General features: G+C 68.3%; 47 protein-coding genes and 1 other RNA gene (1 of these 48 only partly in view). 22 read left to right on the forward strand and 26 right to left on the reverse strand.

Annotated elements, in window-relative coordinates:
• Positions 1–162: 162 nt before the first annotated feature.
• Positions 163–1092 (forward strand): DMT family transporter, encoded by a 930-nt coding sequence (locus AB0B90_RS14915; protein ID WP_350949554.1) that lies wholly within the window; start codon positions 163–165, stop codon positions 1090–1092.
• Here the strand turns inward: AB0B90_RS14915 and AB0B90_RS14920 are convergent.
• The 3 genes from AB0B90_RS14920 to AB0B90_RS14930 all read right to left on the reverse strand — a co-directional run bounded on the left by AB0B90_RS14920 (position 1037) and on the right by AB0B90_RS14930 (position 4513).
• Positions 1037–1639 (reverse strand): TetR/AcrR family transcriptional regulator, encoded by a 603-nt coding sequence (locus AB0B90_RS14920; protein ID WP_350949553.1) that lies wholly within the window; start codon positions 1637–1639, stop codon positions 1037–1039. The genes AB0B90_RS14915 and AB0B90_RS14920 overlap by 56 nt on opposite strands.
• Before the next feature lie 193 nt (positions 1640–1832).
• Positions 1833–2864: a dipeptidase gene (locus AB0B90_RS14925; RefSeq protein WP_362922898.1), complete on the reverse strand. Its 1032-nt coding sequence runs from the start codon at positions 2862–2864 to the stop codon at positions 1833–1835.
• Between the two features lie 209 nt (positions 2865–3073).
• Positions 3074–4513 (reverse strand): NAD(P)/FAD-dependent oxidoreductase, encoded by a 1440-nt coding sequence (locus AB0B90_RS14930; RefSeq protein WP_350949551.1) that lies wholly within the window; start codon positions 4511–4513, stop codon positions 3074–3076.
• 170 nt (positions 4514–4683) lie between these two features.
• On the opposite strand from AB0B90_RS14930, the gene AB0B90_RS14935 reads away from it, so the two are divergent.
• The 4 genes from AB0B90_RS14935 (at position 4684) to rnpB (ending at position 8364) form a co-directional block, all read left to right on the forward strand.
• Complete coding sequence (locus AB0B90_RS14935; protein ID WP_362922900.1) at positions 4684–5520, forward strand: Nif3-like dinuclear metal center hexameric protein; 837 nt, start codon at positions 4684–4686, stop codon at positions 5518–5520.
• Entirely contained in the window at positions 5517–6257 is a 741-nt protein-coding gene (locus AB0B90_RS14940; RefSeq protein WP_350949549.1) for a C4-type zinc ribbon domain-containing protein, read from the forward strand. Before AB0B90_RS14935 ends, AB0B90_RS14940 begins: the two co-directional genes overlap by 4 nt.
• Positions 6258–6262: 5 nt before the next feature.
• Positions 6263–7600 (forward strand): bifunctional RNase H/acid phosphatase, encoded by a 1338-nt coding sequence (locus AB0B90_RS14945; RefSeq protein WP_362923152.1) that lies wholly within the window; start codon positions 6263–6265, stop codon positions 7598–7600.
• Between the two features lie 369 nt (positions 7601–7969).
• An RNA gene (gene rnpB / locus AB0B90_RS14950) (RNase P RNA component class A) lies at positions 7970–8364 on the forward strand.
• A gap of 114 nt (positions 8365–8478) precedes the next feature.
• On the opposite strand, the gene AB0B90_RS14955 is transcribed toward rnpB, so the two are convergent.
• From AB0B90_RS14955 to AB0B90_RS14980, 6 genes are all read right to left on the reverse strand, one after another.
• Positions 8479–9087, reverse strand: coding sequence for a hypothetical protein (locus tag AB0B90_RS14955; RefSeq protein WP_350949540.1), 609 nt, complete (start codon positions 9085–9087; stop codon positions 8479–8481).
• On the reverse strand, positions 9084–10124 hold the full coding sequence (locus AB0B90_RS14960; RefSeq protein ID WP_362922903.1) for a PASTA domain-containing protein: 1041 nt from the start codon (positions 10122–10124) through the stop codon (positions 9084–9086). Before AB0B90_RS14960 ends, AB0B90_RS14955 begins: the two co-directional genes overlap by 4 nt.
• Before the next feature lie 207 nt (positions 10125–10331).
• Entirely contained in the window at positions 10332–11435 is a 1104-nt protein-coding gene (locus AB0B90_RS14965) for a hypothetical protein (RefSeq protein ID WP_350949538.1), read from the reverse strand.
• A complete protein-coding gene (locus AB0B90_RS14970; protein WP_350949537.1) occupies positions 11432–13306 on the reverse strand; it encodes a protein phosphatase 2C domain-containing protein in 1875 nt (624 codons plus the stop codon). The genes AB0B90_RS14965 and AB0B90_RS14970 overlap by 4 nt, the downstream gene beginning before the upstream one ends.
• Entirely contained in the window at positions 13306–13971 is a 666-nt protein-coding gene (locus AB0B90_RS14975; protein ID WP_350949536.1) for a vWA domain-containing protein, read from the reverse strand. Before AB0B90_RS14975 ends, AB0B90_RS14970 begins: the two co-directional genes overlap by 1 nt.
• A 965-nt stretch (positions 13972–14936) precedes the next feature.
• Positions 14937–15305 carry a VOC family protein gene (locus tag AB0B90_RS14980; protein WP_350949535.1) on the reverse strand — a complete coding sequence of 123 codons (369 nt, stop codon included), beginning with the start codon at positions 15303–15305 and terminating at the stop codon, positions 14937–14939.
• Positions 15306–15368: 63 nt separating this feature from the next.
• Here AB0B90_RS14980 and AB0B90_RS14985 point away from each other — a divergent pair, with 63 nt between their 5' ends.
• On the forward strand, positions 15369–15827 hold the full coding sequence (locus AB0B90_RS14985) for a MarR family transcriptional regulator (protein WP_362922906.1): 459 nt from the start codon (positions 15369–15371) through the stop codon (positions 15825–15827).
• A 101-nt stretch (positions 15828–15928) separates the two neighbouring features.
• Here the strand turns inward: AB0B90_RS14985 and AB0B90_RS14990 are convergent, their stop codons facing one another.
• The gene (locus AB0B90_RS14990; RefSeq protein ID WP_350949533.1) at positions 15929–17305 is read right to left on the reverse strand and encodes a hypothetical protein; all 1377 of its coding nucleotides are present in this window, start codon (positions 17303–17305) and stop codon (positions 15929–15931) included.
• 497 nt (positions 17306–17802) lie between these two features.
• On the opposite strand from AB0B90_RS14990, the gene AB0B90_RS14995 reads away from it, so the two are divergent.
• From AB0B90_RS14995 to AB0B90_RS15020, 6 genes are all read left to right on the forward strand, one after another.
• Complete coding sequence (locus AB0B90_RS14995; protein ID WP_350949532.1) at positions 17803–18357, forward strand: hypothetical protein; 555 nt, start codon at positions 17803–17805, stop codon at positions 18355–18357.
• 240 nt (positions 18358–18597) lie between these two features.
• Complete coding sequence (locus AB0B90_RS15000; RefSeq protein WP_350949531.1) at positions 18598–19365, forward strand: DeoR/GlpR family DNA-binding transcription regulator; 768 nt, start codon at positions 18598–18600, stop codon at positions 19363–19365.
• Positions 19366–19547: 182 nt separating this feature from the next.
• A complete protein-coding gene (locus AB0B90_RS15005; protein WP_350949530.1) occupies positions 19548–21017 on the forward strand; it encodes an amino acid permease in 1470 nt (489 codons plus the stop codon).
• Positions 21014–22447 (forward strand): FGGY family carbohydrate kinase, encoded by a 1434-nt coding sequence (locus AB0B90_RS15010; RefSeq protein ID WP_362922910.1) that lies wholly within the window; start codon positions 21014–21016, stop codon positions 22445–22447. The genes AB0B90_RS15005 and AB0B90_RS15010 overlap by 4 nt, the downstream gene beginning before the upstream one ends.
• Positions 22444–23814: an NAD(P)/FAD-dependent oxidoreductase gene (locus AB0B90_RS15015; protein ID WP_362922912.1), complete on the forward strand. Its 1371-nt coding sequence runs from the start codon at positions 22444–22446 to the stop codon at positions 23812–23814. The genes AB0B90_RS15010 and AB0B90_RS15015 overlap by 4 nt, the downstream gene beginning before the upstream one ends.
• Positions 23814–25109, forward strand: a complete 1296-nt coding sequence (locus AB0B90_RS15020) for an NAD(P)/FAD-dependent oxidoreductase (RefSeq protein ID WP_362922914.1) — start codon at positions 23814–23816, stop codon at positions 25107–25109. Before AB0B90_RS15015 ends, AB0B90_RS15020 begins: the two co-directional genes overlap by 1 nt.
• A gap of 71 nt (positions 25110–25180) precedes the next feature.
• Here the strand turns inward: AB0B90_RS15020 and AB0B90_RS15025 are convergent, their stop codons facing one another.
• From AB0B90_RS15025 to AB0B90_RS15035, 3 genes are all read right to left on the reverse strand, one after another.
• Positions 25181–25852 (reverse strand): class I SAM-dependent methyltransferase, encoded by a 672-nt coding sequence (locus tag AB0B90_RS15025; protein WP_362922916.1) that lies wholly within the window; start codon positions 25850–25852, stop codon positions 25181–25183.
• A gap of 128 nt (positions 25853–25980) precedes the next feature.
• The gene (locus AB0B90_RS15030) at positions 25981–26571 is read right to left on the reverse strand and encodes a hypothetical protein (RefSeq protein ID WP_362922919.1); all 591 of its coding nucleotides are present in this window, start codon (positions 26569–26571) and stop codon (positions 25981–25983) included.
• 755 nt (positions 26572–27326) lie between these two features.
• Entirely contained in the window at positions 27327–28448 is a 1122-nt protein-coding gene (locus tag AB0B90_RS15035; protein ID WP_362922921.1) for a NucA/NucB deoxyribonuclease domain-containing protein, read from the reverse strand.
• Positions 28449–28838: 390 nt separating this feature from the next.
• Between AB0B90_RS15035 and AB0B90_RS15040 the strand changes: the two genes are divergently transcribed.
• The 6 genes from AB0B90_RS15040 to AB0B90_RS15065 all read left to right on the forward strand — a co-directional run bounded on the left by AB0B90_RS15040 (position 28839) and on the right by AB0B90_RS15065 (position 31957).
• Positions 28839–29219: a DUF5753 domain-containing protein gene (locus AB0B90_RS15040; RefSeq protein WP_362923154.1), complete on the forward strand. Its 381-nt coding sequence runs from the start codon at positions 28839–28841 to the stop codon at positions 29217–29219.
• Positions 29216–29416, forward strand: coding sequence for a DUF397 domain-containing protein (locus AB0B90_RS15045; RefSeq protein ID WP_350950369.1), 201 nt, complete (start codon positions 29216–29218; stop codon positions 29414–29416). The genes AB0B90_RS15040 and AB0B90_RS15045 overlap by 4 nt, the downstream gene beginning before the upstream one ends.
• A gap of 184 nt (positions 29417–29600) precedes the next feature.
• Complete coding sequence (locus AB0B90_RS15050; RefSeq protein ID WP_350950368.1) at positions 29601–29918, forward strand: type II toxin-antitoxin system RelE/ParE family toxin; 318 nt, start codon at positions 29601–29603, stop codon at positions 29916–29918.
• A complete protein-coding gene (locus AB0B90_RS15055) occupies positions 29915–30250 on the forward strand; it encodes a helix-turn-helix transcriptional regulator (RefSeq protein WP_350950367.1) in 336 nt (111 codons plus the stop codon). The genes AB0B90_RS15050 and AB0B90_RS15055 overlap by 4 nt, the downstream gene beginning before the upstream one ends.
• A gap of 249 nt (positions 30251–30499) precedes the next feature.
• The gene (locus tag AB0B90_RS15060) at positions 30500–31285 is read left to right on the forward strand and encodes a sulfite exporter TauE/SafE family protein (RefSeq protein ID WP_350950366.1); all 786 of its coding nucleotides are present in this window, start codon (positions 30500–30502) and stop codon (positions 31283–31285) included.
• Between the two features lie 213 nt (positions 31286–31498).
• A complete protein-coding gene (locus AB0B90_RS15065; RefSeq protein WP_350950365.1) occupies positions 31499–31957 on the forward strand; it encodes a hypothetical protein in 459 nt (152 codons plus the stop codon).
• Between the two features lie 126 nt (positions 31958–32083).
• Here AB0B90_RS15065 and AB0B90_RS15070 read toward each other — a convergent pair whose 3' ends face one another.
• A complete protein-coding gene (locus tag AB0B90_RS15070) occupies positions 32084–32962 on the reverse strand; it encodes a hypothetical protein (protein WP_362922925.1) in 879 nt (292 codons plus the stop codon).
• Between the two features lie 168 nt (positions 32963–33130).
• Between AB0B90_RS15070 and AB0B90_RS15075 the strand changes: the two genes are divergently transcribed.
• Positions 33131–34042, forward strand: coding sequence for an aminoglycoside phosphotransferase family protein (locus tag AB0B90_RS15075; protein WP_362922927.1), 912 nt, complete (start codon positions 33131–33133; stop codon positions 34040–34042).
• A gap of 122 nt (positions 34043–34164) precedes the next feature.
• Here the strand turns inward: AB0B90_RS15075 and AB0B90_RS15080 are convergent, their stop codons facing one another.
• The 5 genes from AB0B90_RS15080 to AB0B90_RS15100 form a co-directional block, all read right to left on the reverse strand.
• A complete protein-coding gene (locus AB0B90_RS15080) occupies positions 34165–35832 on the reverse strand; it encodes a lectin (RefSeq protein WP_362922929.1) in 1668 nt (555 codons plus the stop codon).
• A gap of 91 nt (positions 35833–35923) precedes the next feature.
• Complete coding sequence (locus AB0B90_RS15085) at positions 35924–37759, reverse strand: family 43 glycosylhydrolase (protein ID WP_350950360.1); 1836 nt, start codon at positions 37757–37759, stop codon at positions 35924–35926.
• Between the two features lie 221 nt (positions 37760–37980).
• A complete protein-coding gene (locus AB0B90_RS15090) occupies positions 37981–39432 on the reverse strand; it encodes a non-reducing end alpha-L-arabinofuranosidase family hydrolase (protein ID WP_362922932.1) in 1452 nt (483 codons plus the stop codon).
• 101 nt (positions 39433–39533) lie between these two features.
• Positions 39534–41630: a family 43 glycosylhydrolase gene (locus AB0B90_RS15095; RefSeq protein WP_362922934.1), complete on the reverse strand. Its 2097-nt coding sequence runs from the start codon at positions 41628–41630 to the stop codon at positions 39534–39536.
• Between the two features lie 450 nt (positions 41631–42080).
• Positions 42081–43493: an endo-1,4-beta-xylanase gene (locus tag AB0B90_RS15100; RefSeq protein ID WP_350950378.1), complete on the reverse strand. Its 1413-nt coding sequence runs from the start codon at positions 43491–43493 to the stop codon at positions 42081–42083.
• A 1577-nt stretch (positions 43494–45070) separates the two neighbouring features.
• On the opposite strand from AB0B90_RS15100, the gene AB0B90_RS15105 reads away from it, so the two are divergent.
• Both AB0B90_RS15105 and AB0B90_RS15110 read left to right on the forward strand, forming a co-directional pair.
• Entirely contained in the window at positions 45071–47056 is a 1986-nt protein-coding gene (locus AB0B90_RS15105; protein WP_350950379.1) for a glycosyl hydrolase family 28-related protein, read from the forward strand.
• Between the two features lie 390 nt (positions 47057–47446).
• A complete protein-coding gene (locus AB0B90_RS15110) occupies positions 47447–48049 on the forward strand; it encodes a hypothetical protein (RefSeq protein WP_350950380.1) in 603 nt (200 codons plus the stop codon).
• A 144-nt stretch (positions 48050–48193) separates the two neighbouring features.
• On the opposite strand, the gene AB0B90_RS15115 is transcribed toward AB0B90_RS15110, so the two are convergent.
• From AB0B90_RS15115 to fxlM, 3 genes are all read right to left on the reverse strand, one after another.
• Positions 48194–48952: an ABC transporter permease gene (locus AB0B90_RS15115; protein ID WP_350950381.1), complete on the reverse strand. Its 759-nt coding sequence runs from the start codon at positions 48950–48952 to the stop codon at positions 48194–48196.
• 164 nt (positions 48953–49116) lie between these two features.
• Entirely contained in the window at positions 49117–50109 is a 993-nt protein-coding gene (locus AB0B90_RS15120; protein WP_362923156.1) for an ATP-binding cassette domain-containing protein, read from the reverse strand.
• Between the two features lie 414 nt (positions 50110–50523).
• Positions 50524–51696 (reverse strand): methyltransferase, FxLD system, encoded by a 1173-nt coding sequence (gene fxlM / locus AB0B90_RS15125; RefSeq protein ID WP_362922937.1) that lies wholly within the window; start codon positions 51694–51696, stop codon positions 50524–50526.
• A gap of 211 nt (positions 51697–51907) precedes the next feature.
• On the opposite strand from fxlM, the gene AB0B90_RS15130 reads away from it, so the two are divergent.
• Positions 51908–52363 carry a hypothetical protein gene (locus AB0B90_RS15130; RefSeq protein WP_350946623.1) on the forward strand — a complete coding sequence of 152 codons (456 nt, stop codon included), beginning with the start codon at positions 51908–51910 and terminating at the stop codon, positions 52361–52363.
• A 154-nt stretch (positions 52364–52517) separates the two neighbouring features.
• Here AB0B90_RS15130 and AB0B90_RS15135 read toward each other — a convergent pair whose 3' ends face one another.
• The 4 genes from AB0B90_RS15135 to AB0B90_RS15150 form a co-directional block, all read right to left on the reverse strand.
• The gene (locus AB0B90_RS15135) at positions 52518–52964 is read right to left on the reverse strand and encodes a VOC family protein (RefSeq protein ID WP_350946624.1); all 447 of its coding nucleotides are present in this window, start codon (positions 52962–52964) and stop codon (positions 52518–52520) included.
• Positions 52955–53947 carry an NAD-dependent epimerase/dehydratase family protein gene (locus AB0B90_RS15140; RefSeq protein ID WP_362900334.1) on the reverse strand — a complete coding sequence of 331 codons (993 nt, stop codon included), beginning with the start codon at positions 53945–53947 and terminating at the stop codon, positions 52955–52957. The genes AB0B90_RS15135 and AB0B90_RS15140 overlap by 10 nt, the downstream gene beginning before the upstream one ends.
• 67 nt (positions 53948–54014) lie before the next feature.
• Positions 54015–56264 (reverse strand): bifunctional SulP family inorganic anion transporter/carbonic anhydrase, encoded by a 2250-nt coding sequence (locus tag AB0B90_RS15145; protein ID WP_362922939.1) that lies wholly within the window; start codon positions 56262–56264, stop codon positions 54015–54017.
• 72 nt (positions 56265–56336) lie between these two features.
• Positions 56337–57671, reverse strand: the 3' portion of a protein-coding gene (locus tag AB0B90_RS15150) for a hypothetical protein (protein WP_362922941.1). 291 nt of this gene lie beyond the right edge of the window; the window shows 1335 of its 1626 coding nt (coding positions 292–1626); the start codon falls outside the window, past its right edge; it ends in the stop codon at positions 56337–56339.

Here is a 57671-nt window from a genome sequence, read left to right on the forward strand (position 1 = left end):
AGCGCTGTGCCCCGTCGGCTCCCGTCGGCCCCGGCGGAAAGACAAGTGAAGGTATGAGGCCCCTCGTGCCGGTGTTGCGTCTTTCACTCAGCGTTGTATCCGTGTCACCCCCGACCCTTTCGGTGACCATTTGGTCGCCGAGGGTGATGCGACCCTTCGGGTATGGCAGTGGTAACCCCCCGGCCCGTTCTGGGAATCGTGCTTCTGATCTTCGTCAGCGCCGCATGGGGGTCGGCTTTCCCGCTGATGAAGGATCTCATCGTCCGCGTGCCGGTGGCGGACCTTCTCGCCGAGCGGTACGGCATCGCCACCCTCGTGCTGCTCGCGCTGCGCCCGAGAAGCCTTCGAGGGCTCTCGAAGAACACCTGGCTCACCGGCATCCTGCTCGGCCTGCTGTTCGGCGTGGCCCAGACGGCCCAGGCGGTCTCACTGCACGATCTGCCCTCGTCGGTCTCGGGGTTCACGGTCGGCTCGTACGTGGTGATCACCCCTGTTCTCGGACTGTTCCTGCTCGGAGCCAGGACGTCGGCCCGCGTCTGGGCCTCGGTGGCCCTGGCCACGGCCGCGATGACCGCGTTCGCCCTGATGAGGGAGGCGGAGGGGGACATCGCCCTGCCCGCGCTGGTCGCCACTCTGTTGGCGGCGGTCCTGTACGCGGTCCATACGCTGCTGCTCGGCAACTCCGCCGAGGCGCGGCAGAACGCCTACGCGGTCACGGTGATCCAGCTCGGCACCATCGCCGCCATGACGGGCGCCCTCGCCACGCCGGACGGTCTCACCCTGCCCTCGACGCCGGGCGACTGGGTGATCCTCGGCCACCTGTCGATCGTGGCCTGCGCCCTGGGTTTCCTGGCCCGCTCCTGGGGCCAGGTCCACGTCTCGCCGGTGTCCGCCGCGGTGATCCTGTCGACCCAGCCGCTCTGGGTGACCGCCCTCGCCGTGGCACTGCACGGGGAACCGCTCACCGTGGGCGTCTACCTCGGCGGCGGGCTGATCGCCCTCGCCATGCTCCTGGTCGTGTCGCCCAGGGGACTGTTCAACTCAGCTCGGCGGGGGAGAGGCCCAGTTCCGCCGCCGTGGCCGTCCGGATGAACTCGGTCATCCGCGCCCGTGAGAGCACCCGCCGGTGCACCGTCACCTGCGTGGAAAGACCGTCGATGAGAGACATGACCCGCCAGGTCGTGCCCTCGGGGTCCGCACAGGTGAAGACCTCCGCCGCGACGCCGTCGTCGATGATCGCGCGGAGCGCCTCCTTCCAGCGCATGTCGATCCTGCGGGACGTCTCCTCAAGCTCGGTGTTGCGTATCGACTCGGCCCAGGCGTCGATCCACAGGGCCCACGACTTGGACTTCCCGCTGGGCGGATAGAACCTGAGCAGAGCCCGCAGCCGGTCGAGGGGAGAGCCGCCGGACTCCTCCACCTTGGTGAGCGCGTCCAGGTCGAGCTGGGCGGCGTAGGAGAAGGCCTGGGCGAAGAGCTTCTCCTTGGTCTCGAAATGGTAGAAGAGCAGCGCCTGGCTGACGCCGGCCGCCTGGGCGATGTCGGCGGTGCGCGTGTGACCGAAGCCCCGGGCCGCGATCACATCGCAGGCGGTCCGGAGCAGATCTTCGCGACGTAATCGCCCAAATCCCCTTGCCACAAGGGAACACTAGCGCGTCAGGGAGCGCCGTCCGGGCCGGGGTGCGGCCGGGGTACAGAGGTATGCACAGGACGAATCGGGCACCCCACGCGCTGTCACCTACCCGTGGGTAGGAACGCCACGGACGGTGAGGAGCCGCGACTCTGAGGGGGACCCCGCCGCGCCACGTCGTCCGGGCACCGGCCGGGCTCGATCAGGCGGGCCTGCCCAGTTCGGCGCGGAACAGGCGGTGTACGTTGCCGCCGATGATCTTCGTGATCTCCTCGTCGGCGAAGCCGTGCTTGAGCAGGGCGTCGGTGACCAGGGGCAGCCCGCTCGGCCCCGACAGCCCCGGCAGGGCCGCGAAGGGATCGACGTCGTAGTCCGTCTCACAGCACGGGGGAGTCACATCCTGCAGCACCTCACGCACGAAATCAGGGCCCAGGCCGACGTGGTCGATACCGCCGACACCCGCGACGTGCGCGAGGTGGTCCACCAGCCGATCCACGGTGTACTCGGCCGGATCCTCGGACAAGAAGGCGGCCACGAAGTTCACGCACACCACCCCGCCGGTCGCGGCGACGGCCCGGATCTGCTCGTCGGTGAGATTACGGTGATGCTCGCGCAGCGCGCGGGCCGAGGAATGGGTGGCCATCACCGGCCTGCTCGCCAGCTCCAGCACATGCTCCACCCCCGAGGCACTCAGGTGGGAGATGTCGAAGATCACCCCGAGGCGTTCCATCTCCCGCAGCGCCTGGATCCCGGCGCCGGTGAGCCTGCCGCCGGTGGCGTCCTCGCCGCTGCCGTCGGCCAGCGCGGTGCGGCCCCAGTGCGCGATCGAGGCGATCCGCACACCCAGCCGGTGCACGGTGGGCAGCAGCTCGACCGAGGCGTCCAGGCCAGGCATGCTCTCCATCGCCAGGACCAGAGCGATCCTGCCCTCGGCGAGGGCCTGGTCGATCTGCGCACCGTCCAGGCACAGCCGGACGGACTCGGCGTTGCCCTCGGCCAGCACGTGCGCACACTCGATCATGCGCAACGTCTGGCGCAACGCACCCTCGGGACGGTACTGCTCGTCGACGAACACCGGCAGCACCTGGAGGTTCACCCCTCCCTCACGCAACTGCGGCAGCCAACGCTCCCGGAAGAACGACGCCCAGCGATGCGGCGGACGAGCGACGACCGCCATCAGCAGATCGTTGTGGGTATCGGCGACCACGGAGTCGCGGTGGAGGTCGGCGGACACGGGCGGGCCCTTCTGCGCGGACGGCTCTGGTTCGCCACGACGCTATCGGCCCGCCGGGCCTTCGCGTACTCGCCTGCGCGGAGTGGGTGTCCCGGTGGACGAGGAGGGCGCCCGCGAACTCTTCGCGTACTCGCGTGCGTGGAATGGGCGTTGACCGGGAGAGCGACGACGATCTGGGTGACTTCGCGCACCCGCGTGCGCGGAGTGGGTCAGCGCGCGAACTGGAAGGCCTCGGGGCGCGGGGTCCTGGTGAGACGGCGGTAGGCGGTCGCGCTGCCCGGCCAGTTGCCGGTGACCCTGCCCGAGGCGTTCTTGTACCAGCTCGTGCAGCCCGCCTGCCAGACCATGCCCTCCATGTCCCGGTCGAGGTTCTGCCGCCAGGTGTCCATCGCCTCCGGCCTCACCTCCATCGGCCCGCGCGAGGCCAGCTGCGGCAGGCAGCCCATGATGTACCGGACCTGGCATTCGAGCATGAAGACGATCGAGGTGTGACCGAGGTTGGTGTTGGGGCCGTACAGCAGGAACAGGTTGGGGAAGTGCGGCACGGCGATGCCCAGGTACGCCTCGGCGCCGTCCTTCCACTCCTCGGCCAGTCGCCGCCCGCCGCGTCCGGTGACCTCGATCGTGCTCAGAAACTCCGAGGTCTCGAAGCCGGTCGCGTAGACGATCGCGTCGGCCTCGCGGACTCCGGCGACGGTCTCCACGCCGCCGGGGACGATCCGGGTGATCCGGTCGGTGACGACGTCCACGTCGGGGCGGGTCAGCGCGGGATAGAAGTCGCTGTCGATGACGACCCGCTTGCAGCCGAGCGGGTAGGAGGGGGTCAGCTTGGCCCGTAGCACCGGGTCGGAGACCTGCTCGTGCAGGTGCCCGAGGGCGTACTTGCGCACCAGGTCCGTGCTCCAGCCCCCGGCCAGGGCGGGGTAGAGGATGTGCTCCGCGTACCGGTAGACCCACTCGCGGTAGGCGCGCTGCAGGAACGGCACGAGGCGGAACGCCGTCCGCACGCGCGGGCTGAAGTCGGTGCCCTGCTTGGGAAGCACCCAGTTGGGGGTTCGCTGGAAGAGGTCCAGGTGCCCGGCCACCTCGGCCACCTTCGGGACGAGTTGCGCCGCCGACGACCCGTTCCCGATCACGGCGACTCGTTTGCCCGCCAGGTCGACGGAGTGGTCCCAGCGCGCGGAGTGGAAGGCCGCCCCACTGAATGTCGATATTCCCGGAATGTCGGGCAACTGGGGCCGGTTCAGCTGACCTATCGCCGACACCACCACGTCGAACAACTCTTCTCCGGCCGACGTACGGACCCGCCATTTGCCCAGCGACTCGTCGAAGGCGGCGGAGACGACCGCGGTGTTCAGCCGGATACGGGAACGCAGGCCGTACTTGTCGGCACACCCCCGCAGGTAACCCAGGATCTCCGGCTGCCCGGCATAGCGACGCGTCCGGCTGGAGTATCTCTCGAAGGAGAAGGAGTACAGATGCGAGTGGGTGTCGCAGCCCGCCCCCGGATAGGTGTTGTCGCGCCAGGTCCCCCCGACGTCGGACCCCTTCTCGAAGATCGTGTACGAACGGATGCCGGCCTTCTCCAACTGGATGGCCATGCACAGGCCGCCGAATCCGGCACCGATGATCGCGACATTAGGCCCCATGCGCACGCCCTCCGGGTGTCAGTGTTCACCGACGCTAGGCGATGCCCCCACGCCGTGGAAGCCGCCGGGGCAATCACTGGGGAAATCCCGAGCAGGCCGTTGGCAGACCACCGGGCGCCTGGCGCTCCAGGAGGAGGCCTGACCGTGGAAAGGGCCGATATTCTGCGCACGTGCCTACGCTTGCCGACATCGTGACAGAGCTGGAGTCCCGCTACGACCCGAGATGGGCCGAGTCGTGGGACGCGGTCGGGCTCGTCTGCGGGGATCCCGCCGCCGAGGTGCGCAAGATCCTGTTCGCGGTCGACCCGGTCGCCGTCGTCGCCGAGGAGGCCCTCGACTGGGGCGCCGACCTCGTCGTCACCCACCATCCGCTCTACCTGCGCGGTACCACGAGTGTCGCGGCGACCACCTCCAAGGGCCGCCTGATCCACACTCTGATCAAGAACGACATCGGGCTCTTCACCGCCCACACCAACGCCGACGTCGCCGACCCCGGAGTCTCCGACGCGCTCGCCCGCGCCGTCGGCCTGACCGGCCCGCTCGTCCCCCTCAGCCCCGCCGCCGACGACCCGAGGCGCGGACTGGGCCGCGTCGGCTCGCTGCCCGAGCCCGTCTCCCTCGCCGAGTTCACCAGGCAGGCCGCCCGCGGGCTCCCCGCCACGGCGGGCGGCCTGCGGATCGCCGGAGATCCTGACCGCGCCGTCCAGCGGATCGCGGTCAGCGGTGGATCCGGAGACTCCCTGCTCGGGACGGCCCGCGCCGCCGGGGTGGACGTCTTCCTCACCGCCGACCTGCGCCACCACCCGGCCAGCGAGTTCATGGAGAACTCCGGCGGCCCCGCGCTGATCGACGCGGCCCACTGGGCCACCGAATGGCCCTGGCTCGCCGACGCGGCGCACCATCTCGCGTCCGCGTCGGCCGCCAGGGGGATTACTGTTGAGACGCGCGTATCCGAGACGGTCACGGACGCCTGGAACACAACAGTAAAGTGCGAGGATTCTACGTGAAAGCAGCTCCTGCGGCCCAGAAGCGTCTGCTTGACCTGGCCGAACTCGACTCCGCCCTCGACCGGCTGGCCCATCGCCGCCGCACCCTTCCCGAGCTGGCCCAGATCGACGAGCTCTCCGGGCGCATCGCCCGCATCGCGACCCAGGTGATCGCCGCCGAGACCGAGTCCGGCGACCTCGCCCGCGAGCAGAGCAAGGCCGAGGCCGACGTCGACTCGGTCCGCACCCGCGCCGAGCGCGACCAGAAGCGCCTCGACTCCGGCCAGGTCACCTCGCCCAAGGACCTGTCCAGCCTCCAGTCCGAGATCGTCTCCCTGAAGCGCAGGCAGGACGATCTGGAGGAGGTCGTGCTGGAGATCATGGAGCGCCGCGAGGCGGCCGACGAGCGGGTCACCAAGCTCGTGGCCGAGCGCGACGAACTCGCCGGCACCCGCGGCTCCGCCGAGGACCGCAGAGACGCCGCCTTCGCCGAGATCGACAAGGAGAAGGACGAGGTCCAGGGCAAGCGCACCGAGGTCGCCGGCGACATCCCGGCCGACCTGCTCGCCCTCTACGAGAAGCTCAGGGAGCAGTTCGGGGTGGGCGCCGCGATGCTCCAGGGAGCCCGCTGCCTCGGCTGCCGTACGAGCCTGTCCATCGCCGAGATCAACCGCATCAAGGCCGCCTCCCACGAAGAGGTCATCCGCTGCGAGGAGTGCCGCCGGATCCTCGTCCGTACCGCCGAGTCCGGTCTGTGAGCCCTGTGACCTCGTACGTCATCGAGGCGGACGGCGGCTCGCGGGGCAACCCCGGCCCGGCCGGTTACGGTGCCGTCGTCAAGGACGCCGCCGACGGCCAGGTGCTGGTCGAGACCGCCGAGTCGATCGGCACCCAGACCAACAACGTCGCCGAGTACCGCGGGCTCATCGCGGGCCTGACCTCGCTCCTCGCCCTCGCCGGCGACGGCGCGCAGGTCGAGGTCCGGATGGACTCCAAGCTGGTCATCGAGCAGATGGCCGGCCGGTGGAAGATCAAGAACGAGGGCCTGCGTCCTCTCGCCCTGGAGGCCGCGGCCCTCGCCAGACGTCTCAGGGTGACCTGGCGCTGGATCCCCCGCGAGAAGAACAAGGACGCCGACCGCCTCGCCAACGAGGCGATGGACGCCGCGGCCAAGGGCCGCCCCTGGCGCCTCTCTGACTCCTCGGCCTCGTCCGGCTCTTCCGGCGCGGGAGCGCCCGGAGGCCGGTCCGCTGTCGGTGAAGCGCCCGGCGGGAGGGGAGTCTCCGGCGCGGGGGGTCCCGGAGGCCGGGCCTCCGCCCCGGAGGCATCCGGTGGCAGAATCTCCGGCACGCGGGACCGGCCGGCGCAGGCACCGGAGACATCGGCACGGGCAGGCCGGACGGGAGAGCCTGCAGAGGGTACGGCCCAGGCGACTCCGACGATCGCTCCCCCCGGTTCGAGCACCGGCTGGCGTCCACCCACCTCCACCGCGACCTCGCTGTACCTTCTCCGGCACGGTGAGACGCCGCTCTCCATCGAACGGAGGTTCTCCGGGCTCGGAGACCCCGAACTCACGCCCAACGGCGTCGCCCAGGCCGAGGCCGCCGCGGTCAAGCTGGCCGGGAAGCCGTACGACATCCAGGTGATCGTCAGTTCGCCGCTCAAGCGCGCCCGCGCCACCGCGGAGATCGTCGCGGCGAGGACGGGACTTGAGGTCGTCGTCGAGGAGGGGCTGCGGGAGGCCGACTTCGGAGCCTGGGAAGGCTACACGTTCACCGAGATCCAGCGCCGCTGGCCCGACGAACTCGCCGCGTGGCTGGCGGACCCGTCCGCCGCGCCGCCGGGTGGGGAGAGTTTCGGGGTGGCGGCGCGGCGGGTCCAGGCGATCGGGGACCTGCTGATAGAGCGCTACGAGGGAAGGACGGTCCTCGCCGTCTCCCACGTCACGCCGATCAAGATGCTGCTGCAGTCCGCGCTGCTCGCTCCCCTCGGCGCGCTGTACCGCATGCATCTCGACCTGTCAGCTCTGTCCCTGATCGAGTATTACGCCGACGGCCCGGCGGTGGTGAAGACGTTCAACGACACCTCGCACCTCCACTGAACCGTCGATCTCACCTCGACAGACCGTGAAGGCGATGAGCCCCCCCGCTTCGGGGGTCTCGCGTCCACGAAAGGCCGCAGGGGTGGTGAGGCCCTGCGCCAGAAAGGCCGCGGGGATGCTGAGATCCCCGCGCGGGCGGTCTCTCACGTCCATGACAGACCCCGGCCGCGGAGACGGTGAAACACCCGCCCTCCGCGGCGGCCGAAATCCTCATGGCGTGCGAAACCGGCCGCCTCGCCGGTCGTCGGTGCTCTCATCGGTTCCCCCGCTGCTCGTCCGTCCCGTCTCGCTTGATCCGTATTCCAGCGCACGCGACTTGCCGCTCGGTTGGAGTCCACTTGGGAGCCGTTAGGCTTGGATCACGGCGGACGAGCCGGCCGGGCGGCCGCGTCGGGTCTCTTGCGAGACCCGCCGAGGAAGGTCCGGGCTCCACAGAGCAGGGTGGTCGGTAACGCCGACCCGGGGTGACCCGCGGGAAAGTGCCACAGAGAACAGACCGCCTCGTCGCAGGACGGGGTAAGGGTGAAACGGTGGTGTAAGAGACCACCAGCGCCCACGGTGACGTGGGCGGCTCGGTAAACCCCACCTGGAGCAAGGTCAAGAAGGGGCGCTCTCCGGAGCGTCCCGCGCGCGACGCCTGAGGGCTGCTCGCCCGAGTCGCGCGGGTAGACCGCTTGAGGCCGACGGCAACGTCGGTCCTAGATGGATGGTCGCCCCTTCACACACGTGAAGGACAAAACCCGGCCTACAGGCCGACTCGTCCGCCCTCTCCCCTTCCGACCTGCGGTGAAGCCTCGCTTGCACGGTTGCCCAGGTTGAGCATCAGGTTCCGGGCCTGCTGGACCACCCGAACGGCGGTCGGATCGGCGGTGACGCGGTCATGGTTGCGATGCGTCCGTGCCGACGAGGCGGATCCCGTCACCGAGCCTGAGCTGGAGTGGCATGGTGAGTCTCGCCGTGTTCTGGGCCACCGGAAAGCCCTCCACGCTCCACGTTATGCTCGCCGTGCAGTCGCCCGCGCGCAGGCTCATCAGGCGACCGTTGCGAATGCTCGCCTGGAGCAGGCCGACGCCGAACTCCAGGTCGATGCCGAAGCCGATGCGGGCCACGTACTGACCCTCGATGTACACGTCGACGTAGGGGGCGTGCTTTGACGTGATCGTGTGTCCGTCCAGGCGCACTATTTCGGTGCTTCCGGGTTGTTCGACGCTCCTGCGTGCGGCGAGCCCCAGCTCCCGGTACTGCAGCCAGCCGCCGAGCAGGACCGTGCCCAGCTCGATGCCGCGCAGCAGTTCGCCGCCCGCGTCGGCGACCCTGCCGTTGAGCGCGCCGCGGAAGGCCGACCCCGCTCGCTGGGGGCCGTCCTCGACCCGCTCAAGCGTGCGGTGCGTGTCGAGGGCCCGCGACAGCTCCGCCGTCGCGTTCCTCGGGTCCGGGAAGAGCAGGAGATCGGCAGTGCCCGGCTCGGTTTCGATGTGGACTGTCACGATACGACCTCTCTCAGTTCCTGGCGGCCGGGGTCCGCGAACAGTTCCACCCGAATGTCCGGCACCGGGGCGGACGGGGCCGCGCCAGGCGGCGGAGAGCCGGTCAGGTGGATCTCCAGGCGCGGGGTGGGATCGGGGTGCGGATCGCAGTGGATCGACGGCACCCGCTGGGGCTGGGTTTGGGGCGGGACCTGGGGATACGGCTTGGTCTGGGACGGTGGCCGGGACTGGGCCTGGTGCGGATCGCTTGTTCGCGCGGTAGGGCGGGCCCGCAGGGTCCGGGCGACGAGGACGAGGACGAGGGCGATTGCCAGTCCTGGGAGCACGATCCCTACCAGCGCTACGGGGATCAGCGGTGAAGAGGAGCCATCGTCGGTCCCAGGGGGCTCTCCAGGGACCGTCTCGCCCGGGTTCGGCGGCTCCGTCACCGCCTTCTGCAGCGACACCGTCACGGTCGCGCCCTCGGAGACCTGGCTGCCGGCCACGGGATCCTGGCTGCGGATCGTTCCCGTCTCGGGCGAATCGGGATCCACGCGGAGAACCAGGCCGACCTCCGAGAGCTGCAGCCTGGCCGCTGCCGGGCCGAGTCCGATCAGCGACGGCACGGTCACCCGGGACCCCGGCTTCACCGGCGGTGGTGCGGGAGTGGTGACCTCGGGCGGGGGCGGATTCGGGGAGACCAGGTCTATTCGCACGGTCGTGCCGAAGCTCACCAGTTGGTCCGCGGGCGGATCCTGGCCGGCGACCTTCCAGTCGGCGCTCGCGCTCGCCGGCCGCGGGTCCTTGCCCAGGCCGGCGGCGTCGAGGACGGTTTCGGCGTCGGCGCGGGAAAGATTTCGCACATCTGGGACCTTCGGGCCGACCTCGAGGATGACCGTGTAGACGACGTTGTCCCGGGCGGCGATGCCACGGTCCGCCGAGCAGTTTTCCACCACGTAGTCGATGACGTAGGACGTCGAGGTCGGCAGGAGGGTCTGGGGAATCACCTGAATGTCGATGTCCGCGTCCGGCACGTTCAGAAGCGTGTCTCTCGCCACCTGGAGCTCCTGACGCCGTACGTCGGGTGGCTCACAGCCGCCGGGCACGGTCGGTGTGGGGGACGGTAGCACCGGGCTTGTGAACACGGCCAATGACACGGCGAGCATCGAGAGGTGGCGAAGCATCGGTTACTCCGCGGGGGGTGCGGCCATGACGCCCGGAACACGGCTGGTGCTTGACATTCGATTCACTCCCCTTGAACGAGGTCACTTACCCAGAGCGATGACGAGGAAGAAGAGCACGATCAGCACGGCCACCGCCACGACCGCCCACTTCACTTCTCCTCCCGAACCTGCCGAGGTGGCCGGCACCGGAGGCGTGGCAGTGATCGGGGCCGGTGTCACGGCCGACTCGCCCGTCGGCCAGGGCTTCTTGATGAAGCCGTCCACGTTGACGTAGAGCCGCTCCCCGATGACCATCCTCGGCCACACCGCGGCCGCCTCTCGGAGCCGTTCCCGCACACCGGGCGGCGGCAGGGTACGGCTGCACTCGATGAGCGTGTCGGCGAGGGCCGACGGCATGACCCTTCGGAGGACCACCGGATCCGGCTGCCAGGTTTCGACCGTCTCCTGGACGCAGCGCACCACCGCCCAGGCGAACTTGTAGTGGTCCGAGGTCACGTCGAAGGCCACCCCACGCCGCTCCACCGGAAGCTTCCACTGTTCCGGGTCGACGGGAGGCATCGCGCCCTCACCCATGAGCGGCACGCAGGAGTCGCAGTCGAGGAGGTACACCTTGGGGCGCGGATCGATCGTGAAGACGGCGTTGCGCAATTGCAGATCCCCGACCGCGTACCCGTGTTGGTGCAGCCAGGTGACGGTGTCCAGCAGCTCACCGAGTACGGCCAGCTTGTACGGCGGCTCGTAGTAGGCCTTCTTCACCTCGTACCGTTGCGCGATCCGCCTCGCACGGTCCGGGCTCCGGGTGAGCTCGTCGAGGTGGCGCGGGGTCTCGGTCGCCTCACCCGAGCCGGAGGTCCGCTGTTCGAACATCGACCTTTCGGCGAGCCTGATCAGGATGCCCTCGGCCCTGGCGGGCGTGCCGACGACGGCGATCGGCCAGGCGCACCTCTCGTCCAGCACCGTACGCTCCTCGTCCGGGAGCTCCCTGCGCCAGCGGATCATGGAATGCAGCGCGGGGACGCGCACCTCGTCGGCGGTCTCGGACTTGTACCTCTTGAACAGGTAGGTGCGCCGGTCGGGGGCGATGCAGAGCCGCAGTCCGTCCGTCTGCCCTCCGTCGCGGAGCGCCGGCCCCTCCCCGGTGAATGTCAGCTCGCCGACGTGGACGATCATCGGAAGATCCGTCACGGCACGGCCGTATCGTGGCGTCCGGCCCAGATCGCGACCACCGTCCGGTCGTCGTCGAAGGTGGAGAGGCGGAAGTCGACCTCCCGGACGAAGTCGACCAGGCTCGGCGGGGTGCGCCAGGTGTGGGACAGGCGCTGGGCCAGCGGGGTCCGGCCGCCCGCGACGCCCGCGGCGAAGCCGTCGCTGCTGAGCACCAGCAGGTCACCCGCGCGCCACGAGAACATCTGGACCTGGATGTCGGCGAGGTCGCCCGGGATCGCCGCCGTCACGTTGTCGCCTCCTCCCTCGCCCGCCAACGCCTGCCACCGGCCGCCGGTGACGAGGATGGCCGGGGAGTCGCCGACGGCGGCGCACACGGCTTGCCCCTCTCCCTGCGATGGGAGGACGGCCACGGTCAGAGTGGTCCCGGGCCGTGCGGAAGGGGTGCGTTCGGTATTGGTGCCCGGCCGCGGCGAGCCCAGGGACTCGGTGGTCCGCCGGACCGTGTCGGACACGTGGGCGAGCACGGATTTCCAGTCCCAGCTCTGCGGGCGTTCGCCGGACCGCAACGCGGAGTCGATCCCGTCCAGCGCGGCCCTGACGGCGACCGTGGACGCGATCTCCGCGTGTCGCGCGCTGCCCAGGCCGTCGGCCACGACCGCGATGACCCAGCGCTCGTCGCCGCTGAGCCGCACGCCGTACGCGTCCTGCCGGGTCTCGCCGCGGAAGCTGTGCGTGCGGCCCCGTACCGTGGCGGCGCGCACCGTCGTGCCCTTGACCAGGCCTCCGTCGAGTGCAAGCCCGGCATCGGCCGAGGTGGTGCTCCAGGGCAGGTGTACGGCGATCCGCCTGGGCTCGGGACCGACGACCACGCGGGTGTCCTGCGTGACAACGGACTGCGGTGCGTCGGGGGGCGCCACGTGCGGCCGCCTCCCTCCACGCGCGGCGGTCGTCGCGGGACGCCAGCCGAGGAGGTAGAGCGCGGTGAACGTTGCAGCCCCGCCCAGCAACAGGGCCAGGATCGTCTGTGCCAGAGGGAACCCGGACGACGTCGACACGTTGTCGCCCGCCCAGTCCCTCGCCACGTCGGCCGGTTTCTTCCCGTTGTTCCTCACCTCGGTGAGCAGATGGTCGACGACCTGCGGGGTGAGTCCGTCCGTCACCTCCTGGAGCACCCGCTCGGCCTCAGGAGCCCTCTCGGCGACCTGGTCGCCGGCGAACACGCTCAGCGTCCGGGGAGGCAGGATGTTGTCCGGGTCTTCGAGCGGGACGAGGTCCCCCTTCTTCGAGCCGGCCGGGACGATCGCGCCTCCCGTGAAACCGGACTGTGTCAGGGCGGCGGCGTCGAAGTCCGCCTGACCGCTGACGGCGAGTCCCCGGTCGGTCAGTGCCCGGTTGAACACGCTGAACTCCGGCGGGACCAGGACAGTGACGCGGGTCGTATCGTTCTGGTACTTCTGCGCGAATTCGGCAACCGTCCGGACGTCCCGCTGCAGCGAGGGGGACACGGCAAGCACCGCGCGGCTCTGGATCGCCGTCCTGCTCACGAGGGTGTGCCCGGGGAGGGCTGTGCGGAGTCGCCGGTCGTCCGGCGTCGACGGGGCCGGCGACGCGGCCATGAGCACGTCGAGGTCGTAGTCGATGGCGATCCGTGCGTCGCCCGGCTGCTTCGTGTAGTCCGCGATCTCGGCCACCTTCTTGGCGACGCCGTCGACGCCGGCCCGGTCGAGCGCGGCGGCGTAGATCTCGGCGACGAGCTGTTCACGCTCTCCCGCCCGAGCGTTGACGATGATCTGCCGTCCCGAGTCGCCGGAGCCGCTGCAGCCGGCGACGGCGAACCCGATGACGAGGGTGGCGACCGCGCTGGTACGGACCCGGCCCGGTGGGCCCATCAGGAGCCTCCGCACGGGAGCCGGCGCATGCCGGCCGGAATCGGGATCACGAAGTCGGAATTCCTGATCGAGCTGCCGATGCTGTCCTGGACCGCCTGGGCTATCGCCGCTACCACCTTGACCGCCTGGATCGACTCGTCCGCGACGTACGCCAACGGGTTGTTCCGGAAGGATGTCGCCACCTGGCAGAGGGTCTGCTCGGTGACCTGGCCGAAGCCCATCGCCGTGATGTGCGGGCGGTGCGGGAACGCGGGGTCGGTCAGCCTGGCACGGGCGGGCAACCAGACCTCGGCAGGCTGGCGGCCTTTTCCGACGAAGGGCTCGCCGTCGGTGATGAAGAAGACCACCGGGGCCTTGAGCTGGTACTGCCCGGCCAGGCGGGCGCAGTCGGCCTGGATGAGCTGCCGCAGGGTCAGGAACACCTGCTCGTAATTGGTCTGACCACCCTTGGGCAGCGCGGGGATGTTGCTCGCGTCACAGGGCCGGGTGAGCGGGAGCACCACGTCGGCCCTGTCGTGGAAGGCCACGATGGACACGTGCGCGGCCTCGCTCACCCCCGGATCACCGGCCTCGAGCTGAAAGAGCAGCTCCCCGACACAGTTGGAAAGGATGTCGAACGGAGTCTGCCTGCCGTCCTCGCGGGGGGCGTGCATCGAGTGGGACACGTCGCACGTGATGTAGAAGGGAAATGCCCTTGGAAGGGCATAATTGTAGGTGGGCTCCGGAGAATGCGACACGGCGACTACTCTCCTCAAGATCGCTGACGCGGACGGCCCGAGGTGCGCGATACGGGCCCCCTCACTCCATTAGATACGCCGTGAAGGCCTCAGCATTACTCATTTTCGGGAATTAATAGCTGCGGCACGGTGACAGGCTCCGACAACGCCGGTCTGCAGGGTCGAGAGCCGGCGCGGTTCGTCGTTTTTCGTCGATGATCCATTCCAGGTCGAGCGCCGGGCCGGGGCGCACGCCAGGACCGAAACGCAGCAGAAACGCGCAGAACTCCCGAGGCGGAGGCGCATCGATCACTTCTTCAAGCGCTGACCTCGGCTGCCGATGGAGTAATCGTCAAGGAATCGGCGATCTGGGTGAGTTCTTCACCCGGCGCGCGCAAGCCGACCTTTGATCGCATGATATTTCCTCGGTACTCCCACGCCGGGTCCGGAATAGCGATCTGTAACGCGAGGGGATTCGCCGGTTCACTGGCCAGAGCCTTTGAAGGCAGGGATGGCCTTTGCCGTCCGTGCAGAATGTTGCCCCGTGATCCCGGGTTTCGGCGGCGTCGGAAGCAGCGAGCGCGGGCAACTGTTCCTGTCGCGGGTGCGAGGTGGGTGGCGCCTGTCTCCGCTGCCGCAGATGATCCAGGCTGGGCGCCTCCATGCACGACGAAGCGGCGGAACCTTGCTTCCATCACCGCAGATGCCCGCGCGCTGGGGGATACCCTGGCGGCTCTGGTGGCCCCCGCGTCGCGTACCGTCTGGTGGTACTTCCCGGAAGGGCCGACCTCCGAGGTGGAAGGCTTCACCTGCCCTCTCGGTGCGGAGCCTTCCATCCGTAATCTGCTGGGCACCTCACGGATGCTCGAGTCTGTGGGTGCCATCGCGGTCTTCGGGGAGTGGCGTTCGGCCTGTCAGGTGCGGTCGTGGAGAGTGATCTGGTAACCGTCGGGGTCGGCGAAGGTGAATGTCCGGCCGAAGGGGCCGTCGATCGGCGCGGAGACGATGGTGTGCCCGTCGGCGACGAGAGCGTCGTGAATGGCCTGGACGTCTGTGGCGTGGAACCAGATCGCGGCACCGATGCCGGGCTGAGCGACGGATGCGAGATCGGTGCCGGGAACGACGTCGCGGAGTGCGAACGCGATCGGCTTGGTCTCGAAGACGACGGCGTGCGGAGGTCCGGCCTGTGAGCGGACAAGGCCGAGGTACCGCTCGTAGAACGCCTGCGAAGCGTCGAGGTCACGCGCTTGCAGCGAGATGAAGTCGGGGCCGGTGGCGGGCATGGTGATGCTCCTCTTTTTCGTGTCAGCATTCTGACACGGGCCAACCTATGTCAGAATGCTGACATGAGTCAAAACGGTGCCGGCATCGACCTGGACAAATCACTGGGCTACCTGCTGAAAGAGGCGTCGAGCGCCCTGCGCGCAGCCATGGAGGAGGTGCTGCGGCCGCTCGGGATGAGCGTGACGCGCTACTCCTGCCTCGAACTGCTGGCTCAACGACCGGGCTTGTCGAACTCCGAGCTCGCGCGGGGCGCGTTCGTGACACGGCAGTCGATGAACGTGCTGCTCCAGGCCCTGGAACGAGAGGGCTACGTGACCAGGCCCGCGGAGGCGCCTGTCGGGAAGGTTCTTCCCACGCGGCTCACGCCTCGCGGCCGGCGGAGCCTCGAGAAGGCGACCGTAGCGGTCCGGTCCGTCGAGGTCAGAATGCTGGCCGGTATGACCGAGACCGAGCAGTCAGAGGCGTTCCGGATCCTGCAGAGCATGATCCATTCCCTGCGCGATGACAACGACGGCTCATAGCTCCTTCCCCGGCGCACGTCTCATCGCGCGCATGGGGGGTGCGTCCGAGCGTGAAAAACGTGCGGACAGATGAGCGACGCGGTGGCCTGGCGTGAAGGGACTCACGTGGGGAGCAGGGCCAGCAGGTTGGCGGGGAAGTTCGCGAAGTCGTCGGGGCGGATGGCGCGCAGGACGGTCGCGGCGAGCACCGGGTCGTGCTGGATCATGAGGATGGCGGTGTTCGGCTGGCTGAAGAATTGCACGGTCATGGACAGCAGCTCGGTGTCACCCGAGGAGTAGACCTTGGCGGGATAGTACTTTCCGCTTCTCGACTGGTTCAGCGGCGTGTAGTACGCCTCGAACGCCGGCATGGCACCGATGTCGAAGGCGGGTTCCGGCTTGTCCGCGTTGGGATAGATGTTAATGAGTCGAGGGCCCACCATGCGCATCCTGAGGATCTGCTGCAGGCGCACCCATTCGACCACGGGAAGGTAGAACTCGACCTGGTGCCCGATCTCGTGCACCACCGTCGAGAGCTCGTCCATCACCGAAAGACGCACCTTGTTGCCCACCCGTGCGGCGTTCGCCCGGTACTGCCTCACCCGGGTGCCGATCCAGAACCGGCCGGGTTCAACGGTGTCCTCGGTGACCTCGATGTTCGACACGTGCTTCTCGGGGGGCCTGCGCGACGGCTGCACGAGGGCGGCATAGATGAGCATGCCGGTCGGCGTGTCCTTGTAGAACCGTTCGACGTGCTTGTTGAAGTGCTTCTGGGCCTTGCACGCGTCGGTGACCCTGATGTTGGGCAGAGTGCCGCCCTGGGCGCCGGAGCCGACGGCGAGCTTGTTGGCGTACATGGCCTGGACCACCGCGAGGTTCTCCAGGGCCTGGATCAGCGCCGTCCTCTGGGTCGGGGTGGGATCGTTGGGCGTGTGCACCGCGTGGAGGACCTGCTCGGCGGCCTCCACCAGGGGGTCCTTGAGCGAGCCCGGCGCGTGGTTCTGGATGAGGACCTTCAGGTCGGCGGGGACGTCCGCGTGGTTCAGGTAGAGCCGCCGCTCGCACACGACGACGTACGAGTCGAAGCGCGCGCGCACCGCCGCGTTCACCCGCGTGTTCTCGTCCTCGTCGGCGACGATGTTGTTGGCCCTCGCGTAGGAGGTGGTCGCTCTGATGGCGACCATGGACACGTAGGACAAGACCGAGCACCCGCCGACCAGGGGGGAGCACGCGTGCATCGCCGCGTCGACGTGGTTGTTCAGGACCGTCAGCGCGGGCCCGGCGAGCGTGTCGAGCCGGGGGTCCGCGACCGCCGCGCAGAAATCCGTGACCGCGGCGGTGCACACCGCGTTCTGCGTGATCCCGGCCTCCTTGACGTGGTCTTCCAGGCGCGTCAGCAGCAGTTGGAAGACGGTCGGCGCGATCGCGTCCGGGTCGCAGTTCGTGGTGGAACGGTCCCCGCGCATGCCGCTGTCGGGGGAAGGCTGGGCGGGAAACATGGTGGACCCTTTCGGGAGGGGGCGGTGGTGAGCCGGGGATCAGATCATCGCCAAAAACGGAAATGATATTTCAGCGGAAAGGGTGACTTGTGAAGCTTAAGCCGATCGTGTCGGCTCGACAATTGGCCCTCGCGGTTTGTCCGTATTCTGGCTTTTAATCAGAAAATTGCATTTAATGCCACCTTGAAGCTTTTGGGGGGATGAGGTTCTTCCACGTCACGCCCGGCTCTCAAGCATGTCCTCGAAAAGCGGGTGGCATCTCCACATCGCCCTCGCCGAGGGAGGGGCACAGAGAAAGGTCCGTTCGCCGCGAAGAACGCGGGACGAAACCGCGCGGGCGATGTCGCGTGCGGCTTCCGCCTGTGGTGCGGACCTGGCTGAAAGTTTCAGCCTTGACGTGCGCGGATGCCTGCCCGCGCTCCGGGCGCTGGTCGGCTCGCTCTGCCCGGTTTTATGGTGACGATCCCGAACCTCCGGCCTCTTGCGAGAGGGACACCATGGAACTCAGCGTTCGTCGTCCTGCCCAGGTTCTGCGCCTCGCCCTCGTCGTCGCCCTGGCGTTGACCGTCGGCGCGGTGCTGTTCGCTCCCGCCGCGCTCGCCGCCACCTTTCGCTCGGCTACGTCCTCGGGCTGGGGCCCCAGCCCGGCGGCGGGGAAAAGCGCCGCGGAGAACAACGCCCGCGCCGAGTTGAACCAGCAGGCCGCCGCGGCGGGCGAGGTCTGCTCGGGCGTGTCCGTCACCACCAGGCACCTCTACACCGCGCCCGACGGTTCGGCGTGGATCTACGAGGCGACCGCGTCGGGCAACTGCGAGGTCCCCTCGTCCACGCCGCCGCCGTCGTACACCGTGCCGCGCACCGAGACCCAGCAGGCCGGTGGCGCGAGCCCGTCCGTCGCCGTCGCGAACGGCTCGCAGGCCGCCCGCGCGGCACTCCTGGCGGCGGGCCAGGCGTGCACGGGCTACAGCACGACGTCGTCGCTGGTCTACTCCGCGCCCGGCGGCGCGTGGTGGATCTACAACGTCACCGTCTCGGCCACCTGCACCCACTGACCGGCGGTTCCCGCCACGGCTCGGCCTTCGCCCGGTGGTGGATGGCCGGGCCGTGGTGGATTGAGGGACGGTGGCCCCAATCCCACGTGCGCGCGCTTCGCGCTGCCACGCCCGCCCGCTGCCTGATCCCTACCGCCGGTAAAGGTTTCCCTCTTTGGTAGCGCTATGTATTGACCAGATAACCACACATAAGCATAATCTCCGTCATGCAAGCACAAATTTCCACAGAAGTGGGCAGGCATGCTGCCCGCTGAGCGGCATGCGCGGATCGGGGAGGCGCTGCGCACCTCCCGTGTCGTCAGTACCGACGACCTCGCGCAGGAGCTCGGCGTGTCGGCGGAGACGATCCGCCGCGACTTCGTGGTGCTTGAGCGCCAGGGCAGGCTGTCCCGCGTCCACGGGGGCGCGACGATCGCGCTCGGGCAGGTCGGCGGCGAGGAGGCCCCGTTCGCCGAGCGCACCGGGACCGCCGCGGACGCGAAGACCCGCATCGGACGTGCCGCCGCCGCCCTGGTGCGTCCCGGCCAGACCGTGGTGATCGACGTGGGGACCACCGCCGTCCAGGTGGCGCGGGCCCTGTCACTGGACTTCACCGGAATCGTGGCCACCTGTTCCCTGCTGGTCGCCGCCGAGCTCTCCGAGCGGCCCGGCATCGAGGTTCTCGTCTGCGGGGGCCGGTTGCGGACCGGAGACCTCGCGCTCTCCGGTCCGGTGGCCCAGACGTTCTTCACGGACCTGAACCCGGACATCGCGTTCCTCGGGTCGGGGGGCGTCGACGCCGCGGCCGGTCTGACCGACTACCACCTGGATGAGATCGCGGTGCGAAAGATCATCCTCAGGAACGCGGCGCGCTCGTACGTGCTGGCCGACTCCGGCAAGTTCGGCCTGGTCGCCCGGCACCGGGTCGCCGAGGTGGGCGAGTTCACCGGCCTCGTCACCGAGGCGGAACCACCGTCCGCCATCCAGGACACGTTCACCCGCAAAGGCGGGGTGATCGTGCTTTCTTGAACGTTCCCGGCCGTTGAAAGAGCCGGGCGGCGCGGCAACGCCACCCGGCTTCGGACGACCGCACCGATGCACCCTCTGACAGGAAACACAGGAGTTGGGAATCCATGACCCATTATTCACCACCTGCGGCTGAGAGCCGGGGATCTTCCTCCGATGTCACGGAATTCGGCTACAAGCAGGCGATGAAGCGAGGTACGGGGCGTTTCGCCTCGTTCGCCGTGGCGTTCGCCTTCGTCTCGATCGCCACCGGCATCTTCACCACGTACGGTTCGGTGCTGAACAGCTCGGGACCGGCGGGCATCTGGACCTGGCCGCTCGTGATCATCGGTCAGCTCGCCGTCGCGTTCATCTTCGGCTCGCTGGCCGCGCGCATCCCGGTGACCGGCTACTCCTACCAGTGGATGTCCCGGCTGGCCAACCCCGTACTCGGCTGGATCATCGGCTGGGTCTCGTTCTCGTTCCTCGGCGTCGTGGTCGTGGCGGTCGACTACACCATCGCCTCCACCGTGATGCCCGTGCTGCTCGGCTACGAGGGCAACGCGATGAACGCCTGGGCGATCACCGGCGTGGTCATCCTGAGCCAGGCGCTGCTGGTCGGCCTCTCCACCAAGTGGACCGAGCGGGTCAACAACTTCGCGGTGACGGCCGAGTTGATCGGCATGATCGCACTCGTCCTGCTGCTGCTGATCGTGGGGTTCGTCGCGAAGGAACTGAACTTCGCCAACCTGTTCAGCACCGGCGCCGTCCCCTCCGAGGGCTACCTCAGCATGGGCACGCTCACCTCGGCCGGGCCGTGGATGCTGGGCTTCCTGCTCGGCGCGTTCACCATCGTCGGTTTCGAGTCGGCGGCCAACCTCGCCGAGGAGACCAAGGACCCGGCCCGTGTCGTCCCCCGCGCCATGTGGCAGGCGGTGCTGGCCTCCGGTGTGCTCGGCTTCCTGTTCCTGGTCGCGGTCACCCTGCTCGCCGGTGACCCGATCGAGCTGGCCAAGTCCGGCACCCCGGTCGCGGACGTGATCAGCCGGTCGCTCGGCCCCGTCGTGGGTACGGGGCTGCTCGTGCTGGTGGTCATCGCGATCTTCGCCTGCGGCATGGTGATCATGATGACCGGCGTCCGCCTGGTCTGGGCGATGTCCCGCGACCAGCGCTTCCCCGGCTGGCAGGGCCTGCACAAGGTCTCCCCCCGCTTCGGCACCCCGCTGAACGCCACCGTCTTCATGCTCGTCGTCGGCGAGCTGATCCTGGCGATCTTCTCCACCCGGACCGACGCCCTGTTCGGCCTGTTCGCCGCCGCCACCCTGCTGCCGGCGATCATCTACACGGGCACCGTCATCATGTACGTGGTCAAGCGCAGGTCGCTGCCGCCGAGCAAGGGCTTCGACCTGGGCCGCTGGGAGATCCCGGTGATCGTCGTCGCGCTGCTCTGGCTCGCCTTCGAACTGCTGCTCTTCCGTGACTCCTCGTTCGTGGAGTCGTGGGTCTACGTCCTCCTCATGCTCGCCATCGGCGCCGTGTACTTCGCCTACCTGCTGTTCACCAGGGGCGCCAAGGGCCTGGTGATGCCGAAGATGCAGTCCATCGACGCGGAGCTGACCGCCGACGCCCCGGGTACGGCCAAGGGCGGGCACACGGAGGGGGCGCACCGACGGTGACCACCGTACTGGCGATAGATCAGGGAACCTCCGGCACCAAGGCGATCGTCGTCGACGCCCGCGGTCAGGTGCTCGGCCTCGCCGAGCTCCCGGTCCGCCCCACCTACCTGCCGGGAGGCGGGGTCGAGCAGAACCCCCGGGAACTGCTCGACTCGGTGCTCGACGCCGGCCGTCAGGCCGTCGCGCGGGCCGGGGTACGGATCGACGCCGTCACACTGGCGAACCAGGGCGAGACCGTCCTGGCGTGGGATCCCGCCACGGGTGAGCCGCTCTCGGCCGCCGTCGTGTGGCAGGACCGCCGCTCGGAGAGCATCTGCGCGGAGCTGGGGGAGTACGGGGAGCGGATCGCCGCGACCACCGGGCTGGTCCTGGACCCCTACTTCTCCGCCCCGAAGATGGCCTGGCTACGCCGGAACGTGACGGAGCAGGGGGTGGTCACCACCTCCGACTCCTGGATCATCCACCACCTGACCGGGGAGTTCGTCACCGACGTCGCCACGGCCGGCCGGTCGCTGGTCACCCGGCTGGACGACGGCGAGTGGGATCGGGAACTGCTGGAGCTGTTCGGGCTCGGCGGCGAACGCCTGCCGCGCATCGTCGCCTGCGACGAGATGGTCGGCCACACCTCCGCCTTCGGCGGGAACGTCCCCGTCGGCGGACTCGTGGTCGACCAGCAGGCCGCCCTGCTCGCCGAGAACTGTCTCAGCGCGGGCGAGGCGAAGTGCACCTTCGGCACCGGCGCGTTCCTGCTGGCCAACACCGGCACCTCCGCCGTACGCTCCACCGCCCGCCTGGCCGCCTCGGTCGCCTGGCGGGTCCGGGGAGAGACCTCGTACTGCTTCGACGGCCAGGTCTACACGGCCGCCTCCGCCGTACGGTGGATCCAGGATCTCGGCTTCATCCGCGGCGCCGCCGACCTGGACACGGTCGCGGCGGCGGACGCAGAAGGGGTGCTGTGCGTGCCCGCGCTGGCCGGGCTGGCGGCGCCCTGGTGGCGTCCCGACGCCAAGGCCTCGTTCTCCGGGCTGACCCTCTCCACCGGTGCGGGGCACCTTGTGCTCGCCGTACTGCAGGGGATCGCGGCGCAGGTCGCCGAGCTCGGCGACCTCGTCGCCGCCGACCTCGGGCAGCCGCTGACCCGGCTGCGGGTGGACGGCGGGCTCACCCGCAGCGCGGTCCTGATGCAGTCGGTCGCCGACCTGACGCGGATCCCGATCGACGTCTACCCCTCCCAGCACGCCACCCCGATGGGGGCGGTGGCGCTGGCCCGCGCCGCGCTGGACCCGTCGCTCTCCCTGGCGGACGCGGTGGACCCGTGGGAGCCGAGCACCACCTACGAACCCCGGTGGTCCGCCGACCGGACGGCCGACTTCCGCTCCCGCTGGAAAGAGGCGGTCGCCGCCACCCTGCCCGGAGAGGGAGCACGGTGAACGGCACGTTCGACGTGGCGGTGATCGGCGCCGGTATCGTCGGCTCGGCCATCGCCAGGAAGCTGGCCGGCTACGAGCTGAGCGTCGCGCTGCTGGACGCGCGTGACGACGTCGGTGACGGCACGAGCAAGGCGAACACCGCCATCCTGCACACCGGTTTCGACGCCAGACCCGGCACCCTCGAATCCCGGCTGGTCCGCGAGGGCTACCACCTGCTGTCGGAGTACGCCGAGCGGACCGGCATCCCGGTCGAACGCACCGGGGCCCTGCTGGTGGCCTGGACCGTCGAGGAACTCGACGCGTTGCCGGGCCTGCGCCGCAAGGCGGAGCAGAACGGCTACGACCGGACGGAGATCGTCGGCCCCGAGGAGGTGTACCGGCAGCTGCCCCACCTCGGGGAGGGGGCACTGGGCGGCCTCACCGTGCCCGACGAGTCCATCATCTGCACCTGGACCACCAACCTCGCGCTGGCCACGGCCGCGGTCGGCCGCGGCGTGACGTTGCTGCTGAACCGGGCCGTCTCCTCGGTCGAGGACCTCGGCGACCACACGGTGCTGCGTACCTCCGGCGGGGAGGTACGGGCCCGCTGGGTGGTCAACGCGGCCGGACTCGGCGCCGACGTCGTCGACCGGCTGTTCGGCCACGACCGTTTCACGGTCACGCCACGCCGTGGCGAGCTGCTGGTCTACGACAAGGCGGCCCGCCCGATGGTCGACCGGATCGTGCTGCCGGTGCCCAGCTCGCGCGGCAAGGGCGTGCTGATCAGCCCCACCGTCTACGGCAACGTGCTGCTCGGCCCCACCGCCGAGGACCTCACGGACCGCACCGACACCGGGACCTCGGAGCAGGGACTGCGCTTCCTGCTGGACAAGGGCGAGAAGCTGATGCCCGACCTGCTGCGCGAGGAGGTCACCGCGACCTACGCCGGTCTGCGGGCCGCGAGCGACCACCCCGACTACCTCATCGAGGCCGACGCCGGGCGGCGCTACGTGCTGGTCGGCGGGATCCGCTCGACCGGCCTGACCGCAGGCATCGCCATCGCCGAGTACGTCGCCGAACTCGCCCGCGACGCCGGCCTGGCGCTCGTGCCACGGGAGAACCTGCCGGAACCGCCCCGGATGCCCAACCTCGGGGAGGCGTCCACCCGCCCGTACCAGGACGCCGCCCGGATCGCCGCCGACCCCGCCTACGGCCGGGTGGTGTGCTTCTGCGAACGGGTGACCGCCGGCGAGATCCGCGACACCTTCGCGTCGCCGATCCCACCGGCCACCCTGGAGGGGTTGCGCCGCCGTACCCGGGCGATGAACGGACGCTGCCAGGGATTCTTCTGCGGCGCCGAGGTCAAGAAGCTGCTTGAGGAGCACTGATGACACCGCCGACACCGCTGACACCCCCGGTGGGGGCCACGTCCGGCGACGTCACCGTCCTCACCCCGGCCGTCGTCGTCATCGGCGCCGGCCCCTCCGGACTGAGCGCCGCCCGCGCGCTCGCGCCGAAGGTCGACGGCGACGTCCTCGTCCTGGAACGGGAGAGCGCGGCCGGAGGCATCCCCCGGCACAGTGATCATCCCGGCTACGGGATCAGGGACATGAGACGCTTCATGAGCGGTCCCGCCTACGCCAGGAGACTTGTCCGGCAGGCCGAGGCCGCCGGCGCGAAGATCCTGACGAACGCCACCGTGACGAACTGGGCCGGGGAACGCGTGATCGAGGCCACCACCCCTGCGGGCCGCGTCCGCGTCGAGGCGCGGGCCGTCATCCTGGCCACCGGTGCCCGGGAGCGCCCCCGCCCGGCCCGGCTCATCCCCGGAGACCGGGCCCACGGCGTCTACACCACCGGGCACCTGCAGAACCTCGTCCACCTGCGGCACGGGAAGGTCGGCAAGAAGGCCGTTGTGGTCGGCGCCGAGCTGGTCAGCTGGTCGGCCGCGCTGACCCTGCGCGAAGCCGGTTGCCGGACCGTCCTGATGACCACCGAGTATCCCCGGCCGGACTCCTACTCCCTGTTCAGCGTTCCCGGCAGGATGCTCTTCCGGACCAGGGTCGCCACCCGCACCCGGGTGACGAAGGTGATCGGCCGGCCACAGCTGCGGGCCGTCGAGATCGAGGACCTCGACACCGGAAGGAGGCGGATCGTCGAGTGCGACACGCTCGTCCTCACCGGTGACTGGATCCCCGACCACGAGCTGGCCCGCGCCGCGGGGATCACCCTGGACCCGGGCACGAACGGCCCGCTCGTCGACAGCGCGCTCCGTACCGAGCGGCCGGGGGTGTTCGCGGTGGGCAATCTGCTGCATCCGGTGGACACCGCCGACATCGCGGCGATCGACGGCGCTCATGTGGCACGCTCCGTCATCGACTGGCTGGCCGGACGGAGCGCCCCGGCCGAACAGGTCCGTCTCGTCGCCGACGCGCCCTTCCGCTGGGTGGCGCCGGAGATCTTCCGTCCCGGAGACCCGGCCCCGGCCCGACGCCGCCTGCTGCTGTGGAGCGACCGCTACATCCCGTTCCCCCGGATCGTGCTCCGGCAGGGGGGGCGGGTCATCGCTCGCCGACGACTGTGGTGGCCCGCGGCCCCGGGACGGGTGTTCCGCATCCCGAGCGGCATCCTGAGCGCGGTCTCCCCGGAGGCGGGCCCCGTGCACATCGGGGTGGAGGGCTGACATCACCCTCCCGCCGTCCATCCGGCCGCACCGCTGCCGTCTCTCAGGGGACCGGCCTGAAGCGCGAACGACTACGCGAACGCGACAACGGCGTATCTCTCGTCCTGGATGGCTCGTCCCCACAGGACGGGATCGGGCAATGGCTCGACGCGGGCGGTGTCGACCAGTGGCCGCAGCGTCGCCAGGAGGCGCTCCGCCTCGACTCCACCCGCCCACGGCATCGGCTCGGACCTCCCCTCGTAGAGCTGATCCTCACCCGGTTCGGCCGACGCCCAACGTCCCTCGATGAGAACCAAACGCCCGCCGGGCCGCAGCAGACCGATCCATCGGCGCAACGCCTCCTGAGGATCGGGCAGGGTCCACAACAGGTGACGGGAGAGGATCATGTCGAAAGACGTCCCGGCCTGCGCGGGCGGGTCGCTCGCGTCACCCACCATCATCGCGGCATCGAAACCGGCCGCCGTGAGCTTGCGCCGGGCCTGCTCGATCATCAGCGGGGCCAGGTCCACCCCGACCGGCCGATGCCCCTGCTCGGCGAGCACCAAGGACAACGAGCCGGTGCCGCATCCCACGTCCAGGACGTCGGCGGGCGAGGCGGGCATCCAGGAGCGCAGGCGTTCCGCCCAGGCGGTCTTGACGGCGGGGTCGCGAAGGCCGTGGTCGGCCTCCTCGTCGAAGGAGTCGGCGAAGGCATCCCAGAAAGACGCGATCGAAGCACCCGGCCTGCTTTCGGCACTCGTCATACAGCAGCCCTTCGAGGTTGAGGGGGAGCGTAAGGCCGGTTCCCCTGTGATTCCATCGGCCTGAATCGATGGGTTCTTCTCAGTGTGGTCGTCTCGCTCATGTCAGTCCACGAGGTGCTGTGCCGGCATCAAAGCATAACACACAAAAGCCCTTCCGATGAAATCCAATTCTGGTCGAGAAAACCTCCTGTGATTCTTCCTATGATGATCATAAACTGGTCCAGTGTTTCTGGTATCGACATCGTGTCGTCGTTCGGTAGATCTGTCCAATGGGCTTCATGTGCGGCCTCGTCGAATATGCTTCTATACTCGCCGTCGTAGGTGTAGATCGGCTCGTCGAGTTCCTCGATTCCGCCGACGTATGAAATTTCAAACACGCGCTGACCATGGCGGCTGAGTTCCTCCGCGGACGATGCCTGCCCACCACTGAGGAGAAGGACGTGTGACCAGCCGGGTGTATGCGGTGTGATCCAGGCCCGCCGCGCGGAGCCCGCAGGATCGTACGACCTCATAGCGGTTTGAAAGTCGCACGTCTCTATTGTCCCCACCGGGAAGTGCAGCCCTCGGGCTACCTCGTAACCATCCGCAATGCTGACCCATAGGGCACCGAACCTCCTGTTGAGCCCGTGCGCCACCAGAAGACGCTGTTGGTTTTCAGTGGGGAAAAGAGTCATAATATATCCGGCGACATACCTGCCGCAGCGCGGCCAGAACACCACCCCAACCAGCCTAACGAAGTACTACTAGCGCGCCCAAAGAGTCGTATGAGTCAATACAGGAGCCGCGAAACTTGCAGCGTCAGCTTCCAATCCTGGATAGAGTTTCGAGGTACCTTTGGACGCTAGTAGAGTCCTCTGTTCTGCGGGAAGCATCAGTAAGGCCAGCGACCAGACCCCGTAGCGGCCAGAACTGAATACACCACTCCTCGACACCTTTTGGAGGAGAATCTTCTTCTAGCCAGCTCCAGCCCTCTCCCGGACGACGACTTGCCCTGATATTCCATTCGTCGGCGTCTCTGCGCAGGTCCAGGGGTACAGATGGGGGTCCGCTACCGTACAACATGCTCAAGTAGACGAGGCCGGAACTAGAATAAAAAGAGGCTGTCTTACTTCTTTCCCAGGAGTCGGTAGTATCGGGAGGGAAGTCATCCCATAGTTCTAGGACAACCTGGGTGTCGTGCCATCCGTCACTGCTCAGAAACACCGCCCAATTCAAGGTTGCTTCGAACCAGGAGCCTTGGCTGAGACGCGCCGAGATCTCCTCCACACTGGGCCAGCCCGGCGGCTCGTCCAAGGTGCCGTCCTGATCTCTCAGCATGAATTGACTCCGCTCCACTGTGATGGTCTCGTGGAGATGATCGACTAGTTGCGACATTCACGCTCCGCATATCCAATTGATGATGCACGGTGCAGTCTTCAGAACGAGACCGCACCGTGCATCTTAGACGAAACCTAGCTTGTTGCGTTGCCCCTGATCAATGATTCTGTCGGACGCCTTCCTTATTGTAAAGGCGTATGAAGAAAGCGTCCCCGTCCAGCATGCGATCGTACACATAGTAAGACCGAACACCGCCTGGTGCAGATCCGCCCCATGAATTGTTCTCTGCGGACGGTATGGGCTTCACCGAATAGTTCACACCCTTCGGCTGGTAGCTGCCTGCGTCGTCCGGCATGCTATTTTGCCACCATACCCAGGCACCCTCATACGTGGAAGCGAATGGGAATTCGTCGCATTGATTGCCGGCGGCGACCCACGGAAATGACCCTGTGCCATTCCACGTGGGATAGTATGACCATCGGCATGCCGACTGTGCTCTACCCGTATTGCGGCCGGCGCGGTTGAAGGTCTGACGAATCTCATCATCGTATTGGTAGAGCCTATGAATAAGCCTGTTTTTGCTCAGGCCGGGAATTACCTTCTTTGTATCTTTTCTAATTCCATCAACATTCACTGGCCATGCGTTCGCATGGTCGGTGGGTTTAGGGTGGGTGGCATCGGGGTTAAAGTATGCCAGGGAGATGTGTGAGTATGCGTTCGGGTGATTGCTCTCCTTCAATGCGATCGATGGTGTCTCGTGATCGAAGATGCATCCTTGTGCATATCCGGCATAGGTGGCGGAATCGCACCGGATGCTTTGCTTCGGAGGGGCCAGTGCTTCTTGGGAGCCGCTAAGGCCGACGAGGTTAAGGGTTGTCCTCGTAGTGCAGGTGCCGATCAACTCGCGGTTGTCGGACCCTGCTGATCCTGGATCGACATAGGACTCGAACTTGAACTTTACCGTTCTATCGTCCCAGTAGTCCTCGTTTCCGACGTACGACGTTTTCAGGCCATCCCTGGTAACCGGAAGGCAAGCATTTGCGTTGGGGTAGCCGGTTCCCATCATGCCGATGGAGAAGGTCTTCCCCTCAAAGAAGTCGCCCTTGGAGTTGATTCCCTCGTCTACCCAAAGGTCGAATTCTATGGTTCGACTTCCCTGATAGGTGCGCCCGATCAGTATTTGTGGAAACCAGATCTCATCGGTGGTTGCCGGCTGCCCCTGTGCGTTCTTTACAATGTTGCCGAATCTGTCGCGCTTAACGCGAACCAATCCAGACATGTATGTGGCACACCACGAGAAACGGTTCCTTGCATAGCCCTTCGGATTTTGAAGAACCCTGCTACCGGGAGCGTATCCGTAGGCGCTCCTTGCGTTTGACTGGCAGTCGTCGTTGTCCTTGATTCTGTCGTATTTGAAATTGCTCGCCGAGTACGTTGATGCGCGGTTAGGGGAAGCAGTCGAGGAATTAGTGGTTGGCTGATTCTCGTTTTTCGAGGCGTGAACATCAAAGGTTTTCCAGTCGGTCCAGGGGCCGTTTACGCTGTCAGCCGTGGCGCGGGCTCGCCATCGCACCTTCTCGCCGTCTCTCAGTCGGTCCTTGGGGACCTGTAGCGTTACCTGGGAATCACCGGGCTGGGCGGTGGCCTGGCTGGACCAGATCAGAGGAAGATCAACCTTCTCGGTTCAAAGACATCGGTGCTGCATGTCCTCATGGATGAGGGAGCCCTGAATCGGCCTATCGGTACGCCCGAGATCATGACCGATCAGCTCAACGATCTCCTTCGGATCATGGATTGGCCAAACGTCACCATCCAGATCCTGCCACTTGCGAACGGTGCACACACCGGGCTGGAAGGAGCCTTTTCCGTCCTCGGCTTCGGCGACGAAGATCCCGAGATCGGATACGCGGAATGTCCGGCTGGTGAGGTTTATGTGGAGGCTATGGATCAGGTCCGCAGGCTTATGCTCATGTTCGAGCGCCTCGCCGATTCATGCTTGTCCCCCCAGGAATCCACAAAATTGATAGCTGCGATGAGGAGTAAGGCATGATCTTCCCCGACCTGTCTTCCGCCGATTTCCGCAAGTCCAGCCTCAGCGGCGGTAACAACGACTGCGTTGAGGTAGCCACCAACCTGCCCGGCCTCATCGCCGTTCGCGACAGCAAGAACCCATCCGGCCCGATGCTGACCTTCTCCCCGGCAGCCTGGAACAACTTCCTGGCGGGCATCCGCAGCGAAGAGATCTGACCTGACCACGAGTGCCGCACGGTTGAGGTGCCTCGGGTACGCCTGGCCGTGCGGCAAGCGCAAGACCTCGTCCGTGCGTCGCGTTACCTACCCCATCTCCGTGCGGTAGAGGATTTGCTACACGCGCGGCGCAGAGGAGTGGGAGATTCGCGTTACCAACGAATTCCTAACCTGGGTCAACGCCTTGGATGAGAGGCCCAAAGCTCAAGTGGTCGACGCTATCGACCGACTGGCCGAGGGAGGTTCCGGGCTGGGGAGGCCACTGGTTGACCGGCTGGAGGGCTCGCAAGTCCACAACCTTAAGGAGTTGCGGCCTGGATCGGCGGGACGCTCGGAGATCCGGGTCATCTTCGTGTTCGATCCCTGGCGGTCGGCGATTCTGCTGGTCGGCGGGGACAAATCGGGAGATTGGTCCGGCTGGTACCGGCGGGTGATCCCGCAAGCCGAAGAGCTGTACGCGCGGTATGTGAAGGAACGGGAAGAAGAGGAGGGCCGGCGATGACGAACTTTCCCAAGTGGAGCGGCGTACGCCCCGGCATTGTCGCCGACGCCGGGGGCGAGCAGGTGGTCGCCGAAGCTCGCAAACGCAACCAGGCATACATCGACGGCCACCGCCTCGCTGAACGCCGTACCGCATTGGACCTGACCCAGTTTGAGGTGGCCGAGAGGATGGGCGTCACCAAGAGCCGTGTCTCCCAGATCGAACGTGGCGAGGTTTCCACCGTCGAGGCCATTGCCCGTTACGTCCAGGCCCTCGGCGGCCATCTCCAGATCTCCGCCGTCTTCGGCGACGACCTGTACATCCTGCGCGGCACTGACACCCACGCTGCGTAACCCCTGCGCACGTCGTCAATGTCAGCTGCGCGGAACCGACTCAAGGCTTACTTGGTCCCGTTCGGCTTGGATGCGGTCGGGCGAGGAAGCGAGGCCGGATGATCCTTATCACGATCCCATAAGGGGGGTGAAAGAGGAGGGCGGCGCTCTCGTGGTCACGGGCTTCACCGCTTTGCCCTCCAACGGGGGCATTCCTAAATCTCCGTAATCACGGTAGGTTTTAAGGGATGGGGTGCGAGCGGTGAAGTGTTGACCTGGTGGCAGGGATTGCTCGGCTTCGTCTCGGGGTTGCTGATCGCGGTGGTGACCGCCCCGGTCGGGGTGTCGGGGGCGGTATTCCTGCTTCCGATCCAGCTCAGCGTGCTGAACGTGCCGAACCCGGCGGTGACGCCCACCAATCTGTTGTTCAATGTCGTGGCCACCCCCGGCGCGCTGCTGCGCTACCGCAGGCGTGGCCAGCTTGGCGGCCCGCTGCTCCGCCTGCTGGTGCTCGGCACCCTGCCTGGCGTCATCATCGGCGCGTTCGTCCGGGTCTTCCTGTTACCCGGCCCGCAGGTGTTCCGCCTCCTGGTCGCCTGCCTGCTCCTCCCGCTGGGCCTGTGGCTGTGCGTGCGCACGCTTCGCCCACCCCGCAACCCCGGTCCGGCCGACGATCCCTCCCCGCGCGCCATCACCACGCTCGCGGTGGCGGTGGGGATCGTCGGCGGGATATACGGCATCGGCGGCGGATCGCTTCTGGGGCCGATCCTGGCCGGGCGCGGCCTGTCGATGGCCAGGGTCGCACCTGCCGCACTGGCCTCGACGTTCGTCACCTCGATCGTTGGCGCGCTCACCTATGCCGTCCTGGCGCTGATCGCCCCTGGCGATATCGCACCGGTGTGGGCGTTGGGCCTGCTGTGTGGTCTGGGTGGCTTGATCGGCGGCTATGTCGGAGCTCACCTCCAGCCTCGCCTGCCGGAGGTCGGTCTGCGACTGCTGTTGGGGACCTTGGCCGTCGCCCTGGCCGGCTTGTATGCGGCCCAGGCTCTGAGCTGAAGGTAGATGGCCGAAACGGCGGCACACCCGTGTTCACGTGATCTCGGAACTCATTGAGTAGGGAGGGGCCAAGCCCGCGTCGGTCGGTTCTAGCCGTAGCGCGTACCTCCGGCGGCTTGGCTGTGAACATCTCGCCGCTAAAAAACTTGCATACTAAGTTCACAGTATTTATTCTCGACTTACTTGCCACAACGAGAAGCGAGTGGGCGGGCTATGAGATCTCTGCGTGACGGACGGTCGATCCACCTTCTGGACATCGAGAACCTGACGGCGTCCCCCGCGCCGACGACGGCCGAAGTGAGGCAGACGATGAACGAGTATCGGGAGCGCGTCCCGATCGGCCCCATGGATCAGTTCATCGCCGCGGTGAACCCTCGCTCCATGGTGAGTGCGGGGATCGCGATCCGTGGGGCGCAGTTGCTGATCCGCCCGGGGGCCGACGGGGCCGACAGCGCTCTCACGGAGGCGGCGGTGAGCGGCAGGATCGACCTGCGGTTCGAGCGGGTCGTCATCGGTTCGGGAGACGGCTACTTCGCCGACCTGGCCGTCTGGCTGGCGGGGGCGGGGCTGCGTGTGAACGTGGTCAGTCGTCCCACCTCGCTCAACTGGCGCCTTTACATCGCCGGAAGCGACATCACCTATCTGCCCTCGAGGTTGGCTCTGGCCGCCTGACATCCGTCGTGCCGACCCGCATTCAGCGGGGTAGTCGGCCCAACCCGCGCACCGAGCCGTCCGGACCGCCGGGGGAGCCTCAAAGCGGGGTTACGGGCGACCGCGCGGCGTAGTCGGCGGAGGGTCTCAGGTGTTCCCTGAGTCCGTCGGAGCGGACGCGTTCTGTCTGCGGGCGTACTCCCGCAGGTCCTTCTCGGAGATGACCTCGTCGGCGGGCGGGGCGGTGATGACGAGACGGCATCCCCAGTCGGTGTAGCGCGTGTCGCTCCGCTTGACCAGCGGCTCTTTCCCCGCTCCCGCGCTGTCGGCGGTGACCAGGCGCTTGGGCAGGCCGTCACGGTCGGTCCAGAGTCGCCAGGAGACCTTCCCCTTGCTCTTCTTGCCGATGCGCTTGCCCGAGGTCCAGGCGATGGGGGGACTCTTGGAGATCCTGCGCAGTTCCTGGTAGCTCACGGTGCCCCGGTAGAGGAAACCGCCGGAGACGGCCTTGCTCGCCGAGCGCTTCAGTACGGCCCTCATCATGGACGGGTCGTAGATGTCGATCGGCTGCAGGCTGGCGCCCTTGGCCATGTCCCGGTTCATCCGTCCCCGGTGCTCGTCAGGGAAGCGGACCCACTTCTTGCCGTCCGGAACGGGCCCGGGGTATCGGGTGGCGTCGTCGTAGGTCTTCTTGCCGACGCGGATCACCCGGTAGGGGTTCGATTTCTTGGACGGGGTCCCCTTCTTCGGCCGGGAGAGGTCCCACCAGGTGAAATCAGCGGCCACCGGGCCCGACGGGGACAACTGGAGACGACCTCTGATCAGGATCCCGCTCCCGGAGACCGTCGACCTCTCGCCGTAGAAGAAGCGGTTGGTCTCGGAGATCCGAACGCCGTGCTCGTCTCTGAACTGCTGCTTGACCGCGCGTGCCGGATCGGGGGCGCCCGCCTGCGCGGCGGCGGGGGTCATGGTGCCCGACATGGACGCGATCAGCACGGAGACCCCGAGGGCAGCCCATCGTCTCATCGAGAGTTCGTCCTTTTTTAAGCGTTCGGGGCACCGGACAAAAGTGGAGTTCGGCTTGTTCGTGCGGATTTTCTCACGGTGGCGCCGTGGCTGCCAGAGAGCTGCGGCGAACGCATGGACGCCGAAAACCTTTTGCGGGGTGGAGGGGGTGGCCGACACACTCTCCGGGTGGTGGAGAACAGGAACATCGACGGACGCGCCGGCATCGACGCGGGGTTGGTGAGGCGGCTGGTCGCCGCCCAGTTCCCCCAATGGAGTTCCCTTCCCGTGACACCGGTCGAGGTCGACGGATGGGACAACCGCACCTACCGTCTCGGTGACGAGATGACGGCGCGCCTTCCCACCGCGGCCGGGTACGCCCCCGCGGTCGACAAGGAGGACCGGTGGTTGCCGGTGCTCGCCCCGTCGTTGCCGGTCGACATTCCCGTTCCCCTCGCGAAGGGGGTTCCCGGCGAGGGATACCCGTTCAACTGGTCGATCCGCGGCTGGCTGGACGGCGAGACCGCGACCCCTGAACGCGTTGACGACCTGTCCGAGTTCGCGGCCTCGGTCGCCGAGTTCGTCCTCGCCCTGCGACGCGCCGACGCGACCGGCGGGCCGGTGGCGGGCGCGCACAGCTTCCACCGGGGTACGCCACCGGCCTACTACGACGAGGAGACACGCCGTACCCTCGCCGCCCTGGAGGGCCGCGTCGACACCGTCCGGGCGGCGGCCGTGTGGGACGCCGCGCTTGAGGCGACCTGGTCCGGGCCGCCGATGTGGTTCCACGGTGACATCGCGAGCGGGAACCTGCTGGTTCGGAATGGGAAGCTGAGGGCGGTCATCGACTTCGGGACCTCGGGCGTCGGGGATCCCGCCTGCGACCTGGTGATCGCGTGGACGATGTTCTCGGGAAAGAGCCGGGAGGTCTTCCGCGACATCGTCGCTCAGGATGCCGCCATGTGGGCGCGTGCCCGTGGCTGGGCGCTGTGGAAGGCGTTGATCACCCTGGCCCAGAACATCGACGGGGACGAGCGGAAAGCCGCGGAGCACCGTCATGTCGTCGACGAGGTCCTGGCCGACCACGATCGGGCCGGCTGACGTCATCGGACCGGTACTCACCCGGCGGCCGTAGGGGGCACGCTCGCCGCCGCTGGGCACACAGCGGCGGCGAGCGGGTTGTGGCGGCTCACACGGTGACGAGGAGCCGGTGCGTGCTGTGATCAGGTGCGGTTCCACCGTTGGTTGGCGGCGCCGTTGCACGTCCAGATCTGGGTCTTGGCGCCGTTGGCCGTGGAGCTGCCGACGACGTCCAGGCACTTGTTCGCGCCGAGGGCGGTGATGGTTCCGTCGGCGTTGAAGCGCCACTTCTGGTTGTTCTGGCCGTTGCAGTCCCAGATGATGACGGTGGTGCCGTCGGCGGTGCCGTTGTTGTTGACGTCCAGGCACTTGTTGCCGTAAACCCGCAGCTCACCGGCGGCCGTGGCGGTCCACTGCTGGTTGGTCTGGCCGTTGCAGTCCCAGATCCCCACCTGGGTCCCGTTGGTCTGGGAGACGCCGGTCACGTCGAGGCACCGGCCCGAGCCCACCCCCTGGATGCGGGTCGTGGACGAGGGAGTCGGGGAGGGCGTGGGGTTGGGCGTGCCGCCGCTCACCCGGTACACGACGGTGCCGTGGGCGGGAACGCTCGCCGAGATGGCGCCGGTGGTCGAGGTGACGGCGTTCGTCCAGGCGTCGCGCAGGTTGAAGGAGTTGCCGGACAGGCCGATCGCGGAGGCGGTGGTGCTGATGGTGGTGGTGCTGCCGCCCTGGTTGAACAGGGCGACCGCGACGTCGCCGTTGCTCAGCCGCTTGGCCAGGATACGGCGGGTGCCGTCGTTGCTGATCTGGGCTGCCTGAAGGCCGAGCGTGTCCTGGTTGATGGCGATCAGGTTCTGGTTCTTCATGATCGTGGAGGTCGCGTTGTCCATGTTCCGGACGTCGTTACCGGCGATGAGGGGCGCGGCCATGATCGCCCACAGGGCGAAGTGGCTGCGCATCTCGGTGTCGTTCATGCCGCCCCGGCCGACCACCATCATGTCCGGGTCGTTGAACTGCCCCGGTGCGGCGTAGCCGGAGAGGGGGGCGTTGACGTTGACGATGTTCTGGATACCCATCGGGTAGCCGTTGGTCTGATTCGTGTTCCAGGCGTTGGTGATGTCCTCGGTGGTGCGCCAGATGTTGGCGACGTCGCCCCAGTTGCGCTGCGGGCCGGTCTTGGAGTGAATGCTGTTGGGGTTGATGCTGTAGAGGATCGGCCGGCCGGTCGCGGCCAGGGCGTCGCGCATCTTGGCGAAGGTGCGCACCTGGTCGTCGATGCTGCCGGTGGGCGAGCACCAGTCGTACTTGAGATAGTCGACGCCCCAGGCGGCGAACTGCCGGGCGTCCTGGACCTCGTGGTTGAGGCTGCCGGTCGCGCCGGGGTAGGAGTTGAAGTACTGGGCGCAGGTCTTGTCGAGGGGGGCCTGGTAGAGGCCGAACTTCAGGCCCCTGGCGTGCAGATAGTCGCCCAGGGCCTTCATCCCGCTGGGGAAGCGCGACAGGTTGGCCTGGAGGTTGCCCGCCGAGTCGCGGTTGGGATCGAACCAGCAGTCGTCGACGACGACGTACTGGTAGCCCAGGTCGCGCATGCCGTTGTTGACGAGCGCGTCGGCCGTCTGCTTGATCAGCGTCTCGTTGATGTTGCAGCCGAAGGTGTTCCAGGTGTTCCACCCCATCGGCGGGGTGCGGCCCACACCGTTGTTCAACGCCTGCGCGGGGGTGGCCGTGGAGAGCGCCACGGCTCCCATCGCGAGGGCCAGCGTCACGGTGACGACCGGGGCGATTAACGCCCGTAGCCGGTTCTTTCTCATTGAGATCGCTCCTCAGGGGTGGGGGGTGGGCGCTGCGCCAGGGGCCCGCCGGTCGGGGGATCGACGATCGGACCCCTGGCGAGGGGGCCGGTTATTGGAAGGAGGCGTCGTCGATGTAGAGGCCGTCGGTTCCCGCGGCGGTCTCGACGTAGAAGGAGGCGTTGGTCAGGGTGCCGGTCCACGACACGGTCGCGGTACCGGTCAACTGGGTCCAGCCGTTCGCGTTCACCGTTTGCGCGGGGGTGAGCTGGAGGTAGTTCGTCGTGCCGTTGGCCGTGTACGTCAGGGTCGCCTTCGCGCTGGGGGTGCCGCTTTGCGAGCGCACCCAGACGCTCGTGGTGTAGCTCTTGCCGTTGGTGAGCAGCGAGGTCACGTTCTGGTGGGGGCCCTGCCAGGCCGAGGTGCGTCCGGAGTTGAGCAGGGAGCGGCTGCCGGCGTAGGCGACGTTCGTGGCCGACGACAGGGTGCCACCCGAGGTCGTCCACCCGGTCGTGCCGTTCTCCATGTTCCCGTTGGTGAGCAGGTTTCCCCCGGTGCCGCCACCGGCGGTGAACTGCCACCAGTTGAGGTTGAACAGGTTGCCGCTGCCGCCGGTGAAGCGGAGATACAGGTCGCGGGTTCCGGTGGCCCCGCTCACCGGGCAGGTGACGCTGGTCCAGTTCTGCCACCCGCCGGTCCCCGGGACGGAACAGGTGCCGACCAGGGTGCCGGTGGCGCTGCCCAGGCGGAGTTCGATGGTGCCGCCGCTCGCCGCCGAGGCCACCCGGGCGGTGAACGACGAGGCCCCCGTGCCGAAGGCGACGCCCTTGACCTTGATGTTGTCGCCGTTGCTGATGAAGCCGACGTTCATGCCGCCTTCGCTGGAGGGCTCGGTCTCGACGCCGTTCGCCCAGGCGATGGTCTCGGCCTCCTGGCGTACGAACGGGTTCAGCGTTCCCACCTGCGGGGGGCCGGCGGTGGTCATGTTGATGGTCGGGATGGTGCCGTCGGCGTTGTAGGTGAACTTCTCCACGGCGACCGAGCGGGTGTAGCCGCCGCCGCCCGGCAGCGCGCCGTTGTGGTAGAAGAAGTAGGATCCGCCGTTGAAATCGATGATCCCGGGGTGGTTGGTGAAGCTGCTGCCCTGGCGGGGCATGATCGTTCCCCGGTAGGTCCACGGTCCGGTGGCGCTGGGCGCTGTGGAGTAGGCGATGAACTCCGAGCAGCATTCGGCGGCGAACACGTTGTAGTAGAGGTTGCCGCGCTTGAAGACCCAGGGCCCCTCCTCGTAGAGGGTGGGCCGGCTCGCGTTGCCGTTGCGCGTGCCGAAGCCCGCGGTGGTGAGCGGGATCTGGGTGGCGCTGCCGGAGAAGGAGATCATGTCGGTGTTGAGCCGGACGTACCAGAGGCGGGGGTTGCCCCAGTACAGGTAGGCCTGGCCGTTGTCGTCGATGAACGCGTGCGGGTCGATCTCGCCGTTCTCGACGAGCGGGCGGCCCAGCGCGTCGCGGAAGGGCCCGGTGGGGCTGTCGCCGACCGCGACTCCGATCGCCATCCCGCCGGTCGCCCGGTTGCGCACCGGCACGTACCAGTAGAACTTCCCGTTGCGGGGGACGACGTGGCCGGCCCAGGCGTTGGCGTCGGCCCAGGCGAAGGTGGCCAGGCTCATGGGCGAGCCGTGGTCGGTCCAGTTGGCCATGTCGGTGGAGGAGAAGACCCGCCAGTCGCGCATGGTGAAGTAGGTCGAGCCGTCCTCGTCGTGGCCGGTGTAGAGGTAGACACGGCCGTTGTGGACGAGTGGCGCGGGGTCCGCGGTGTAGATGGTCTGGACGATCGGGTTGTCCGCCCTCGCGGAGAGCGGGGACAACGCGATCAACATCAGCAGGCTCAGTGTCCACAGGACCAGGCGGCGAGTTCTTCTTCTCGCCGTGCGAAGTGCGGGTCTCACCGGTCGTCTCCCTCAGGCGGTGTTCGTTGGGGGGGTGTTGGTGGCCCCGGACGCGGCGGCTCGGCGTCTCCGACGCGTCCGGGGCGGTTCAGAGGGGATCGGTCTCGCGCCGTTCCGGCTCGAACCGGTCCTGATCGCGTGCCGTGACGACGTTCACCCGGTGGGGTGTGCGCCTTCGCGGTGAGCGTCGGAGACGTTCGAGCCGGATCGGTGTCACGGTGTTATCGCTGCAGGGTGAGCAGGCCGGGGCGGTAGGGCAGCAGGCCGTAGTCGACTCCGTTGGAGTTGGGGTTGCGGCCCTGGTAGAGCAGCTGCAGGTTGCAGGGGTCGATGGTCATGGTCTGGTCGGCGTTGGTGCGCAGCAGCTCGCCGTGGCTGATGTCGTTGGTCCAGGTGGCGCCGCTGTTGGCCTTGCCCGCGAAGGGGTTGCTCTCGGTCGCGGCCTGCGGGGTCCAGTTGCCGCCGAGGCTGGTGGCGGTGAAGGACCGGAAGTAGCGGCCCTGCGAGCCGATCGCCTCGACGATCATGAGGTACCGGTTCTCGTTCTGGATCTTGTAAACCTGGACGGCCTCGAACAGGTTGTTCGTGGTGTCGGTCATGATGGTCGTGTAGTTCGAGCCGAAGTTGCCGGGGAAGTTGCCGATGGGCATGCTGGCCCGGTAGATCCTGCCGTTGTCGCCGGCGAAGAACAGGTACATGTTCTGGCCGTCACCGATGAGCGCCTGGTCGATCGGGCCGGTGTTGGAGTTGGAGATGCTGCCGGTGAAGAGCGTCTGGGGTGCCGACCAGCCGTTGGGGTTGGTGGGATCGGTGGAGGTCTTGTAGGAGAAGGCGGCCCCGCCCCACTGGTAGGCGAGCACCCAGATGTTCTTCGGCGCGAAGTAGAACAGCGACGGCGCCACGGTGCCGGAGTTCATCGCGTTCTGGCTGGCCGAGGCCATCTCCGAGTAGTTGGTGAACAGGCTGAAGTTCATCGAACCCCAGCTGGTGCCGAAGTCGTGGGTGGTGGCGTAGACGAGCTGCTTGCCGTTGTAGGGGGCGACGGTGAAGTCCTTCAGCGAGACCCAGCCCGACCTCGGGTTCGCGAGCACGCCCGAGGAGGTCCAGCGGTACGTCGAGGGAAGGGTGCAGGTGCCCGGCGGAGGGGTCACGGTGGGGGTGGGGCTCGGGTTCGTTCCGCCGACCTGGACGAGCTGCCACTGCTGGTTGTTGCCGCCCCAGTCGTCGTACTGGACGATGTTGCCGCCGTCGGCGGTGGAGGCGCCCTGCACCTCCAGGGCCTTGTTGCTGTTGCGGGAGATGAAGCGTACGTAGCCACCCGCCGAGTCGGCGAGGCGCCACTGCTGGTTGGTGCCGTTGAGGTCGGCCCACTGGACGATCGCACCGCCGTTGGCGGTGGAGAAGCCGCTGACGTCCAGCACCTTGCCCGAGTGGCGTGACTTGATGCGGTAGTAGCCGCCGCCCGAGTCGACGAACTGCCACTGCTGCTGGTTGCCGTTGTTACGGGTCCACTGGGTGATGCGGGCGCCGTCGTTGGTGGCCAGGTTGTAGACGTCCAGGGCCTTGCCGCTGTTGCGGTTGACCAGCACGTACCAGGCGTTCGTGTCGACGGTCGCCGCGTTCGCGGTCTGGACGGCCACGAACAGGCTCACCAGCAAGGTGGCCGCCGCCATGATGACGGCTAGGGGTTTAAATCGCACAATTTACTCCGATTTCGTCCGAGGGGAGCGGACGGGCTGGTTGGGACGGTTCTCATAGGGTTGTTTTTCGGTCTTTACGGGGTTGTGAGGTCGAAGCGGCGCACGGTCACCGAGCCGCCGAGGGCCTGGGTGGCGTGGTTGAAGATCCCGAAGCGGTTGCCCATGAAGAACTGCCAGGCGTTGTTCATCGTGAAGGCCGGTCCGAGCGTGGTGAAGTTGGTCCCGTCGGTGCTGTAGGAGAAGCGGGCCTGCCGTCCGGAGCCGGGCCGGATGTCGGCGTTGACCCTCAGCCAGATCCGGCCGCCCGAGACGTTGGCGCTCGCCGCCTCGGTGCCGGTTCCCGTGGTCTGCCAGCTGCTGTTCATGGTCAGCCCGTTGGTCATCACCACGCGGGTCGCCCCGTTGTCGCGTTTGATGCCGATCCAGGCCGACTGGTCACGCAGGATGGCGAGGCCGCTGCGGTCGCCGTTGGCCATCTGCGAGTAGTCGAGTTCGATCGTCGCGGTCGACGACGGCCCCTGGATACGGTGGGTCAGGGTGTTGCGGGCGTTGTACAGGTCGTTCGTCACGGTCGCGGTCTGCAGGCGCAGGCCGCTGCCGGTCGACCAGCGCGAGTTGTCGGGGTTGTGGTTCCACTCCCACCGGTGGCCGAGCGAGGGGGAGGTGAAGGTGTCGGGGCCGATCATCGACTGAACGGTTTTGCTGGTCTGGATGTTCGGCTTCGGGTAGTTGACGCCCCAGCCGCCGTTCACCGTCTGGATCGTGGGCCAGCCGTCGCCGGTCCAGGTGATCGGCGCGAGAGCGGGCACCCGGCCGCCGGGGTAGGCGTCGACGAACGACATGTAGTACCAGGCGCCGTTCTGGGTCTGCACCAGTCCGCCCTGGTGGGGCACGCCGCCGCCGGAGATCGGGCCGGGCATGTTCAGCAGGACCTGGCGCATCTCGTACGGGCCGAACGGGCTGGTCGAGCGCAGCACGTACTGGCCGTTCGCGGGCTTGGTCAGCCAGATGTAGTAGTAGCCGTTCCGCTTGTAGAAGCGGGCGCCCTCAAGGGTGCCGACGCTGGAGGGGGTCTGGAACACCTGCTGGGCGCGCACCTGGCTGAGGCCGTCGGCCGAGAGCTGGGCGACGCTGATCGTGCCGTTGCCGTAGGCGACGTACATCGTGTCGTTGTCGTCGACGAGCAGGCCGGCGTCGTAGTAGCAGTTGTTGATCTGGGAGCGCTTGGTCCAGGTGCCGTCGACCGCCGAGGCGGTGTAGACGTAGGTGCGGTTGAACTCGATGCAGCCCATCCAGTAGTAGGTGCTGTTGCTCGGCCGGTAGTTGAGGGTCGAGGCCCAGATGCCCTTCACGTACGCCCGGCCGCCGTTGAGGTCGTAGGCGCCTGAGTTGAAGTCGAGCCGGGGGACCGAGTGGCCCGCGTACTCCCAGTCGACCAGGTTGTAGGAACGCAGGATCGGCGCGCCCGGCGAGTAGTGCATCGTCGAGGCCGAGTAGTAGTAGGCGTCGCCGACCCGGATGATGTCGCCGTCGGCGAAGTCCTGCCACACGACCGGGTTGGTGTAGTTGCCACCGGGACCCGGCGTCGGGGTGGGGGTGGGGGTCGGGTTCGGCGTCGGGTTCGTTCCGCCGACCTGGACGAGCTGCCACTGCTGGTTGTTGCCGCCCCAGTCGTCGTACTGGACGATGTTGGCGTTGTCGGCGGTGGAGGCGTTCTGCACTTCCAGGGCCTTGTTGCTGTTGCGGTTGACGAATCTCACGTAGCCGTCAGGGGAGTCGGCGAGGCGCCACTGCTGGTTGGTGCCGTTGAGGTCGGCCCACTGGACGATCGCGCCGCCGTTGGCGGTGGAGAAGCCGCTGACGTCCAGGACCTTGCCGGAGTGGCGTGACTTGATGCGGTAGTAGCCGCCGCCGGAGTCGACGAACTGCCACTGCTGGTTGTTGTTGTTGTTACGGGTCCACTGGGTGATGCGCCCGCCGTCGGCGGTGGAGAGGTTGTAGACGTCCAGGGCCTTGCCGCTGGTGCGGTTGACCAGCACGTACCAGGCGTTCGTGTCGACGGTCGCCGCGGTCGCCGCGGGGCTGGCGAGCGTGAGCAGGGCGCCGGTGAGCATGATCGAGGTGATGGCGGCCAGCAGCATGCGCAGGCGATTTCGCCTGATAAAAGGCATACGTCCTCCTCTGGAAGACTTTGTTAGCGTTAACACTTCGGGTACGACCTCACCCTGAACGTGGCGTCCTGCCGGTCGGAGACACTCGACGCGTTGATCGGGTCGATGCGCGGCAGGTGGCCCCGGTGCCGCGGAAGGCGGGCCGAAAAGTCGTAGGGCCGGAACGCCTCTGGGCGGTGGGGAGACCGCCTGCGGCTGGGTGACACAGGCGTTCCTTTCTCTGGGGGGTGAGACAGGTGGGGGGTGCCCGGTCCCGTCGTCCGGTGGACGACGGGACCGGGGGCGCGGGGTGAGGTCAGGTCACACCGCAGGTCCGGCCGTTGGGGGGAGAACGAGGTGGAGCTGCCGGATTGCCGTTGTGATCGGGCTGGAGGCCGAGGCCGCCGGGTCGCCGGTGGTATGGCCGTCCGCCCGCCGATCCCGGGCGGACGGCCTCTCCCCACCGGGAGGTCAGGCTCGGGAGCAGGTGTTTCCGTTGAGGGTGAAGGAGGAGGGCGCGGAGGTGTTGCCGGTGTGGTTGGCCTGGAAGCCGATGTCGACCGAGCCGCCGGCGGGGATCGAGCCGTTGTAGCTCACGTTGCGCGCCGTCACCTGGCCGCTGGAGGGTGAGTAGGTGGCGTTCCAGCCCGAGGTGATGGTCTGGCCGGACGGCAGGCCGAAGACCAGCGACCAGCCGTTGATCGCGGAGGAGCCGGTGTTGGTGATGGTGATCGACGAGGTGAGTCCGGTGTTCCAGGCGTTGAGGGTGTACGCCACCCGGCACGGCCCGCCCGGACCCGGCGTGGGAGTGACCGTGGGGGTCGGGGTCGGGGTCGGGGTCGGCGTGGGGGACGGGTTGGGGGTGACCGAGTTGAGGGTGTTCAGGACGGAGGTGTAGGCGGCCTTCTTGTTGCCCGAGGCGTCGAAGAGGAGGGGGTTCTGGCCGGTGCGCCAGGAGTCGCTGTCGCGGATGCCCCAGACGGTGATGCCTTTGCAGCGGGCGACGTTCAGGCAGGCGCGGGTGACGGCGGCGTAGGCGTTGGCCTGGTTGGAGCCGGAGATGTCGAGTTCGGTGATCTGGACGTCGACGCCGAGGTCCGCGAAGCGCTGGAGGTTGGCCTGGTAGTCGCTGGGGGCGGAGTTGGTCAGGTGACTCTGGAAACCGACGCAGTCGATGGGCACGCCGCGTGCCTTGAAGTCGCGGACCATGTTGTAGATGCCGGTGCTCTTGGCGTTGATGCCGTCGGTGTTGTAGTCGTTGTAGCAGAGTTTGGCACCGGGGTCGGCGGCGCGGGCCGCGCGGAAGGCGGCTTCGATCCAGTCGTTGCCGGTTCGCTGGAGGCTGGAGTCACGGCGCCCGCCGCCTCCGCCGTCGGCGAAGGCCTCGTTGACGACGTCCCAGGAGTGGATCTTGCCGCGGAAGTAGGTGGCGACCTGGGTGACGTGGTTGATGGCGGCGTTGCGCAGGTCGGAGCCGGACAACCCCTGGGCCCAGCCGGGCATCTGCTGGTGCCACAGCAGGGCGTGCCCGCGAATCGACTTGCCCTGGCCGATCGCGTGGTTCACGATGCGGTTGGCGTTGTTGTAGTTGAAGCTGCCGCGCTGGGGTTCGGTGGCGTCCCACTTCATCTCGTTCTCGGCGGTGACCGAGTTGAACTCCCGGTTCAGGATGTTCACATAGGTGGAGTCACCGAGCCTGCCCGCCGCGATGGCCGCGCCGAAGTAACGGCCCGACTGGGCGGCGGCGGCTCCGAGCGTCGTCTCCGCGGCGGAGGCGGTCTGCTGGACGGCCACCACGACGCCGGCCCCGAGGGCGGCGGCGATCGCGATGGTGATGGTTCGTCGTGCTTTCGAGGCGATGTCTGGGATCGCGGTGAAGAGCATGCCGGTTCCTTGGGGGGGTGATGAGGCGTCAGCGGATGGAGTCGGTCCGGAGGAGCAGGCCGGGCTTCGAGAGCGGGTAAGAGCCGATCAGAGCCGTCGTCGCGAGGTGGGCGGGTCGCCGCCGACACACCGGGAGACGGGCCAAAGGTCCGTCCTGGGCTCGCGTTCGAGGTGAGACGGGCATCCAACGCTCCTTGGCCAGGTCGAGGGGGCAGTGGCCATCGAGATTTGTTATCGCTAACATCTGGGCTTCCAGATCTCCATGGCCTGCTCCTGTAAGTGCGTTGTCGGGGAGTACATCCGACGGTCCGATCCACCGTCAACGAGTCACAACCCTCGCTGACCTGGGCATTGCTAACGAAACGTTTCCCGGCCTGGGCATTCGTCCAGAGGGAGATCGCGTCGCGTCGCCTGCGAATGTGAAAGTTTCACAGAAGTTACCGGTTGGCAACCATGGAATTCTGACCGAATACAGCTGACTTCCTCAAGACCCCTGGTTGACAAGTTGGGGAGGAGGGACCGATCGGTGAAAATCTTCTCGCCCACTCCCGGTGTCCGCCGGATCGACGGTCGTTCCACGCGTCCGGCGGGGGAGGGGGCGCCTCGGCGGAGACGAGAGGCGCGGGCGCCGAGCTCCCGGCTCATGGGGGCGTGCCCCTCTTTTGGGAGGGCCGAAAATCCCGGTGCAGTCCGGGCAGGTTTCTGTGATGTGAACGATTGACGCGGCCGTAACGCGGGCCTTACATTGCTCGCAGCAATGTTAGCGCAAACACCCATATCGCACCGATCGGCCCTCGATGCCCGGCTCGCCGCCGCCCGAGCGGCTCTCCGGCCGTAGGTGATTTCGAGGGCGGTCCGGGACGTTCGCCGACGCCGTCCCGGCGCCAAGATCCTCGGCCTGCCCTGACATGTGCGGGCCGGTTGCCGGCGGCAGGCCGGCGCTCCGGTCTTGAGGTCGCGGCTGAAGGCCCGCGGCCCCCTCCACGGCGCGAGCGCGCGTCGCCCTCTTCCGCTTTCGCCGCCCGGCCCGCCGCGCACCGGAGACCGGGACGACGCGAGGCTCGCTCCGGCGTCTCACCCTCGTGTTCGCCGGGGCGTCGGCCGTCTGGACGGTATCGCTCCGCACGCACATCACTCGCGGAGTCTTCGCGGGCGGAGCCAACCGTCTTCCCCTGATCTTTTCCGGCATCGTGACCGCGGTGCCGCCGGCGGTGACCGCGGGCGCCCGGACGCGTGCCCGCGCGGCCATGGATCCCAGTCGCTCGCGTCGCATCGGAGTGGGCCGTGCGTTACGGAACATCGCAACGACCCATGACACACATTGCAAGAATCTGCGAGGTGTCCGCAGGTATAGAGCAAGATTACGAAACTATTTCACAAGACTCTTGTGGGGTGAGGCGCCGGAGTCCTACTGTCGCCTCACCCTCGTGGCGTTCGCTCCGCCCCGAGCGTTTTCAGGTGTTCCCCCGAGAGAAACGAGCATCCGAATGTCACGGAGCATCACGGAAGCCGCGGCGAGACGGACAGGCGGGCCACCGCGAAAGGCGCCGCGAAGAGGGCCGGCGGCGGTCGCGGCGGTGATCGTGGCCTTCGCGGGCCTCGGCGTCGTGCCCGGTTCCCCCGCCCTCGCGGGCACGGGCGGTGCCCCGGCCCCCGTGGTGACGCGCGCCGCCCTCGACCCGTCACTCGTCGCGGGGCGGGGCGCCGATGTCGCCTTCACCGAGCAGGAGGCCGAGAACGCCACGACGAACGGCACGACCATCGGCCCGGACCGCGACGCGTACACGCTCGCGGGGGAGGCGTCGGGCCGCAGGGCGGTCAGGCTGACGCCGGGGCGGTACGTCGAGTTCACGCTGCCGAAGGCGGCGAACGCGATCACCGTGCGTTACAGCATTCCGGACGCCCCCAACGGCGGTGGTATCACCGCGCCGCTACATGTCACGGTGAACGGCGGCGGCAGGAAGGTGATGACCCTCACCTCGCAGTACTCGTGGCTGTACAACCAGTATCCGTTCACGAACGATCCGAACGCCGACCTGCTGCACCCCGACTGGTGGATCACCGAGTGCGCCTGCGTGCCCAGTGCCACGACGCCCACTCCGACGATCACGAAGCCGTTCCGGCCGACCCACTTCTACGACGAGCAGCGTCTCCTGCTCGGCAGGACGTACCGCGCGGGTGACAGGGTGCGGCTCACGGTCCCGGCCGGGAGCAACGCGGCGTGGACGGTGATCGACCTGCTCGGCTCGGAGCTCGTCGGCGCGCCGCACGTCAGGCTCGTCGCGGCGAACGTGCTGGCGTTCGGCGCCGACCCGCTCGGCAGGCGCGACTCCGCCGACGCGATCGACAGGGCGATCGCCTTCGCCAAGCGCGGCCGCCTCAAGGTCTACATCCCGCCGGGCGTCTACCAGGTGAACCGTCACATCGTCGTCGACGACGTGACGATCGAGGGCGCCGGCAACTGGTACACGATCATCAAGGGCAGACAGGTCGCCCTTCCCTCCCCGGCCCCCGACGGCTCGGTGCACACCGGCGTCGGCTTCTACGGCAAGGACGCGTCGAAGGGCGGCAGCAGGAACGTGCACCTGTCCGGCTTCGCGATCGAGGGCGACGTCCGCGAGCGCATCGACACCGACCAGGTGAACGGCATCGGCGGGGCGCTGAGCGACTCGACCGTCGACGGCCTCTACATCCACCGCACCAAGGTGGGCATGTGGTTCGACGGGCCGATGAAGAACCTGAGGATCACGAACAACATCATCGTCGACCAGATCGCCGACGCCCTCAACTTCCACGGCGGCGTCACGGACTCGGTCGTGTCGAACAACTTCATCCGCAACACCGGCGACGACGGCCTCGCCCTGTGGTCCGAGAAGATCGCCAACGCCCGCAACACCTTCGACCGCAACACCGTGCAGACGCCGACCCTCGCGAACGGCATCGCCGTCTACGGCGGCACGGACAACACCGTCTCGGGCAACCTCGTCGCCGACCCGATCCGCGAGGGCAGCGGCATCCACGTCGGCTCCCGCTTCGGCGCCGAGGCGTTCGCGGGGAAACTGGCGATCAAGGACAACACCACGGTCCGGGCCGGCACGTACGAGCTGAACTGGAACATCGGCCTGGGAGCCATCTGGCTCTACGCGCTCGACAAGAACATCGAGGCCGACATCCAGGTGGTCGGCAACCACTTCCTCGACAACACCTACAACGCGATCATGCTGGTCAGCGAGTGGGGGGTGAAGGACCTGTACTCGATCACGAACGTCCACTTCAAGGACATCAGGGTCGACGGCACCGGCACCTCCGTGGTGAGCGCCCGGGTGAAGGGATCGGCCTCCTTCGAGAACGTGGACGCCCGCAACGTCGGCGCGGTCGGCGTCAACAACTGCGGTTCGTTCAACTTCCCGCCCACCGGCTCGGAGTTCTCCCTGACCGACCTCGGCGGCAACGACGGGGGCGGCACCGCCGGGGCCTGGCTCGCCCCGTGGATGCTGCCCAACACCATCACCTGCGACGACCGCCCGCCGGTGGTCGCGCCGCCGGCGCCCTCCCCGTGGTGATCGTCCGGTCGTAGCGGCAGAGCGTACGTCACTCTTCGAAACCACCGGCCCCTCCATGGCGGGTGCCGGTGTCACGGCGGCACCGGCCGGACGGTCGGTGCCGCGGTTCGCGGGGCCGCCGGACCGCGGGGAGATCCCTCCCCGCGGTCCGGGTTCCGGTACGGGCGGTGGTCACCGGAGACAGCCGAATGCCAAAAGGCGCGTCCAGCACGATAAGTGTGATTTTCGGCAAAAGTGCCTTTAATAGCGAAATGCCGCAGAAACTGCAGAGCCAGGAGTGGAAGTCGGTCTCTTTTTCATCACATGGTCTGATATGGCAGCGTGGACCGTTCCCACCTGCCACTCTTGTCGAGCCGCACCACGGCCTTCCCTTCTTTCCTGGAGTTCCATATGCGTTTCAAGACGCCTCTGGCGATCGCGGCTACCGCGGTTCTCGCGGTCGGCATGTCCAGCATCACCACCGCCTCCGCCGCCCAGACCTCAGGCGCCGACCTCATCTACGCGTGCAAGCTGAAGAGCACCGGTCTGGTGCGTCTGGTCTCCGCCACCACCAAGTGCAAGCCGACCGAGGTCAAGACGTGGTGGGCCAAGCAGTCCGCCCAGGGCCAGAGCACGGTCGCCGGCCCCGGCCCCCAGGGACCCGCCGGGCGTGACGGCAAGGACGGCAGGGACGGCAAGGACGGCGTCGGAACCCAGGGGCCGGCCGGACCTCGCGGCTACCAGGGGAAGACCGGCCCGCAGGGACCCGCCGGGCCGAAGGGCGCCCCCGGTGAGACCGGGCCTGAAGGACCCCAGGGTCCCGCGGGGGAGGACGGCGGGCTTCCCGCCGTCTACGCCTACAAGGTCGGTCCGGTCTGGACGACGTGCAAGCTGCTGCCCGGGTACGCCATCGCCGCCTACGACTGCAAGGTCACCAAGGAGCCGGCGAAGGAGCGCCCCGCCCCCACTCCGACGCCCACCGCCACGCCCTCGCACACCCCCACCCCCCAGTAGTCGCGCACCCCGAAGAGCCTCGTCCTTCATCTCGAAGACGGGGCTCTTCGGCTTTCCAGGCAGGTCGAGGGCGGGCCGGCTCGCCTCCGACCCGCGCGCAGGGAACCGGCCCGGCCTCGGTGCCCGCTCCCGAAGGTGCCGAGGTCAGATGCCGCGGCGCATCGACCTGGTGCCCATCGCGAGACCGGCCGCGGCGACGGCGCAGGCCCAGAGCGTTCCGTACAGCACCGAGGCGTCCGCGAAACGGCCGGAGAACAGCGCCCGCTCCGCGTCGACGATGTGGGTGACCGGGTTCAGCGTGGCGGCGACCTGGAGCCACGCCGGGCCGAAGTCCATCGGCAGCAGCACGCCTGAGAGCAGAATCAGCGGAAACAACACCAGCTGGGTGACCCCGTAGAACAGGTTGCCGCTCGGAGCGGAGGCGACCGCGAGGGTGAAGGAGAGCGCGCCCAGGCCGATCCCGAACACGGTCAGTATCACCAGCCCGGTCAGCACACCCGGCAGGTGCGGGCGGAAGCCCAGCGGCACCGCGAGAACGATGATCAGCACGGCCTGGGCGAGCAGGATCACGAACTCCTTCATCGTCCGGCCGACGAGCATCGCCGTGCGGTTCAGCGGGGTGACCAGCATGCGCTCCATCGAGCCGCCGATCAGCTCCACCAGCAGCGAGTATCCGGCCATCATCGGCCCGGACAGGCACATCATGATCAGGATGCCGGGCACGAACCACTGCCACGGCGAGCCCTCGAAGCTCCGCGTTCCCCCGAGCAGCGGGCCGAACAGGAACAGGAAGAGCAGCGGCTGGCCCATGGTGAACAGGAGGCCGAGGGGTTCGCGCGGCACGGGGGCGAACTCGCGGGAGAACACGGTCACGGTGTCGCGGAGGAAGGATCGTACGCGCACGGGGCGGCCTTTCTTGCCGGCGGGGAGAGGGCTGTGGGGGTGAGGGCCGCGTGGGTCGTGGTCGTCGGGCGCGGCCGGTCGGTGTGAGGGGTTGTGCGGGCAGGGATGTGCGGGTCACGGTCATTGGGCGTGGCCGGTCGGTGTGAGGGGCGCGGTGCCACAGGTCAGGCGTCGTGCGGGCCGGCCGAGCCTGTGCGAGGGCTCTCGTCGTTCTCGCGCAGACTGCGGCCGGTCAGCGCGAGGAACACGTCGTCCAGCGTGGGCCGGGCGGTCTCGGCGGTGGCGGCCTTCACCCCCGATGCCTCCAGGTGGCGCAGATACTCCGGCAGCGCCGCGCCCGCGTGGGGGACCCGCAGCCGCACCGTCCTGCCTGCGACGGTGACCGCGTCCGATCCCGCGATCCGCGCGGAGACCTCGGCGGCCCTCGCCGCCTGTGGCTCGTCGTGGACGGTGACCGTGACGCGGTCACCGGCCAGATCGCCCTTCAGCCGATCGGCGGTTCCGTCGGCGATGATCCGGCCGTGGTCGATGATCACCACCCGTTCGGCCATGGTGTCGGCCTCCTCCAGGTAGTGGGTGGTGAGGAAGAGGGTCGTGCCGTGCAGCTCACGCAGCCGCAGGATGTGTTCCCAGATGTGGGCGCGGCTCTGCGGGTCGAGGCCGGTCGAGGGCTCGTCCAGGAAGAGCAGGCCGGGCCGGTGGATGAGCCCCAGGGCGATGTCGAGGCGGCGGCGCTGGCCGCCCGAGAGGGTGCCGGGTTTGCGGGTGGCCAGGGACTCCAGGTCCAGCAGGCCGAGGACCTCGTCGGCCCGCCGGTGCGCCTCGGACCGGCGAAGGCCGTAGCAGCGCGCCTGGGTCACCAGCTCGTCGCGGACCCGGAAGTTCTCCCCCGAGCCGTTCTTCTGGCCGACGTACCCGATGCGGGCGCGGACCCCCGCCGGATCCGACACGACGTCGCGGCCCGCGACGATCGCGGTTCCCGACGTCGGCGGGAGCAGGGAGGTCAGCATGCGCAGGCTGGTGGACTTGCCCGCGCCGTTCGGACCGAGGAAGGCCACCAACTGGCCCTCCTCCACATCGATGTCGAGGCCGCGTACGGCGTCGACGACTCCTTTCCCGACCTTGAATCGCCGGGTCAGCCCTCGGGCATGGATCATCGTCCCCTCCTCGGGGTGGGCGGTCGGTGGCATGCCGAAGAAACCCCTGGTCGGGGGCCCGGCTGGAAGATGACTCATCCTTACCCATGCGATCGGGGCGAGGCAAACGTGAAAGGTGCATTCACATTTGCTCTGACCTGCGGAAACGCGGGCTCACTCGACCGGTGGGAATCTTCTCTCCGAAACTCCTCGGAATAAGGACCCATGGGCTGGCCTGGGCTTTTTCCCCATCGGGCCGGGGCGATGGGAAACGGTGTGATTTTTTTCTTTCCGCCGGAGATTCCGGGACCCGGTGCCGCCCTCCGGGCCGCTTGAACGCGAGAGAGCCCTGGGCGCCGGATCGGCGCCCAGGGCTCGGTGGTCAGGTCTCCGCGCGGTCGCGGGCCGCCGGCCGGGGTCCGCGGGAGGCGAAGGTCAGGAGTCCTGCCACGACAGGGCGAGGGTGGTGTGGCGCTTGCGCAGAACCAGTACGCCGGGCGGAGGGGCGCTCCGGTAGGCGTCGATGTGGAGCCCTGTCGTCATGGGCCGGTCCGCCATGTCCCACGCCTGGATGTGGGCGACCATCTCACGCGCCAGCCGCACCCTGTCGGGCCCGTGACCGCGCGCGATCAGGGTTCCGTCCGGTGACGGCTCCAGCAGACAGAGATTGTCGCCCTCGACGATGCCGACGGCCATCCTGAACCCCGTCGTGTCGAGCGGGGGCGAGGCCAGCCACCCGGGCCGAGCCTCCGAGATCGTGCACCAGCGGGGCTCGTGCACCGCGAGCCACAGACTCAACCCGTCGAGGAGCTGGGGGAGGCTGACGCCGATCTCGGTGGACAGCTCGACCACCGGCCCGTCGAGCGCCCCCAGCACGTCACCGATCTCGCCCGCCTCGGGCAGTGAGATCATCAGGTCGGACTCCCGGTCCAATACCAGGGTCGTCTCGGGGCCCGCGAAGGGGCCGCGCATCCGCATGAACCCGCAGGGCAGCACCGAGCGGCTCGTCCAGCGTCCGTTGTCTCGTTCCATCGCCACCGAGCGTTGCACCCCGCGCAGGTCCAGCGGAACGACGAGGCGTCCGCCGGGCGCGAGCTGCTCCAGCCAGGCCGGGGCGAGGTCCCACACGCCCACGGTGGCGATCACCCGGTCGTAGGGCGCCCCCGGTGCGAACCCCTCGGATCCGTCGCCGCACACGAGTCTCACCTCGGGGTGTCCCGCGGCCGACAGGTGCTCCCCGGCGAGCGCCACCAGGTCGGGGTCGATGTCGACGCTCACCACCTCTCCCTCGGGCCCCACCAGGTGGGCGAGCAGGGCGGCGTTGTATCCCGTCCCGGTCCCGATCTCCAGCACCCGCTGTCCCGGCTCCACCCCGAGTTGGTCCAGCATCAGAGCCATGATCGCCGGCTGGGAGGAGGAGCTGATCGGAAGGCCGTCCGCGTCGCGCTTGGTCACGATCGCGTCGTCCTGGTAGACGGCCTGAGCGGGAAGCTCGGGCAGGAAAACGTGTCGTGGCACCGCCAGAAACGCGTCGGCCACGGCCTGGCTGATCCCGCGGGCACGTACTTGCGAGACCATTTCCTCCCGTAACGCGTGCCACCCAGTCATCGTTGACCTCCGTGCCGTATGCGTATGTGGCGGCCTGAGCCGTATGCCCCGTCAGGTGAAAAGCGTCCGTTTGTTAGATGTCGTATGAGAAAACGAAGCCTGAGGGCCGTGACGGTACCTCGCATAGGGGAGCCACGCAACGTCCACGCGGGCGGGAAATTCTGTTGCCCGACCGGCTGGGAATGTCGTGAAACGGCTTTAACATCTCAGCATGAACAGTGATTTCGACTTCCTGCACGGCACCTGGGACATAGACAACCGCAGGCTCCTCAAGCCGCTGAGCGGGGACGACGAGTGGGAGGAGTTCCCCAGCGTCGCCGTCTGCCACGGCTTTTTCGACGGCGCGGGCGTTTTCGACGAGATCACCTTCCCCACGAAGGGCTTCAAAGGGGCGTCGATACGAACCTTTGACGTCGAACGCGAACTTTGGGCGATTTACTGGGTCAACAGCGAGACCGGCGTCCTGCACAATCCCGTCTTCGGCCGGTTCACCGACGGGAAGGGCGTGTTCTCCGGCGACGAAACCTACGAGGGCACACCCGTCCGGATGCGATACACCTGGTCGGAGATCACGCCGACCTCGGCCCTGTGGGAGCAGGCGTTCTCCGCGGACGGAGAGAAGACCTGGGAGACCAACTGGACGATGAGGCACACCCGCCGCGCATGACACGGCACGGGTGAAGGGGTGGTGGAGGGCGGAATCGGCCGCCCTCCACCTGTGGCCCTGGAAACGTGGACCGCCGTCCGGCATTCGGGGGACGGAGCCGGACAGCCATGAATCTATGCGTCCACCAGCATGATGTATGCGTAGAAATGCACGCTTATTGCAGGCAGAACTCGTTGCCCTCCGGATCGGTCATGACGCTCCAGTATTCGCCGTTCTCCTCCGCCGTGCGGACCTCGACGGCGCCCAGAGCGACGAGCCGTCCCGCCTCCGTCTTCACGCGCTCGCGGCGCTCCTCCAGCGACGTGCCGGGTGAGCCCCCCACGTTGACGTCCAGATGGACGCGGTTCTTGGCGGTCTTCCCCTCGGGCACGCGCTGGAAGTAGAAGCGAGGCCGTCCCTCGGCCGGGTCCACGATGGCCGACCAGTTGGAGCGCCGCTCCTCGGGGATGCCCTCGGCCTCCTCCCACGCCTCCCAGCTGCCGAACCCCTCGGGGGGCGGCTGAAGACGGTAACCGAGGGCCTCGGCCCAGAAGGCGGCGAGCGACGGCGGGTCGTTGGCGTCGAAAGTGATCTGGATCTCCATGGGGATCCCTATGCCCATTCGGCGAGAATCCTGGCCTCCTTCTCGGGATCGATGCCGTGGTTGCGGAACGAGCGCTCCGCGGGAGGGACGTCGCGGAGCCACGCCCAGGTGTCGCGGACGGTCTCGGCGACGGGGCGGCAGGTCAACCCGGCCGCGATGGCCTTCGCCGACGACGGCAGCCAGACCGCGGCGAAGTCGGCCCCGGCCGGCACCCAGACCGGGAACTCGCTCCACGGCGCCACCTCGCGGTCGAGCAGGAACCGGTCGTCGACCCAGACGAACTCGGCGTCCGAGCCGGTCGCCGCCCGGCACTCGGCCAGCCAGCCGCCGTAGGTGATGTTGCCCCGCACCCCGGAGGCGAGGAAGCGGTCGGCCTTGCCGGCCTCGGTGCGGTCGAGGACGAACGCGGCGAGGTCACGGACGTCGATGAGCTGCATCGCGCGGTCCGGGTCGCCGGGCGCGAGCACCCGCCCGCCCCGGGAGATCCGGTCCAGCCACCAGGGCAGGCGGCCCACGTCCTCGTACGGGCCGAGGATGAGACCCGGCTGGACGATGAGCGCCTCGCCCTCGAAACCCTCCTCCACCGCCCGCTCGCACCCCGCCTTGAGCGTGCCGTAGTCGCCGTCCTGCGGGCCGGCGTCCGGGGCGCACTCGTATCGGGGCGAGCTCTCGTCGCACTCCCGCACCGGGAAGTCGGCGATCGCCGAGATGCTGGAGATGTACGTGTAGACGCCCGCGTGGCCGTTGAGCCTGCGCACCGACTCACCGACCACCCTCGGGACCCTGCCCATGACGTCGACGACGGCGTCCCACTCCCGGCCCTCCACCAGGCGGTCCAGGTCTTCCGGCACCTCGCGGTCGCCCCTCACCGCCTCCACGCCCGGCAGATCCACCCCGCTGCGCCCCCGGTTGAACGTCGTGACCTCGTGCCCGCGCCGCAGCGCCTCTTGAGTGATGGCCCGGCCGAGGAAGACCGAGCCACCGATGATCAGGATTCTCATGCGCCCCATCCTGGGCGCCCGGCAGGTGCGCGGCTACCGGCGTTCACCCCCGGCGCAAGCCGTCCGCTCAGAGCAGACGGCTCGCGATCGGGGGGTGCTCCAGCAGGTGCACCCGGGCGGTGCCGATGTCGAAGTACAGGCCGACCAGCTCCAGGTGCCCGGCGCGGAACAGCCGGTCCACCTGCGGGTAGGTCCGCAGGTTCTCCAACTGCTGGATCACGTTGACCCGGCAGAGACGGTCCAGCGGTCCGTCGTCCTCACCGGCGCTCTCACCCGCGATGAACCGCGCCAGCGTGTGGTTGCCGTGGCGCAGCCAGCGGCCGAGCGCGGGCAGATCCGCCGCCTTCTCGCCGCCGCTGAGCAGCGTGGCCATCGCCCCGCAGCCCGAGTGCCCGCAGACCGTGATGGTGCGGACGTTGAGCGCGTTCGTCGCGTACTCGATCGTCGCCGCCACCGAGTCGTCCGCCGGTACCGACCCCAGCCGGGGCACCAGGTTGCCGATGTTGCGGACGGTGAACAGGTCGCCGGGGCCGCTGGCGGTGATCAGGTTCGGCACGATGCGGGAGTCGGCGCAGGTGATGAAGAGATGCGAGGGCTCCTGCCCGCGGGCCATGTCGTGCAGAAGAGGGCGGACCAGCGGTGCCGTACGCCGGTGGAACTCCCGCGCCCCGGCGAGCAGATTGGGCACGGCGGGACTGTCGCCGCGGGGCGCCTGCCGGGCGGCGGCCTGCGGCCCGCGGCCCGTCCCCTGCCCGTTACGCCGGTGCGACCAGGGCAACCACCACCGGTCGGGGGCGCGAGGCGGGGTCTTGGCCGGGAACACCCTGGCCCCGCTGGCCGCCATGGCGTACCACTCGTCATGGATCTCGTCGATGTCCACGGTCCCGCCGCCGCGCTCGTGCTCGTTCCGCCAGTTGTGAATGGCCTCGAAGGCCGCGTTGTCCATGAAGTCGATGTTCAGATCGAGGTCGACCGCGGTCCCCGCGGGGATGGCACGCAACTCCGAGGTGAGCATGGGCACCCCCAGGAAGGTGAGGGAGCCGCCGATCACCACGTGCCAGCGGCCGTCCGGCTCGGCCGTCGCCCGCACGGTCACCCGGGTGAGGCGGCGCAACGCGAACAGCGCGGCGAGGCCGAAACCGACCAGCACGCCCTCGGCGAGGCCGAGCAACACCACCCCGGCCATCGTGACGACGTACACCGGAACCTCGCTGTGGCCGCGCAGGTTGCGCAGATGCCCCATGTTGACCATCTGCACACCGATGAAGACCAGCAGCGCGGCCAGCGCCTCCATCGGGATCAGCGCGATCATCCATCCCAGCCCGACCGCGAACAACAGGATCCAGAACCCGTGCATGATCGTGGACCAGCGGCTTCGGGCACCGGCACGGACGTTGGTGGTGCTGCGGACGATGACCCCGGCCACGGGCAGTCCGCCCAGCGCGCCGGTCACCATGTTGGCCACACCCTGGCCGGTGAGTTCCCTGTCGAGGTCGGAGCGCCTGCCGTCGTGCAGTTTGTCGACCGCCACCGAGCAGAGCAGCGACTCCACCCCGGCCAGCAGGGCCACGAGCAGCACCGCCCCGATGATCCCGTGCCAGTCGCCCTTGGGCCAGACGGGTCCGGCCCAGGCGTCCAGGCCGGCCGACAGGTCGATCCTGGTGACCTCCCAGCCGAGCGCCCAGGCGGTCACCGAGGAGGCGAGCAGGGCCGCCAGCGGCGCGGGGATGGTCCGCAACTGCTGCGGCAGGCGCGTCCAGGCGATCAGGACCGCGATGGTGAGCAGGCCGACGAAGACGGCGTGCGTGTGGTTGTGGATGATCTGCTGGGGCAGTTCGATCAGGTTCTCGATCGCGGAGCGCTGCGGGCTCCCGCCGAGCACCACGTGCAACTGGGCGAGGGCGATCACCACCCCCACCCCCGCCAGCATGCCGTGGACCACGGCGGGGGAGACCGCGAGCGCGGAACGGGCGACCCGGCAGAGACCCAGCAGTAGTTGCAGAACGCCCGCGAGTAAAGTGATCATGCAGGTGGCCCGCCAGCCGTACGTCACCACAAGATCGGCGACCACCAGGGAGAGCCCTGCCGCGGGCCCGCTCACCTGCACGACGGAACCGCCCAGGAAACCCGCCACCACGCCGCCCACCACGCCGGCGACGAGGCCCGCCGCCAGTGGCGCTCCCGAGGCGACCGCGATGCCCAGTGAGAGGGGCAGGGCCACCAGGAAGACCACCAGGGAGGCGGGCAGATCATGCCTCAGTACAGCGCCGAGGCCACTCTTCGTCAGAACACCGTCGCTCTTCGTGTCCGTCTCCATGGGGCAGACCTTACGGTGCTGCCCCGCGACACCTGGGCGTTTACCCGAGGCCTTTACGGAGGACGGAAAGAATCAGCGGTAATAGTCGGGGAAGTCGGGCTCCTGGACCCGGTGGTGGTTGCCGCGCGAGTTCGCCCGGCCTCGTGCGTCGGTGCCGGTGGCCCCCGAGGCCGCGGCCTCGGGGGCCGGTGCCGTGCCGTAGAGCTCGCCGTAGCTCGGCCAGCTCGTCGCGTCGCTCCCGTTGGGGGTGCCGGGCTCGGGCCACGCGGCAGGGCTGGCCGGGCTGGCGGGCCGGGGCTCGTAGCCGTATCCGCCCGCCCCGCCCCGCGCGTCGGCCGGACGCTCAGGGGTGGGGGAGAAGGTCTTGGAAGGACCGGTGGAGGTGGAGACCGCCGGGCTCGGGCCGGTGACCGCGTCGTCCTCGAAGGTGGCCCAGCCCGAGCTGACCTCGTACGAGCCCGCGGGCGGAGCGCCGTACACCGGTGTCTGGTACGAGGAGTAGGACGGGGCGGGGTCGTCGAGGATGTCGGCGGTGTTGGCCGCCGGCCAGCCCCCCGACGAGGGGTTGGTGGCCTGCGCCCACGCGTTGTCCGTCACGTTGTCGGCGGGCTTGGGCGGCTGCGGCGGGTTGCGGTAGGAGACGGCGAGCGGGTCGGTCGCGGCGGGGAAGCCGCCGCTGGTCGTGGGGCCCATCGGGGGCATCGGGGGAGGCGTCGGGACGCCGCCACCGGCTGGACGGCCACCGGCGGGACCGGGGCGGGCGCCGGAGGTGCCGTTCGCCGGGGAAGCCGGGGAACCGGCGCCGCCGGGCCGGGAGGCCGCGTTCGCCGTGGAACCCGCGCCACGGCGGGAGTAGGGGCCGCCGAGAGGGTCGTTCAGCGGGTCGGGCCGGGACGGGCCACCGGCCGGGGTGGACCGGGATGCGCCGCCGCCCGGGGTGGGCCGGGGCGAGCCGCCGCCCGGGGTGGACTGGGCCGCCGGCTGGGAGGCCGCCCTGCTGCCGCCGCGACGGGAACCGGACCGGGAGGAGCGGGACTCGCCGAAGGCGCCGGGGGTGGGAGCCGCGAAGGTCACGGTCTTCTGCTCGGCGAGCGAGGCGGCCGTCGGAGCCGGGTTCGGCTGGACCGGGGCGACCAGGTCGGAGAGACCGGAGGGCAGGGAGGGGGAGGCGATGGCCGGCTCGGGGGTGGGCCTGGCCGGTGCGGCCGGGGGCCGCTGCGGGGTGTTGCGGGACGGCTGGGGCCTGGTCGGCAGCGGAGCCTGCACGGTCACCGCGTCGGCATCGACCTTCTGGTCTTCCTGCTCGACGGGACGGCTCGCGCCCATCCGGGCCGCCAGGGATCCTCCGAAACCACCCTCGTCGGCCTGGAGCCGCGTCCAGTAGTCGTCGTCATAGTCGTCCACCTG

Origin of the sequence: Streptosporangium sp. NPDC049078, from assembly GCF_040648855.1 — a bacterium.
Lineage (GTDB): Bacteria > Actinomycetota > Actinomycetes > Streptosporangiales > Streptosporangiaceae > Streptosporangium.

Excerpts from the sequence above, each read along its gene's own strand:
- AB0B90_RS15095 (WP_362922934.1), bottom strand. The coding sequence starts at position 41,630 with ATGCCTTTTATCAGGCGAAATCGCCTGCGCATGCTGCTGGCCGCCATC.
- AB0B90_RS15020 (WP_362922914.1), top strand. The coding sequence starts at position 23,814 with ATGACACCGCCGACACCGCTGACACCCCCGGTGGGGGCCACGTCCGGC.
- AB0B90_RS15045 (WP_350950369.1), top strand. The coding sequence starts at position 29,216 with ATGATCTTCCCCGACCTGTCTTCCGCCGATTTCCGCAAGTCCAGCCTC.
- AB0B90_RS15035 (WP_362922921.1), bottom strand. The coding sequence starts at position 28,448 with ATGTCTGGATTGGTTCGCGTTAAGCGCGACAGATTCGGCAACATTGTA.
- AB0B90_RS14915 (WP_350949554.1), top strand. The coding sequence starts at position 163 with ATGGCAGTGGTAACCCCCCGGCCCGTTCTGGGAATCGTGCTTCTGATC.
- AB0B90_RS15135 (WP_350946624.1), bottom strand. The coding sequence starts at position 52,964 with ATGGGCATAGGGATCCCCATGGAGATCCAGATCACTTTCGACGCCAAC.
- AB0B90_RS15000 (WP_350949531.1), top strand. The coding sequence starts at position 18,598 with ATGCTGCCCGCTGAGCGGCATGCGCGGATCGGGGAGGCGCTGCGCACC.
- AB0B90_RS15100 (WP_350950378.1), bottom strand. The coding sequence starts at position 43,493 with ATGCTCTTCACCGCGATCCCAGACATCGCCTCGAAAGCACGACGAACC.
- AB0B90_RS14980 (WP_350949535.1), bottom strand. The coding sequence starts at position 15,305 with ATGCCCGCCACCGGCCCCGACTTCATCTCGCTGCAAGCGCGTGACCTC.
- AB0B90_RS14990 (WP_350949533.1), bottom strand. The coding sequence starts at position 17,305 with ATGTTTCCCGCCCAGCCTTCCCCCGACAGCGGCATGCGCGGGGACCGT.
- AB0B90_RS14930 (WP_350949551.1), bottom strand. The coding sequence starts at position 4,513 with ATGGGGCCTAATGTCGCGATCATCGGTGCCGGATTCGGCGGCCTGTGC.
- AB0B90_RS15055 (WP_350950367.1), top strand. The coding sequence starts at position 29,915 with ATGACGAACTTTCCCAAGTGGAGCGGCGTACGCCCCGGCATTGTCGCC.
- AB0B90_RS15145 (WP_362922939.1), bottom strand. The coding sequence starts at position 56,264 with ATGGAGACGGACACGAAGAGCGACGGTGTTCTGACGAAGAGTGGCCTC.
- AB0B90_RS15090 (WP_362922932.1), bottom strand. The coding sequence starts at position 39,432 with ATGGCGGCGGCCACCTTGCTGGTGAGCCTGTTCGTGGCCGTCCAGACC.
- AB0B90_RS15070 (WP_362922925.1), bottom strand. The coding sequence starts at position 32,962 with ATGAGACGATGGGCTGCCCTCGGGGTCTCCGTGCTGATCGCGTCCATG.
- AB0B90_RS15025 (WP_362922916.1), bottom strand. The coding sequence starts at position 25,852 with ATGACGAGTGCCGAAAGCAGGCCGGGTGCTTCGATCGCGTCTTTCTGG.
- AB0B90_RS15005 (WP_350949530.1), top strand. The coding sequence starts at position 19,548 with ATGAAGCGAGGTACGGGGCGTTTCGCCTCGTTCGCCGTGGCGTTCGCC.
- AB0B90_RS14985 (WP_362922906.1), top strand. The coding sequence starts at position 15,369 with ATGAGTCAAAACGGTGCCGGCATCGACCTGGACAAATCACTGGGCTAC.
- AB0B90_RS15080 (WP_362922929.1), bottom strand. The coding sequence starts at position 35,832 with ATGAGAAAGAACCGGCTACGGGCGTTAATCGCCCCGGTCGTCACCGTG.
- fxlM (WP_362922937.1), bottom strand. The coding sequence starts at position 51,696 with ATGACTGGGTGGCACGCGTTACGGGAGGAAATGGTCTCGCAAGTACGT.
- AB0B90_RS15065 (WP_350950365.1), top strand. The coding sequence starts at position 31,499 with ATGAGATCTCTGCGTGACGGACGGTCGATCCACCTTCTGGACATCGAG.
- AB0B90_RS15120 (WP_362923156.1), bottom strand. The coding sequence starts at position 50,109 with ATGATCCATGCCCGAGGGCTGACCCGGCGATTCAAGGTCGGGAAAGGA.
- AB0B90_RS15110 (WP_350950380.1), top strand. The coding sequence starts at position 47,447 with ATGCGTTTCAAGACGCCTCTGGCGATCGCGGCTACCGCGGTTCTCGCG.
- AB0B90_RS15130 (WP_350946623.1), top strand. The coding sequence starts at position 51,908 with ATGAACAGTGATTTCGACTTCCTGCACGGCACCTGGGACATAGACAAC.
- AB0B90_RS14970 (WP_350949537.1), bottom strand. The coding sequence starts at position 13,306 with ATGGGCCCACCGGGCCGGGTCCGTACCAGCGCGGTCGCCACCCTCGTC.
- AB0B90_RS14995 (WP_350949532.1), top strand. The coding sequence starts at position 17,803 with ATGGAACTCAGCGTTCGTCGTCCTGCCCAGGTTCTGCGCCTCGCCCTC.
- AB0B90_RS15140 (WP_362900334.1), bottom strand. The coding sequence starts at position 53,947 with ATGAGAATCCTGATCATCGGTGGCTCGGTCTTCCTCGGCCGGGCCATC.